The sequence below is a fragment of the Dietzia sp. CH92 genome, assembly GCF_032248695.1.
GTDB lineage: Bacteria > Actinomycetota > Actinomycetes > Mycobacteriales > Mycobacteriaceae > Dietzia.
In genome coordinates, this window is the sequence record NZ_JAVHXC010000002.1 from 1 (window position 1) to 57,671 (window position 57,671).

Below are 57,671 nucleotides of genomic sequence, written 5' to 3' on the forward strand. Positions count from 1 at the left end.
CCCACACACCACTCCACGACGACCTCACAGTCACCGTCTCGTGGGGCTCGCTGCCCATTTCGGGGCAACTTCTCCAGTGTAAGTCTCCCGGCCGCCCCAGTCAAAACCAGGCCCGCCGCTCGCCTACCCCGGCTCGCCACCAGCTCGCTGGGCCGTCTCTCTCGTTCCGGCCCCGCTCCCTGGCGGCTCCGATAAAGTTACACGGGCCTGTCTGCAAAGCCAAATCGCGGCCGTTTGTCCAGTTCAGCGATAGTTTCGGCGCGTGGGCCTTCAGCTACGCCCTGACGCGCCTTCGGCTCGTGGAATCTCCGCGACAGGGAAAGCCCGAGGAATCGGCCATGATCATTCGGGCGGTGGGCGACCCGTCTCATTCGTCAATGGTGAGGTCGTCTGCCACGGCCGTCAGGTCGACGTTGACCATCCTCTGCCGACGCTGGGTCGCGAGTATGGCGTCGCGTAGACCCGGATCGATGTCGACCACGTGTAACTCGACGCCAAAGACACTGGCGGCATGCTTGACCCAGCCGGTGATCGACGACCGCGCTTCCTCGCTCGCGAACACGATGATCGGCCGCACGTCGCTGTAGCCCGGCTCGCTCCGAAGTAGCGCGAGCTTCAGAACGTCCTGGGCAATCTTCTTGAGCTGGCCGCCCTTGAGCCTTCCCTGTCGCGCGTACGCCTCCACCGCGAACTTCCCGTCTTCGCTCCGAGCGTCGAGTTGAATTCGCACTCCCCCGCTGAGCGTCAGCGATCCCCCACGGACCAGCGCCACTTTGAGCTTGGTCGCCAGAGCGTCGACGATCGCGATCTCGGCATCCCTCTGGACTGCCGAGTCGCTCTGATGTGGGGCCATGAAAGCCAACCTACTGCCGCCGACGGCCATATAGCGCGCAACGAACTGACTGAGACCGGCCCTTTCGGGCCGCTCCTCAGCCCAGCCCGTTCTGCTTCTGGTACTCCTCGGTCGTCATCTGCACGAGCCGCGAGTACCGGCCCTCCACGTTGTCCACGTACCCGATAGTCCGCACATACGGCGCGATCACGTGCACCTTCTGCAGCGGGGTGACGATGAGCAGCTGGATGCCGAGCTTGGCGAACAGCTCCAGCGCGTAGCGGGTGGAGGCGTCCGAGCCACGGCCGAAGGCCTCGTCGATCACCGCGAAGCGGAAGTCGCGCGCCTTGGCCGCTCCCCATTCCAAGCCGAACTGGTAGGCCAGCGAGGCGGCGAGGATGGTGTAGGCCAGCTTCTCCTTCTGCCCGCCGGATTTTCCGTCGGAGTCGCGGTAGTGCTCGAACTCGCGGTCGGTCTCGCGGTCGCGTTCGGAGGCGGAGAAGGTGAACCAGTTGCGCACGTCGGTCACCCGCGCGCGCCAGGCACGGTCGGAGTCGCTGTGGCCCTCCCGGCCGCGGAGCCGCTCGAGGATCGCGCGCACCTGCTCGTACCGGCTCTCGGAGTACTGGCCGTCGCCGCCGAACGCGTCGTCGGTGACGCCGCGTAGGTCGGCGCGGAACTGACGCACCTCCTGGTTGACCGTGTTCTCGCAGTCCAGGCGGACGAACCGCCCCGGGTTGAAGTCGATTGCTCCCAGCGCCTCGTTGGTCTTCTCGATCTTCTGCCCGATGTCGTCGGCCTGACGCAGCAGCCAGTTGTGGAAGCCGGCGAGCTCGCGGATGGTGTTCTTGCGCAGCTGGCTCTCGAACTCGTCCACGAACCGCGGGAGGTCGTCGTCGGCCAGTCGGGCGTGGAACCGCACGTACTCGGCGCGGGCGGCCACGGCCGCGTCCATCTCCTTGGTCTGCTCCGGCCAGGTGCGGCGGATCTCGGCCATGGCCTGGTGGATCCGCGTGGTGACGCCGTTGAGTTCGCGCTGGGCGCGCTCGACGTCCGCATCGATCGCATCCGAGAGCGCCGCCTCGGCTGAATGGGCCTCGTCGGCGGTCTGGGCCAGCTCGGCGCCGGGGTCCTCGCCGTAGCCGAGCCGCTCGCGCAGCCGCGGGTACACCTCTCGCGCCGACTCGAGCAGGGCCTCGTCCAGCTCGTCGATCACCCGCTGGTCGCGGAGCATCTGGCGCTGCTCGTGGTCGATGCTGCTCTGCCAGCGGCTGCGGTGGTCGGACAGTTCCCGCTCGTCGTCGGCCACGGTGGCGGCGCGGGCGTCGAGGTCGGCGATCCGCTGGTCGATCTCCGACAGCTCGTCGCTGCCGCGGACCAGCCGCTGCCGCTCGGCCTCGGCGGAGTCGGCGCGCTGCTGGGCCTCGGCCCAGTCCAGGTCACGCCAGGACGGATACTCGGCCAGCCGCACCAGCGCGGTACGGGCCTGGCCGGCGTCGTTCTGCTCGGCGGTGGCGGCGTCGAGGCGGGTGGCCAGCTCGGCGACCTCGGCCTCGAGCCGGGCGCACCGCGCGCGCAGGGCGTCGACCTTGTCCTCGTTGCGCCAGCCCAGCACCCAGTTCCGCGCGTCGGTGGTGGAGCTGCGGTCGTCCTTGACGTGCCGGTTGCGGGAGCGGACCTGCCCCTGCACGGTCACGGCGCGGTCGGCGCCGCGGAACTCGTCCATCGTCTGTGCACACAAGTGGTCGGCGCGGGCGTAGAGCTCCTTGGCGAGGTAACCGCGCAGCGGCGAGTCGGCGATCTCCACGGTGTCCGCGAGCAGCAGCCCGTCGATCTGGGGCCGCTGCAGCGGGACGTGCTTCTCGGGGACCCGCTCGTAAACCAGGCGCACGCCCACCTCGCGGCCGTCGGCGCGGCGGGAGGTGAGCCGGCGGGAGTCCACCCACTCGGCCACGTCGGCGTAGTGCTCCTGCGGCACGAGCAGGGACAGGGCGAATCCGCGCAGGACGCGCTCGGCGGCGCCGCGCCACTGGGCGTGCTCGGCGGCGATGTCCATGAGCTCGCCGGCGAAGGGCAGCTCGGCGGCGTCCAGGCCGAGTTCAGCGCACAGCTGCCCGCGGACCTGCAGCTGTTCGGTGGGGAGGTTGCTGGTCCGCCCGGTCAGGCCGGTCAGCTCCTGCTGCACCTCGCGCAGCTGCCGTTTGCGCTCACCGTGCTCCATGACCAGCGCGTTGTGGCGGGTGGCAAGGTCGACGCCGTGGGAGTCCAGCTCGGCCTCACGTGCGGCGATCGCCTCGGGCAGGCGGGTGAAGGCCGCCTCGTCGGTGACGGGGTCCAGGCCGGCGCGGGTCACCGCATCGGTGAACCGATCCCGACGACGACGACGCTCCTCCAGCTGCTCCCGGGCCGCGGCGGCATCTCGCTCCAGGTCGCCTATGCGGTTGCCGCCGGATTCGGCGCGCGCGGTGACCAGGGCCTCGCGCTCGGTGGCCAGTTCCCTGGCCTTCTCCCGGAGGCGGACCACCTCGGTGTTGGCGGAGGCGACCTCGGTGGTCAGCGTGTCGATCTCGGCCTGGCGCAGGGCCATGCGGAGCTCGGCGAAGTACGGGCGCAGGGCCAGTCGCTCCTCGCGCAGCCGCTCGCGCCGTTCGAGGGCGGAGTCGTAAGTGTTGATCTGCTCGACGAGAGGCTCGAGGGCCGCGAGCTGGGTGCGGGCGCGGGTGACGGCGTCGTGAGCGCGGGTGAGGTCCTCGAAGTGGCGCAGGATGCCCTCGATGCGGGCGGAGGCGTCCACGGGTTCGAGCATGTGGGTGCGGACGAACTCGTTGAGGTCGCCGACGGACTTCATGGAGATGGTCTGGTGGAACAGTTCCATGGCCTGCTCGGAGCGGATGCCCAGCAGGCGGCGCATGGCGCGGCCGTAGGTCGGGAAGTCCTTGTCCACCACGGCCCCGCCCTCGCGTAGGCGGGTGATGAGGGCGCCGAGGTCGGAGCCGAAGCCGGTGAAGTCCGGGTCGATGGACAGCGCCCGGTCGGCGGTGATGAAGCGCCGCCACGGCTGGCCGGTGGCCTCCTGCTGCTGGAAGACCTGCGCGAGGGTGACCTCCTCGCCGTACCCCTCGTTGCGGAAGACGCCGAGGATCACCGAGTACGAGTGCCCGTCGCGCAGGCCCACCGAGCGGACGCTGCCGGTGGCCTCGTTGCGCTCGGTCTTGTGGTGGCCCTCCACGTACGAGCGCAGAGTGCGCTCCTTGCGGGAGGCGCCGGCGGCCTTGTTGTAGTCGATCCGGTGCGAGGGCAGCATGAGCGTGCTCACCGCGTCCACCAGGGTGGACTTGCCGCTTCCGATGTCGCCGGTGAGCAGCAGGGTCTCCCCCGCCGGCTCGAGGTTCCATACCCGGGAGTCGAAGGTGCCCCAGTTGAGCACCTCCAGGCGGGCCAGGCGGAAGCCGGGGCGCTCGCCGCTGCCGAGCTCCACCGAGGAGAAGAGGCCGCTGGTCATCAGATGTCCTCGCTCGCGTGGTGGGCGGTGCTCTCGTCCGCGGCGTCTGCGTGGCCGACGCCCTCGTCGGCGGTGCTCTCGCCTGCGTCCCTCTCGTCTTCGGCGCCCGCGTCGGCGTACTCGGCGAGCTTGGCCGAGAAGTCCGAGAGCGTCTCGGCGTCCACGTAGGCCTTGAGGATGCGGCGCACCTCCCACTCCCCCTTGCGGTCCTTGAGCTGGCGCAGGAAACCCATGCCCACGAGCCGGTTGATGGAGGCGTCGATCTGGTGCTGCTCGCGCGCCTCGTCGGTGCTGCGGTGCAGAAAGAGCTGGATCATCTCCACGATCTCGTCGTGGGTGAGCACCAGCTGACCCGGATCTCCCGCTGACTCGAACTCCGCCAGGCGCTTCCGCAGCAGCACGAGCATGAGGCTGTCGGCGTACGTCAACGTCCGGCGGCGGATCACCCGGGGAAGAGCGTTCTCGCCCTCCGGAGTGTCGGCGGTGCGCAGGTAGGCGTAGCCCTCGTCGTCGTCGATCACCACCTCGAGCCCCACGACGGCGAAGTGGTCACGCACGGCGCCCTGGTGGCGCACCAGGTCGTCCCAGGCGTCGGACTCCTGGTACACGACGCCCTGCATGAGGCGGATGGCGCTGATCGCCACGGCGCGCTCCGGGGACACCCGGCCCGGGGTGGCGCGGCCGACGGCGCTGTCTCCGGCGTGGCCCGACTCGCTGTGGTCTGCGGTGCTGGGGGCGGTCATCGGCGGGTGACCTCCACCCGCGGCATCGTCGCGCGCATGTGCCTGCCCGCCTCGTGGTACTCGATCACGGTCTCCTCATGCTCGTGGGTGGTCACCTCGAGATCGTCCTCGTCCAGCGCCAGGTAGCCGACGATCTCTGCCGCGCCGTGCTGGAGCGGGTACAGGGAGATGATGTCCTCCAGCCGCGCGGTGCCGTGCACCGGGATCAGCGACCGGATGCGGGTGGCCAGGCGCGCGGGATCCACCACCACCTGGTTGGCCAGCACCGAGGTGTCCACCTCCTCGGCCTCGACCGGCTCCAGATCGCTGTTGACCTCCGAGGCCGGCCGCACGGTGAACAGCGGGCGATCCGTGGGCAGGGCGACGTCGACGCTGGTCTCCTCCAGCTCCAGCCCGAAGCCCGGAAACTCGCCCTCCCGCAGGTGTAGGGCGGTGGTCTCGATCTGACGCACCAGGTCCAGCACGCGCCGGTTCTCCAGCCACACCTGGTCGTCGGTGAAGCGGCGCAGCTGCTCGGAGATGCTCCGGACAGTGTGCTGGGTGCGCTCCGCGGCCTCGGCCCAGCTGTGGTGAATGGTGCGCATCCGGCGATCCCCCGCCAGGTCCTCCACCCCGGACAACCGGTCCAGGAGCATGGACAACTCCTCCTGGCCCGAGGTGGACAGCAGCAGGTCGTAGAACGCCTGGAAGCTGCGGCCCTGGTCGGAGGAGTCGATCATGCTGCGGCCGTGGACGAGCTCGGCCAGCAGCTCGCCCTTGCTGCCCTGCCAGGTGGCGATGCGTTCGCGAGCCGAGCGGTCCAGGGCGCGGAAGTTCTCCTCCACCTGCCGGAAGTCGGCCAGCAGGTCGCGGGCGGTGGCGGCGAACTGCTGAAAGCGCTCGCGCACGGCGGTGCGGTCCAGCAGGCCGGCTTGCGGATCCTCGCGGAGCTGGGCGATCTCCCGCTCGATGTCGCGCTTGCGGCGCTCCAGCTGGTCCAGGCGCTTGGCCGGATCCGACTCGGTGCCCTGGGCGATCTGACGCAGCAGGTCCACCGCGGTCTGCAGGCGCGACTCGGTGCCGACGAACGACTGCTCGGCCAGGCCCTGCACCCAGGCGTAGGCCTTCTCCAGGGCCGGGGTGGCGTCGTAGTGGATCTCGTCCGCACCCAGCGGATAGAAGCGGCGCAGGAAGCCCGACTCCGGTGCGGCCCAGTCGGCGAGGTACTCCGCCGCCGTGCGCACGAAGCGCGGGTTGGCCGGGTCCTGGGTGTTGATCGCGTAGAGCTGATCATCCAGGGCGGCGACGAGCTCGCTCTCCGGGCTCGCGCCGCGCCCCTCCTCCACGAAGAACCGGCCCAGCACCGTCAGCAGCAGCGGCGCGTGGGTGGCCCGCAGCATCCGCCAGGCGGGATGCCGCTCGCGCAGCGCCTCGATCTGCGCGTACTCCACGTGGGGCTCCTCTGGGTGGGCGTACTGATGGTCACGGCGGCTCGGGCGCCGAGGGGACAGTCTAGGAGCGGGGGACGAGGTGGTTACGGCGGGGCGAGGGAGTGGGGGCGCGTAATCCTCTCAGCCGACCGGGGAAATCTCGTCTCCCGTGACCATTCGGGTCGATATCCCGTCATGGTGAGCCACCGGGCGTCGCCTCATGCTTACCCGCGGGTCGGCCGACCGTCTCAACGGATGCCGGCGAGCCTCGATCCCAGGGGGTCGCATAAGGCCTTGCTCGCAGTCCACAGCCGCCCCTCGCCTACGGCCGCCCACTTGTCTGCCAGGCTCCATTAAACTGATACGAATCCTGACCGATCACCACGGAGACCCGTATTATCGCTCGCAGCTCAGGACCCAAAGACAACTCTGTCGAGACTGGGGAACGCCCCAAGGTCTGCGCCTGTCCCATTCCTCCTTTGGCTGCTGTACAGCTTGTTAGACGTTGGGAGTAAGTTGAAATTCCTTTGCGTATTTACGTTCGGATCCATGGTCATCAATTCCAACGATCGTGAATCACTCGAGAATGAACTTAAGGACCTGCACGGGTTCGTTCGGATCGAGTCAATTCGGTAGGAGACGGCCCCCGGCAGTTGCGGACCACGGCGCCGACCCACCTTCCTCACGCCACAACGAGCCCCGCTGCCGATTCAGCTCTGGAGCTGACACCCTCTATTCACAAGTGTCGCCCTTCAGTACGCCTTCCGCCGCCTTCTTGAACCCTAAGGTCAGTCGATACACTCCTCGGAACGTGCGCAGCCTGACACATGTCCATGTTCGCGTGCGCGACACGGTGAGCATCGCTAACCTCAGAGGTTCCTTAACCGAGTGCACTACGAAGGATGCCCACCTGTGAGCAGTATTGCCGTCTCCCAACCCACTCCCACAGGCCGGGTCCCCTTTGCCCCAGGCGTCACAGTGGTGGTTCGCGACGAGGAGTGGCTCGTGACGGCTGTAGAGCATGCGGCCACCTCCCCTACGCACCCGGGTGACGCCTACCTGCTCAAGGTCCGCGGGCTCAGCCCCTATGTTCGCGACACCACGGCGACCTTCTACACCGACCTGGACGACGTGACGCCGCTGGATCCCAGCAAGTCGACCGTTGTGGCGGACCCCTCCCCCGGCTACCGCCGCTCGCGCCTGTGGCTCGAGTCCACGCTTCGCCGCACCCCGGTGCCGTTGTACGACGAGTCGCTGGTGGTCTCCACGCAGATGCTGGCGGATCACCTCGATTACCAGCTCAGCGCGGTCCGCAAGGCGCTGTCCAATCAGACGCTCCGCCCGCGCCTGCTCATCGCCGACGCGGTGGGCCTGGGCAAGACACTCGAGATCGGGATGATCCTCGCGGAGCTCATCCGCCGCGGCCGCGGCGAGCGCATCCTGGTGGTCACCCCGCGGCATGTGCTGGAACAGATGCAGCAGGAGCTGTGGACCCGGTTCGCGATCCCGCTGGTCCGCCTCGACTCGGTGGGCATCCAGAAGGTCCGCCGCACGCTGCCCGCCACCCGCAACCCGTTCACGTTCTTCCCCCGCGTGATCGTCTCCATCGACACCCTCAAGTCCGCCAAGTACCGCGCCCAGTTGGAGCGGGTCCGGTGGGACGCGGTGGTGATCGACGAGGTGCACAACGCCACCAACGCCGCCACCCAGAACAACGAGCTCGCCCGCCTGCTGGCCCCCACCACGGAGGCACTCATCCTCGCCTCGGCCACCCCGCACAACGGCCGCGCCGACAGTTTCGCGGAACTCATCCGTCTGCTCGATCCCACTGCGGTCGGCCCCGACGGCACCATCAACCCCCGCGACCTGCAACCGCTCATCATCCGCCGCCACCGGCACAGCCCGGAGGTCGACGGCGAGGTGGGCGCCCAGTGGGCCGTGCGCGCCGAGCCGAACAACATCCTCGTGCCGGCCTCACCGCAGGAGACCGCGCTCGCCCGCGAGCTCCGCGACACGTGGACCCGCCCGGGCGTCCAGCCCCCGTCGGGTGACAACCGCCTGTTCCCCTGGACCCTGGCCAAGGCCTACCTCTCCTCCCCCGCCGCGCTGATCGAGTCGGTGACCAACCGCCGCAAGAATGCGTCCGGCCCCGTGGAGCTCGCCGCCCTGGACCGCCTGGAGGAGCTCGCCGAGCAGGTCACCCCGGCCTCCAGCGCGAAGTACCAACGCCTGCTCGCGTACCTCCGCGAGATCGGCATCTCCCCGCGCAGCGATCAGCGGGTGGTGATCTTCTCCGAGCGCGTGCGGACCCTGCACTGGCTGGCGGAGAACCTGGCCAAGGACCTCAAGCTCAAATCGGACGCGGTGGCAGTGATGCACGGCGGGCTGTCCGACCAGGAGCAGATGGACCTGGTCGACAGCTTCAAGCGCGCGTCGAGCCCCCTGCGCGTCCTGGTGACGGGCGACGTGGCATCGGAGGGCGTCAACCTGCACACCCAGTGCCATCACCTGGTGCACTACGACATCCCGTGGTCGCTCATCCGTATCCAGCAACGCAACGGCCGTGTGGACCGCTACGGGCAACGCACGCCCCCGGTCATCACCACGCTGCTGTTGGATCCGCCCGAGGACGCCGCGCCCGGCGATCTGCAGGTCCTCACCCGGCTCATGGAGCGCGAGTACGAGGCCCATTCGCAGCTCGGCGACGTGGCCTCGCTCATGGGCGCGCATTCGGAAGCCCGCGAGGAGGACACCATCCGCGAGGTGCTGGCGGGCAAGAAGGACTTCGAGGACGCCGTGCGTCGCCCGGAGGATGTCCTCGCCGCCGCCGGGGAGGTGGATGACGACGACGAGCTGGACTTCGACGACATCGACGTCTTTCTCGAACAGATCTCCATGAGCGGCACCGACGAGTCCGGTGCTTCGGCGGCGACGCAGGCAACCCGATACAGCGTGTACGAGTCGGAGGTGGATTACCTCGAGGACGCTCTCACCGAGGCGTTCCACAACGAGCCGCAATTCCCCAAGTCCCGCGGGGGCGTGGCGTGGCGGCGCAACGCCAACGACACCGCCCAGCTCGAACCGACCGATGACCTGGCCCGACGGCTGGACCTGCTGCCGGAGGACTACGTCCGCGCACGCCGGGTCCGGGAGGAGCTGATCCTGGCCACGTCGGTGAACCGCGGCAAGCAGTCCCTGGCGGAGGCCCGCGAGGGCGCCTCGGAGACCACGTGGCCGATCGCCCACTTCCTCGGTCCGCTGCACCCGGTCTCGGACTGGGCGGCGGACCGGGCACTGGCGTCGATGGCGCGCCAGGAGGTGCCCGCGGTCCGCGGCCGCGTGGACTACCCCACCGTCCTGGTGATGGGCACGCTGATGAACCGCCGCGGTCAGGTGGTGACCCGGGCGTTCTCCGCCGTGGAGTTCCCCGCCCCCGAGCTGGCCGCCGCCGAGCCCATCGAGGACCCGTACGCCTGGCTGAAGGAGATCGGCCTCGCCGTCGGCGCCACCAACCCCGGCCCTGTGGCCGACGCCGCGGAGCTCTCCACCCTGATCCCCCGGGCGGTCAAGGCCACCTCGGGCTCGCTGGAGACGGTCTTCGCCCAGGCCGGTGCAGAGGCCGACCGCCGCATCACCGCTTGGCGCGAACGCTCCCACGAGTGGGAGAACCAGGCAGTTGAGCTGATCAGCAGTGCCCGCCTGACCACCCTGTCCCGGCGGGTGAAGGAGGAGGCCGAGCTCGCCGAGCAGCTCCGGCCGGAGCAGCGGCTGGTGCGGCCCCTCCTCGTCGTCGTCCCCCTCAACCATCCCATTGCGGACACCTCCGCCCCGACCACCTCGCAGGAGAACAGCTGACATGGCCGCCGACAGCGCGATCGTCAACGTCGACGAGTGGATCAGCGAGCATTACCTCACCACCGACGAGACCAAGCAGTCCTACCTGGCCCGGGTGCGGGCACTGGTCAAGGGCTGGAAGCAGGACGCCGGCGACGGGGCGGTGTCCCCGCTCAAGCGCCTCACCTCGGCACGGCAGCCACTGCTGGTGTCGCTCTCGCAACTCTCCGCCGGCGACGACGGCGAGGAGGCCCTGCCCGCGTCGGAGGAGGACCGGGCCGAACTGCGCCGGGCGTTGGGGTACCGCACGCCCGGCGACCATTCGTGGACGCGCGGGGAGACCACGTGGCACGCGCCGGCGTGGGCCGGCGACGGCGTGGTGCTGCTGGAGGCCGCCCCGGTGGACACGGTGGAGGACCTGCGGTCGGCGCCCGTGCTCGGCGAGGTGTCGGCCGACGGAAAGCCGGTGGAGGCGGCCGTGGGCAAGGTCGTAGGTGAGCTGTTCGTCTCCGACGCGCCGCCGGCGTTCGTGGCGGCGCTGGCGGGCCGGTGGTTCCTGCTGGCCGAGCGGGAGTCGTGGCCGCTGGGCCGGTTCCTCGCGGTGGACCTGCTGCTGGCCCTCGAGCGCGGCGACACCAGATCGGGCGGCGAGATCGAGCGCGTGGTGGCAGCGGTATGCCGCGAGTCACTCGAGCGTCGCCCCGACGGCACGGTCTGGTGGACCGAGACGCTGGAGGATTCGCGGCAGCACTCGGTCAAGGTCTCCGAGTCGCTGCGCGGGGCGGTGCGGGAGTCGATCGAGATCATCGCCAATGACGTCCTGGACCGGCGCCGGGCGCGGGGGATGTCGGTGGAGGACGTGGACGGGCAGGTGTTGGCGCGTCAGTCGCTGCGGTACCTGTATCGGATCCTGTTCCTGTTGTTCGCCGAGGCGTCGCCGGAGTTGAGGATCCTCCCGGTGGGTTCGACGGAGTACGACGACGGCTACGGGCTTACCCGCCTGCGGGACCAGATCCTCTCCCCGCCGGCCACCCCGCGCGAGGAGCAGGGAACCTATCTCTACGACTCGCTGGCGCTCCTATTTGAGCTGGTCGACGGCGGCCACCATCCCGTGGACGAACCGGGCGTGGCGCCGGGCCTGGAGTTCAACGAGCTCTCGGCGGATCTGTTCTCCCCGGTGGCGACCGCGCTCATCGACGAGGTGCGGCTGTCCAACATGGCGCTGTATCGAGTGCTGGGCAACCTCCTGCTCACGCCGGAGCAGCCGGGAAAGGACCGCGGGTTCATCTCCTACGCCACGCTCGGGGTGACCGAACTGGGGCAGGTGTATGAGGGCCTGATGTCTTACACGGGCTTCATCGCCACCGAGGACCTGTGGGAGGTCGCCCGCGGGGGCGACGACTCCAAGGGGTCGTGGGTGGTGAACCACGCCGACTCGCTGGAGGTCTCGGCCTCGGACCGGGTGGTGCGTCGTAACCCGGTGACGGGTGAGGACGAGTGGGTGCGGCACCCGCGCGGGTCGTTCGTGTTCCGCCAGTCCTCGCGCGACCGGGAGCGGTCGGCCTCGTTCTACACCCCGCAGGTGCTCAGCGAATTCGTGGTGGGCCAGGCCATCGAGGAGCTCGATGCCACGGGCCGGATTGATCGCGCCGAGGACATCCTGACGCTGTCCATCTGCGAGCCGGCGATGGGCTCGGGCGCGTTCGCCGTGGAGGCCGTCCGTCAGCTGGCCGAGCTCTATCTGGAGCGCCGCCAGCGAGAACTGGGCACGGAGATCGACCCGGAGCAGCGGACCGCCGAATTGCAGAAGGTCAAGGCCCACCTCGCCCTGCACCGCGTCTACGGGGTGGACCTCAATGCCACGGCCGTGGAGCTCGCCGAGATCGCCCTCTGGCTGGACACCATGACCCCGGGGCTCAAGGCCCCGTGGTTCGGCCTGCACCTGCGCCGCGGTAACTCGCTGATAGGCGCCCGTCGGGCCACCTACTCCCCCAGCCAGGTGGAGAAGAAGCAGTGGCTCACCGCCGAACCCCAGGATGCCCCGCTGAGTGCCCTCGCGGCGGCAGTCGACGACGAAACGGGTGTCGATCCGACCGTCCGCGGAGGCATCCACCACTTCCTCTTGCCCGCCGCCGGCTGGGGCGCCGCCGCAGACGCCAAGGATCTCGCGCCATACGTCGGCGAAGCGCAGAAAGAGCTTAAAGCGTGGCGTAAGCAGATCACCGCCAAGCCAACCAAGACCCAAGTGCAGCGGCTGACGGACCTTGCCGAGCGTGTGGAAAAGCTGTGGCAGCTGTCGCTCGTGAGAATGCGTATCGCCGAGGACCAGGTGCGGCGGGAAATCGATGTCTACGGGGCCGATCTCACCGCTCCGCTCAACCCGGTCCCGAGGTCGGAGATCGAGATGTCCTTCGCTAACCGCGATAGCGCGTTCCGACGCCTCCGCCTGGCAATGGATGCGTGGTGCGCGATGTGGTTCTGGCCACTCACCGAGGCCAAAGTGACCGTCGACGGAGAAACAGTCACACCACCGACGCTGGACCAGTGGATCGACGGCTTAGAGGCCCTGCTCGGCCACGCCTACTCGGACGCCTCGAAGGGCCGCGGACGACGGGGGCCTGGGGAGGGGCAGATCGTCCTGGGTTCTGATCTCACCTGGGAGCAGATCGACCAGGCCGAGGAACTTGATCGCGTCTTTGCGAGAGAGAAGCAGGTCGAGGCCGTGCTGACGAACCATCCCTGGCTCGCAGTTTGTGAGCAGGTCGCCCACGAACAGGGCTTCTTCCACTGGGAACTCGACCTCGCCCCTGTATTCGCACTCGGCGGTTTCGATCTACAAGTCGGAAACCCGCCGTGGGTCCGGCCACGCACCGACGAGGACGCTCTCTGGGGAGAAGCAGACCCATGGTGGATCCTCGCACACAAACCCACCCAGGCCTCAAGAAGGGCGCGGCGTGATCAGACCTCGCTGCGGCGAGGCGCAGTGGAAGTCGTCGCAACTGGTATCGCCGAGACGGTGGTCACGTCGACGTTCCTCAACGACACAACGCAGTACCCACTCTTGACAGGCCAGCAGCCCGATCTTTACCGGGCCTTTATGCAACGGACATGGCGGTCAGCGAACGACAACGGAGTCGTGACCCTCATCCATCCCGAGTCGCACTTCACCGAGAAAAAAGCCGCACCGCTCCGGCGGGAAGCATACCTCCGATTGCGGAGACATTGGAAATTCAATAATGACCTCCAGCTCTTCGCGATCGGCGGGACTCGCACTTACGGAGTGCATGTCTACGGACCGTGCGGCGAGACTGCGAAGTTCCTTCATGCGTCAAGCATCCTCCACCCACGAACTATCATCGAATCGCTCGTTCACGACGGGTCTGGGCCGCCACCAGGATTGAAGAATGACCTCCACGAGTTCGACCTTCGCCCTCACCGCGATCGCATCAACTTCGTCAATATGGAAACCTTGGACTTGTGGAAGTCGATCCTGGAAGAGCCTGACACCGCGGCGCTGGATTCGCGAATGGTCTACTCGGTCACCACCGAGGCGGAGGGCGTTCTCCGCAAGCTCGCCGCCGCGCCCCGCATCAAGGAGCTGGGGCTCAAGTACTCCCGGGGCTGGGACGAGTCGATCGATAAGAAGAAGGGCTATTTCGACACCAAGTGGGCGGTGCCGGGGCGGTGGTACGACGTGATCCTCCAAGGCCCGCACTTCAGCGTTGCGAACCCTTTTGCGAAACAGGTCAATCCCACGATGAAGAACAAGCAGGATTGGACCGAAATAGACTTGGAGGCCTTGCGGCCGGACTTCATCCCAGCTACGGCCTACCAGTTGCAGGTCGCTCAGCAGAAGGTTGACTCGGACTACTCTTCGTTTATTAGTGAAGCGAGTGGCCTGCGTGTATCCCACCGAAATTCATGTCGGATAATTTGGCGGTACATGGCCGCTACTACCGGATTCCGCACTCTCTATCCCGCTGTTATTCCAACCGGGTCGATGCATGTCCACGGCGCACAGTCCGCCTCCCCAGGCAATGCGGATCTGCCCACGCTGATACTGGCAGGCGCCACGATGTCCGGAGTTTTGGCAGACTTCCTCGTCAGATCCAGCGGTAAGGCGCATGTTGACCCAGGTGTCGTATCGGGGCTTCCTCTTAACCGAAAGTTCGCAAAGACCGGGCAGTTGGTTCTTCTCTTTTCGAGATTAAACTGCCTTACCTCCACCTACGCCCCCCTCTGGGAAAAGGTCACAGGCACCGAATGGACCCCCGACGTCCCGCTGCGCAAAGCCGAGGAACGCCGCCAGGCCCAGGTCGAGATTGACGCACTCGTCGCCCTGAGCCTCGGTGTGACGGCCGATGAGTTGTGCATGATCTACCGCACCCAGTTCCCGGTGATGCGCAAGTACGACTCCCAGGACCTCTTCGATGCCAACGGGCGGAAGGTGGCCGAGGACGTAGCTAAGCTGTACCGCAAGCTCAAGCCGGGGCAGGAGCTCAGCGAGGAGGAGCGGACCTGGACGCATCCGCAGTCCGGGGTGACGTACGTCTTCGAATACCCCTTCCGGATCCTCGACCGCGAGGCCGACATGCGCGCCGCGTACGAGCGATTCGAGCGGGAGCTGGCCGACGGGACACTCGGGTGAGCGCGCTCCTACCGCTGCAGGCCGCCGAACAACTCAAGGACGGGATCGCCGAATTCCTGTCCACCACGTTCGCCCTGTCGGACAAGTCCACGCTCTCCGCACTGACGGAGTTCGTGTCCAGCCCCGGCACGGGAATGTTCCACGGCCCGTACGTGCGGACCCGCATGCCGTTCACCCCCGCCACCGACGGCGCCACCGAGGCACTGGACTGGACTCCCACCACGTTCCCGTTCCGCCCGTACGTCCATCAGGCACAGGCCTTCGCCCGCCTGTCGAGCAAGCCCTCGCCGGACTCGACCGAGCCGTGGCGGCGACCCGACCCCACCCTGGTGGTGACCGGCACCGGCTCGGGTAAGACCGAGTCGTTCCTCTACCCCGTTCTCGACCACGCCCGCCGCGCCCGCGCCCAGGGCATCCGCGGGGTCAAGGCGCTGATGCTGTACCCGATGAACGCCCTGGCCACCGACCAGGCCGAGCGCCTCACCCGGCTGCTGACCACCGAGCCGGCGCTCTCCGGGCTCACCGCGGGCCTCTACACCGGCGAGGCCTCGGGATCGGGACGCACCACCGTGAGCGAGGCCGGGCTCATCACCGACCGCGCCACCATGCGGGAGGATCCACCGGACCTGCTGCTCACCAACTACAAGATGCTCGACCAGCTCCTCCTGCGCGCAGAGGACGCCGACATCTGGCGGATCTCCGCCGCCGGACTGCAGTACGTGGTGCTGGACGAGTTCCACACCTACGACGGGGCGCAGGGCACCGACGTCGCGTTGCTCCTTCGGCGTCTCGGCCTGGTGGTAGGCACTCACCTCGACGCGGCCACGACCTCCCTCGTCCCGCGGACCGAGGCCGACCGCGCCCGGCCGCTGGGCCGGATCACCCCCGTGGCCACCTCGGCCACCCTCGGCGACGACGGCGACACGACCGCCGTCCGGACGTTCGCCGCCACCGTGTTCGGCGAGGACTTCCCCCCGGAATCCGTGCTCACCGAGTCCCGCCTCACCGTGGACCAGTGGACCGGGCTCGCCGCCGATGGGCGGATCCCGGTGGAGACCGCCGTCTCGCGCGCGGTGATGGCCGAGCTCGACCAGGCCATCCGGGAGCAGACCGAGTCGGGCGACGATCCGGCGGAGGCCACCTTCACCGAGGTCGCGGCCCGCGTTTGGGGTCTGACGCCCGACGCAGGAATGGACGATGCGGTGGAGGCGCTCCGCCGTCACGAGCTCACCGCGCGCATCCTCGCTCACTCATCCCGCGCGGTGAGCATCACCGATCTGACCGCCGCGGTGCTGCCGGCCGATCACGGGCGCAGCCCGGCGGAGGCCGAGACGTTCCTCGTCCACGTGCTGGGGGCGATGAGTCACGTCCGGGCAGTGGTCACCGCCGCAGACCCGAATGCCGGTCGCCGCCTGCCCAGCATCGAGGCCCATCTGTGGGTCCGGGAACTATCGCGCCTTGACCGCGCCGTCCAGTCCCGTGTCGCCTTCCACTGGCATGACGACGGGCCGGACCTCGCCGCCGCGGCCTCGCGGGAGGACCACGGGTTCGGTGATCGCGACTACCTCCCCGCGATCTACTGCCGTCACTGCGGTCGGGCCGGCTGGATGACCGCCTTCGAGTCCGGAACCGAGAAGCCGGTCTTCGAACCCGCGGCGATCAGGCGCCAGTCGGTGAACGACCCCTCGGCCAACCGTGCCCTCATCGCCGCGGACCAGGAGGTCAGCGCCGCACACGACGCCGAACTGCCCCTGTCCCAGGTGCGGGTCTCCCGCGACTCGGGCACCTCGCTCATGTGGCTCGACCCCACCCAGGCCACCCTGCACGGTGCCGACGCCCACGACGCGTCGGAACAGGACGATCGCATTGTCCCCGTGCTTCTCCACACGGGACTAGCGGCCAAGGAGAACTCCGAGCGCCGCACCTGCCCGGCCTGCGGCACGCGCGACTCCATCCGCTTCATCGGCTCAGCGGTGGCCACCCTGCTCTCGGTGGCCCTGTCCAACCTCTTCGGACTTCGCGGCCTGGATCCGGCCGACAAGCGCACCCTGGTGTTCAGCGACTCGGTCCAGGACGCCTCCCATCGCGCGGGATTCGTCCAGGCCCGCTCCCACGCCTTCGCGCTACGCACCGCCATCACCACCGCCCTCGACGGTGGCGAGGCGTTCCTCGACGACCTGTCCAGAGATGTGGTGGCAGGCGCCGAGAGCCCGGTCGAGCGCTACCACCTGCTCCACCCGTCGATCGTGGAGCGAGCCACCTTCACCGCGTTCTGGGACCCCACCGCCACGGCCGCGCAGCGCCGGAGTGCCCCGCGGCGGGTGCGGGAGAGGCTGCTGTTCGACCTGTGCCTGGAGTTCGGGCTCCGCTCGACCGTCGGCCGCACGCTGGCCCTGACGGGGACCGCCGTCCCCAGCGTGAACATCCCCTCCGCCGCTCTGCTCGTCACCGCGCGCCGGGTCTGGGATTCCCTCGCCGTGCAGTCCACCCTCACCGAGGCCGAGCCGTGGGACACCGACCTGGAGGCGTGGGCGAGGATCATCGTGGAGCGCATCCGCCAGCGCGGCGGCATCAACCACCCGTGGCTCGCCACGTATCTGAGCGCTGACGGCAACACCTTCCACCTCACCAACCGCCGCGCCCGCGCCCGCGGGGTTCCCGGTTTCCCGGTGGGTGGCTGGCCCACCTTCCCGCGCGTGGGATCCACCCTGGCCAAGGACCGCTACCGCGACGGCACCGACGCGGTGGCCAGCAACCGCTCCTGGTACGCCCGCTGGACCGCCCGCCACCTGGGCGTCACGCCCGACTCCGCGCAGAAGCTGGTGGCCACCCTCATGGAGCACCTCGCCGCCGACGCGCACCTCGAGGCCGTGACCACCGAATCCGGTGCCACCATCTACGCGCTCGATCCGGCGCGCATCCTCGTGGCCACCGAGGCCGAGCCCGCCGAGCTGCGATGCGACGTGTGCCACAACGCCACGCCCGCGGCCGCCCCGGTCCGTGACGTGGTGGAGGGCGCCCCGTGCCTCACCGTGGACTGCTCCGGGCATCTGCGGGTGGAGCAGATCGACACCCGCAATTACTACCGGCGCCTCTACCACTCCCGCGACAGCCGCTCGGTGGTCGCGCGCGAACACACCGGCCTGCTGCAGCCCGCCGAGCGGGCGCTGATCGAGACCCAGTTCAAGTCCGCCTCCGACGCCCCCGGTGCGCCCAACGTGCTGGTGGCCACCCCCACCCTGGAGATGGGCATCGACATCGGTGACCTGTCCTCGGTGATGCTCTCCTCGCTGCCCGGTTCCGTGGCCCGCTACGTGCAGCGGGTGGGCCGCGCGGGACGCCTCACCGGCAACTCCCTCGTGGTGGCGCTGGTCCAGGGCCGCGGTGCCGCACTGCCAGTGGTGCACGACCCGCTCTCGCTCATCAACGGCAGCGTCCAGCCCCCGGCGGCGTTCCTCTCGGCCGCCGAGATCCTGCGACGGCAGTTCATCGCCCACGCGATCGACAGCCTGGTGACCGAGGGCATCAGCCCCGTCGACAAGCAGGCGCGAGTTGTCTTCTCCTCGCACCCCGGGTCGTTCCTCACCGTCTTGCGCACCGAGCTGCCCGCCCGGGTCCCGGCGATGCTCGACCGGTTCCTGGCCAGCCTCGGCTCCCACGTGGGCGAGGCCGCCGCCCGCGACCTGCGGGAGTGGGGCACGGGAGTCACCGCCGACGGTGACCCGGCCCCGGTCACGCTGGACTCGAGCCTCAAACTCGCCGGCGACCGCTGGCGGACCGACTACGCCGAGCTGGCCTCCCGGCTCGACGCATTGGACGCGGTATTGGACGGCCTCCGCGAACGCGCCGAGAGCCCCGGCGCCACCGATCAGGAGAAAGACGACCTGCGCGCGGCCCAGGCCTCCCGCAAGGCCACCGTGGCCCAGAAGACCGCCCAGCGCGACGAGTACTGGATCGGCGCCCTCGAACGCTACGGGCTGCTGCCCGGTTACCAGCTCCTCGACGACACCGTGGACCTGCAGGCATCCATCACCACGTACGACCCCGACACCATGGAGTTCGACGCGACCTCGGCGACGTTCACCCGGTCGATCTCCTCGGCCCTGACCGAACTCGCCCCCGGCAACTCTTTCTACGCCGATCGGATGCGCATCGAGATCTCGGCCGTGGACATGGGAGCCGACGGCGACGCCGTGGAACGCTGGCGGGTCTGCCCCGCCTGCAGCTATGCCCGCACGGAGGTCGCCGGCACCGGTCCCGGCTCCTGCCCCGCGTGCGGGGCCGCCGGGTTCGCCGACACCGACCAGGTTCTCGACGTGGTGCCCCTGCGTACGGTGTCCGCGCAGGTCATGCGCGACTCGGCCACCGTCGACGAACGGCATGACGAACGTCGTCGTCGTCGTTACTCCGTGGCCCGCACCCTCGCCTGGGACCCCACCGACGCCGCCCCCGCCTGGTTCGTGGACAACAACGGGTTCGGCGCCCGCTACCTGCGGCGCGCCGACATCCGGTGGATCAACCTCGGCACCGGCGCCGGGAGCACGCGACTCATCGGCGGCACCCAACCGTCCGCGCCCCAGTTCCGCGTGTGCGGCTATTGCGGGCACCTCGACTCCGAGGCCGGCGCCAACAGCCGCCGCGACCACCGACCCTGGTGCCCCCACACCACCGCGTCCGAAGAACCCAGCGTCCACGTCTCCCTGGGACGGGCCCTGGCCACCGAAGGGGTGCTGCTCTATCTCCCACCCGCGGTGTCCACGTACGACACCATGGTGCTTCCCAGCCTCACCGCCGCCCTGCGGCTCGGGTTCCGGCGCGTCCTGGGCGGCGACCCCAGCCACCTCGACGTGGCCACCGTCACCGTCCCCCAGGTGGGCAAGCCCTCCCCCGCGCTCCTGCTGCACGACACCGTGCCCGGCGGCACCGGCTACCTGGCGGACTTCACCACGCCCGAACGCGTGTGGGACCTGCTCCACACCGCCTATCTCGCCGTGCGCGACTGCTCCTGCGCCGACGAGAACCGGCTGGCCTGCCCGCGCTGCCTGCTGGCCCACGCCAGTAGCGGCGAGGCCGACCGCACCTCCCGCGCCGCCGCGGAGAGTGCCCTGCTCGCACTCCTGCGCGGGGCCGATAAGGACGACGACTCAGAACCAAAACGCGACGACTGGACGGTGGTCACCACCCAGACGATCGACACCGAGGGCGACTCCGCGCTGGAGGTGCGCTTCCGGCACGCGCTGCGGACATCCCTCGAGGACGCGGGCGGCACCATCACCACCGTGCCCGACGGCAAATACACCGCCCTGCGCATCCGGATGCCCGGTTCGCGGCTCACCTGGATGCTCCGGGCCCAGAACCACATCCACGAGGCCGGGACGACGCCCGACTACGTGCTCGAGGCCGACGACCCGCACCAGATGAGGTTCGCCGTCTACACCGACGGCTACACCTACCACGCCAGCCCCGTGCACAACCGGGTCGACGACGACGCCGGCAAGCGCGCCGCGCTGCGCGACCTGGGCTGGATCCCCTGGGCCGTCACATACGCCGACCTCGAGGAGCACGACTCGGCCGGGCCGCCGGCGACGTGGGAGCACCAGAACTTCGTCAAGGCCTTCGCGGCGCCGCTAGGGATCTCCCCGGGGCTCCTCAACGACGCCGCCAAGGACCCCGTGAGCGTGCTCGCGCGCATCCTCACCGATCCCACGCCCGACGTGTGGCGGAACGTCGGGCACGCGAGTGCTGCGTACTGGTTCGCCACCGGCGACCGCGTGAAAGCGCGGTCCGAGCACGCCCGGCGGTTCGCGCAGCTCGTGGTGCAGGGGCATCCGCGACAGCCGTCCTCCCTGAACGCCGAGCTGGTGATCGACGACTCCGACCGTGCCGTGGCGAGCGACGGGTACCGCGAGGACTGGCAGTGGTGGCTGCGCGTGGCCAACCTGCTCTCGCTGCGCGGACAGAACACGGCGATCGGGACGCGGCGCGGCGTCGCACGGGCCGAGGACATCGAGGCCGAGCTGAAGGCGATGGTCGCAGAGTCGGAGGGGGCCGGGGCTGTCGAGACGGAAAGTGCGGAATCTGCGGCCGGCGGGGTGTCGGTGGCCGGCGAGATGTCGGTGGCCGATCCGGGTGCCGGGGTCCCTGCCGCGGGCGACGCCGACGGTTCGACGGGTCCGGGTGTCGACGAGTTGCCCGAGCCGTGGCGCGAGCTCGCCGAGGAGATCGACCCCGACGACCCCGACGCCGAGGTCGAGAGCGCGCTGATCCGGGCGCTGGCCGAGGCGGACGTGCCGTTGCCCGACTACGGCGAGGAGGTCCACGGCGTGATCGCCAACGTCTCCTGGCCGGACGCGCGGATCGCGGTGTTCGTGTCGCAGTCGTCGGATAAGGTCCGGCCGATCGCCGAGGCGGGCTGGACCGTGATCGACGCCGGAATCGAGAACGGGGACCCCGTGGCCGCGGCCGCGGCGGTCAGAGACGCGCTGGCGCAGCGCGGCGGAGAGAGGGCTTGAGATGGCGACCATCACGCTGATCAACAAGAAGGAGAACCTCGACGGTTCTCTGCGCAAGCGCGTGTTCGACATGCTCTCCAAGCTGCAGGCCGACGACACCGCGGTGGGCGCGCACGTGGAGCCCATCAAGAACGCCGTGGACGGCCGCATCCGATCGGTACGGGTCAACGACAAGTTCCGGGCCCTGGTCTTCAAGATCGACGGCGGCGCCGAGACCCACTACGTCTATGTGGGTACCTACCCACACGACGACGCCTACGACGCCGCCGCGACCATGCAGCTCCGGGTCAATCCGGTCAACGGCGTGCTCACCCTCGTCCGCGAACAGGCCGCGGCGCTCGATGCGAAGCTGGCCGCCGAGCAGGCCAAGAAGGCCGCCGCACTCGAGGCCGCGGCCAAGGCCGGGCAGGTAACTGAGGATGGGGCCGCGACCGGGGGCGCGGAGACGGAGTCCGGTCTTGGTCCCGAGGCGTCGGCACCGGCTGAGTCGGCCCCGGTCGCCGCGGTGGTCGAGGACCCGACCCCCGACTTCGCGGCGAACGGGATCGACGCCGACGTCCTCGCGCGCGAACTGGGGATCGACCCCGCCGTCTCCGGTCCGGCGCTGGCGTCCACGACCCTGTCGGAACTCGAGGCCGCGCTCCAGGCGGCAGCCCCGTGGGAACGCGACGCCCTCCTCGGGCTGGCGGTGGGCTACTCCCTCGACCAGGTCCGCGACGAGCTGCGGCTCGGCGCCACGGCCGACGACGCCGAGGTGTCCGACCCCGACACTGACGAGTTCATCCGCGCGGTCACCGCCCCGGCCGCACGGATGCAGTTCACGTTTCTCGGCAGCGGCGGCGACTCGACCGACGTCATGCGCGAGATCATCGAGAACGGTGACTTCGAGGCGTGGACCACCTTCCTTCACCCCTCGCAGGAGGTGCTGGCGACCCGCTACCGCAACGGCGCCTACCGCGTCTCCGGCGGCGCGGGCACCGGCAAGACCGTGGTGGCGTTGCACCGTACCCGCGCCCTGGCGACCCGATCGCTCACCGGTGCCCCCGCCGAGTACTCGGCCGACGCCCCCACCCCTCGGGTGCTGCTCACCACTTTCACCCGGGTCCTGGCGGCCTCGCTTTCGGCGCAGCTCAAGATCCTCGACGCCGGCCTGTCCCGTGCCCCGGCCATCGGTGACGACGGCGTAGCCGTGGCCGGTATCGACCAGACCGCCATGACCGTGCTGAACCGGGCCACACCCGCCCAACTCGCTGCCGCCGGGCCCGCCGTCATCGGCCAGTCTCTCTCCTCGGTCCCCTCCCCGCTGAGCGACCACGATGAGCGCGAGCTGTGGTTCGAAGCCGTCGAGCGGGCGGCGGTGAAGCCCGAGGGCGCGACCGCGAGCCCCGAGTTCCTCCGCGGGGAACTGGAGACCGTCGTCCTGGCGCAGGGCATCACCACCAAGGCCGGCTACCTCAAGGCAGACCGCGGCGGCCGGGGCACGCCGCTGAACCGCAAGGCCCGCACCGCGGTGTGGTCCGCGATCGAGTCCTACCTCGCCATCACCCGTCGCGAGAACAAGCAGACCTTCCAGGTGCTCGGGTGCCTCGCCGCCGCCGTGCTCGACGGGATCGCCGACGCCGGCGGGGGACGGCTGCTGGACCACGTCGTGGTGGACGAGGCGCAGGACTTCCACGTCGGTCACTGGCGGTTGCTGCGGGCGCTCGTCGCAGAGGGCCCGAACGACCTGTTCATCGCCGAGGACGGCCACCAGCGGATCTACGGCCGCCCCACCGTGCTGTCCCACTACGGGATCAACATCCGCGGCCGGGCCTCGCGGCTCACCCTGAACTACCGCACCACCGACGAGAACCTGCGCTTCGCGATGGGCATCCTCGCCGGCGAGACGTTCGTCGACACCGACGGCGAGTCGGAGAACCTCACCGGCTACCGCTCGGCCCGCAGCGGTCCCGCGCCGCAGGTGGGCCATGCCGACACCCTCCGTGGCGAGCTCGACATCGCTGAGGGTCACATCCGCTCCTGGCTGGCCGAGAACCCCAAGGCGTCGATCGGCGTGCTCACCCACAACCGTCGGGACGTGGACCGGATCATCGACGGGCTCGAGTCCCGCGGCATCGAGATCAGCTCCGGGGAAGGCTCGGGCGTGCACGTGACCACCATGCACTCGTCCAAGGGGATGGAATTCACCCACGTCGTGCTGGCCCGCGTGAGCGAGGGGACCGTCCCCGCGCCCGTCCGCCACGGACTGACCGACGAGGACCGGGAGCACCTGCGCAGGCGTGAGCGGTCCCTGCTCTACGTGGCCGCGTCCCGGGCCCGCGATCAGCTCGTCGTCACAACCGGGGCCCAGCCGTCACCACTCCTACCCGGCATCTCCACGGAGGACTCCGCATCGTGACAGACGCGAGCAGCACCGGCACGTACACCTGGCGGCTCGCGTTCCCCTTCTGGGATCAGGTCGTCGAACAGGTTCCCGTGTCCGGCGGCGCTCTCGTCGCCGAGACCTCCCCGGAGGACCGCGTCGAGACGGTTCTCGAACTCGCCTCGGCGTTCCGGGGGGCCGGGGACGCCGCGCTCGGCGAGATCTATCCGCTCATCCCGTCCCAGTTCGGCCTGGTGGTGGATTCCGCGAAACCGCCAGAGACATTCGCCGCTCTCGCCGTCCGGCCCTCTCAGGACGTCACCACCCCTCTCACGCGAGCCGACGGGCGCCGACTCCACCGCACCCTCTCCCAGGTCAACGCCGCGGCCGCGGCGGTGCCCGAACCCACCTGGCCCCGGGATCCCGTCCTGCGGGCGGTGAGCAGCGCGGTGTTCGCGCTCCCGCCCGAGAGGTTCTACGCACTCATCGACATACGGCTCAGGGGCGGCGACGCCGACGCCGCGAGCGCGTACGTCAACCGGGAATTCCAGGACGACCTCGACACCATTCTCGAGGCCGCCGTCGCCGAGGCGCGTGAGGCCGCGGACTCACCGGAGATGAGGCACTGGCTGGAGACCCTCATCTCCCCGGACGGCAACGTCGCCCTGTCCACCCATCCGCAGCTGCGCCGACGCTTGGGGTTACTCGACGTGACCCTCGCCCAAGCGGTGGAACTCCTCGTTCACGACGTGGGGGACCTCTCCACCGAGACGGATCATCCCGCACCGCCGCAGGAAACAACGCCGGCAGAGACCGTCAGCACTGTCCGCCCCGGTACCTCGACCCCGACAGGCGATTCCCCACTTACCGGCCTGGAGGAGGGTGGCGCGCCCACCGGAGAGGAGCCGGTACTCGCTCAACCAACCCACGCGGTCACGCCACCTGCGGACGAGGATTCGACGGACGCTGATACCAGCGCGATCCGCCCGCACGAGCACGCCACCCCCACGTCCGGTGGCCCTCATCCCGGGCTAAACCTGACGTCGGACGACGACCTCGACGCGTGGGAAGCCGCGCTGCGCGACAGGTTGGCCGAAGCCACGCTCGCCGTGGACACCGACCTGTCCGCGGTGGAACTCGACGTCCTTCTGGACGTGTACGGCGACCGTTACCGCCTGTCACGCGGGCGGGGCACCACCGTCGCCCAGATCGCCCACCACTTCCCCGCCGCCACGCTCATGTCCCTGGTGGGCATGGCGTCCATCGGTCTCGAGGACAACACCTATTGGGACCGGTACTGGGGCCGACTAAAGGTCGAGCACGGCAACAACGACGAGAATCACCTCCGGCACCTCGTCCTCCCGCTGCTGGAGAAGTTCGGGTTGGACCCGATCGAGGGCCTGTCGAAGTCCAGTCACGTCCAGCGCCTTGCGATCCATGCCGGCACCCCGGCGGCCAGTGCGGGCCGACTCATCGAGGTGCTCAGCACCTACATCGGCTCGGTCTCCTCACGTGACACCCAGCCCTTCGTCGACTGGGTGCGGCAGCCGGGACAGGAGCACGTCTTCGAGCGCCTGGACTACCCCACCAGGAACTTCGTCCGCTACAGCGGAGCACGCGGCGCCGAGCTGCTGGGCGAGATGGCCCGCATCGTGGCCGAGATCGCCGAGAACCCAGCCTCCGACGCTTCCACGCTAACCACCGACCAGACATTCCTTCCCGAGTTGCTCGTCGATCCACTCCGTCGGGCACTCCAGGATGCGGACGTCTCCGGATCGGTCCGCTCGCAGCGCCGGAGGTCGCGGCTCTCGCCCACCCTCCACCTGGAGGCGGACGATTCGATGGTGGTACGGATCCCGGCCCCCTCGAGCCACACCTCAGCTCCGTGGACTGTCACGCTGGACAACCACGTGGTTCGGGTCGCGGCCGAGAAGTTCAGCAGCGATCGATCAGTCGAGGTCCCGCTTGAACACCCCACCCGCCGTGTCGTGGTGACGCATCCCTCCCTGACGCACCCGATCGAACTCCGTCTTTACGACGCGTCCAAGCCACTCATTCTCTTCACCACGCAGGGCGAACACATCCCGGACACCGCGCGCCTGCCCAGGTCGGAAGTGCTCACGGTCCTGCCGGGCGATCTCACCGTTCTGGGCGAGCATCCCCACGCACCCCGCGTGATCGACGAGTTCGGCGCGCCCCTGGGCTGGGACGGTTGGACCATCCGCCAGTGGGATCTCACTGAGACCACCTCGCTGCGGACTCGGACCTCCCAGGACGAGGTACGCGACCTCCCGGTGGGCAGCCAGGCGCTTCCTGCTCTCTTCGACGAACCCGACGACCCGCTCCCCGTTCTCCCCGGGGTGTTCAGCGAGAAGCTCCCCGTTCTGCACGACCGTCCGTGGATCGTGCTGCCTGCCCTCGGTGGGTCCGAGGCGACGTGGACGATCCGGTATCGGCGAGCCGGCGCCACGGAATGGGTCGTCCAGGGCGACTACATCTCTCCGGATGGCGGCGAGGTCCCCCTGTTCGCTGACGAACCCGCACAGCTCGGCCGCTTCGACGTGCGTGTCACGGGACCCTTCGGCGCGAGGTTCGAGACGAGCGTCTTCGTCGCGGAGGGGCTGGAGATCGCCTACGACGACACGCTCCGCATCCCCACCGACAACGGACTTACCGAAGTCACCGCCACGGTCTGGTCCGACGACCCGATTCTGGTGGTGCTCGACCCGAACCTGCATTTCGGTCCCGACGATTCCAAGCGGCCACTCCGTATCCGTCGGGGAGCAGCTTCCGAAATGGTCACCGTCCGGCCCCCGCGGATGGAATTCCGGATGACGCCGGTCGGCGGCGTTCCCTCATGGAGCGACAGGCAGATCGGGCGTCGCCCGGACGACTTCACCGGAGCAGTACTCGCCGTCCGCGGAATACCCGAGGACATCGACGTGGTGGCAGAAGTCCGCGATCACACCGGTTCGGTACGAGCGCGGGAGAAATTAACCTCCCGTTCCCGCGGCGGCGTCCTCACCATGACCGCGGATCGCCTCGCCGGGGCCGCCCGCCAGGCCCAGTCCGGGGAAGTGGTGCTCCAGCTGAAGTACCCCGACGGCACCTACGCAGCTCCGATCATCCGTTTCAACACCGTCGCCGCAGACGTGAGGATCACGGTCGAGGAAGACGAGATCCTCGTCCGGGGTCGCAACCTACACCCCGACACGACGGTCCATATCTGGAAGGTCGCCCGCCCCTGGAGCCCGGTCCTCACCGTGCCACTCGTCAGAGGCCGGGCGGCACTACCCGCGTCGGCCAGAGAGGTGGGTGACCTGCGGATCGCCCCCGCCGTCCAGGACGACTGGGACCCGATTCCGCCCTCGCCCCTGCCGTCCGGGGACAGCGTTCGGATCTCTCGCCCGAGCGACTTCACTGACCCCGCGACGAGTGGGCTGTCTCGCTTCCTTCTAGGCCTGGTCGGTACCGACGACATCGACCCCACCCGCCCGGAAGTGTGGTCCGCGCTCGGCCTGCTCTCACGCGGACTCGAGGCCGGCGACGATCAGCGATTCCGCCAACTGTCCCGGTTGCTCGGTAACTCTCCCCGTCGAGCTGCACTGTCCCTGGCCGCCGCGCCACTGGACTCCTCCGACAAGCTCGCTCTGCTCATTCGATCCGGCCTGGTCTTCCACTCGTTCAAGCCCTACGGCCGCGAGGACTTGCTGGCCAGAGCCGCCAGCACCGCGCTTTCGTCGGAACCCTGGCTCCACGTTCTCATCACCATCGCCGACATCCCCGCGGCGAGCGTGGAAGAGCGGATGGTGCTACGGAGCCGCCTCCAGGGCGTGGGCGGACGCACCCTGATCGACATCCTCAAGACCGGAAGTGATCCGCTGGCGATTTCCGCGTCCCTCGACGCGGAACTGGTTCTGCGGAGCGACCGGCCCGACGAGGTGAACAAGTTCCTCGACACCAAGCGACTGGTCCCCGGGGGTCTCACCGACGCGGCCTCCAGGTACGACGCCTATCGGGCCCTGTTCCGGAACAAGGATTCGGAAATCGACAAGCTCCGAGAGTTCTACGGGGTGTTGTTCGAGGGGCGCTTCTCACCACTCGGTGAGGTCAAACGCTTCGGTGTCCTCTGGCGGGCGGTGACCGCACGGACCCGAAAGCTGGGGAACGTCACCAACGCGCACCCCTGGGCCAACGCGCCGTTCGCCAGTCTGACGTTCTGCCTCTACGCCCGCCTGGCTGCCGCAGACGAGATCCGACTGGACCCGCCCCCGGGCCTGGACACGACATGGGCCTGGTTCGCCGCACGAGAGCCCCGGCAGACCATGATCGACCTCCTCATCGCGGAGGCCCTGGTCACCCGGATGACACTGCGTGATCGCAGACGCAATCCCTATTCTTCATTCGACTCTATGACCGACGAGGACATCGTCGACCTCATCGTCACCCCCTAGGAGAACAGTGACCGACATACTCGACCCGCTGATCACCGCCCGGACCATCGAGACGACGTACAAGCGGTACCTCACCACGATCCTCCACCCGAAGGAGGCCAGCCTGCGTGACAAGTTCGTCGGCGAGGTGGCGAGATCGCGCGACCTCACCAAGGGGCCGCTGCTCGAGACCACCCCGCCCTACGCCCCGGGACAGTCGCTGAGCGATCTCATCGAGGAGGGCGTGCTGGAACCCACGTTCACGCGCCTGGCCGGCCCTGAACTGCCCTTGGAAAGGCCGCTCTACGCGCACCAGGAGAACGCGATCCGCAAGGTAGTGGCCGGCCGCAACGTGGTGGTGACGACCGGCACCGGCTCGGGCAAGACCGAGAGCTTCCTCCTGCCCATCTTCAACCACCTCCTGGCCGAGAAGGCCGCGGGAACTCTCGGTCCCGGAGTCAGGGCCCTGCTGTTGTATCCGATGAACGCCCTCGCCAACGACCAGCTCAAGCGGCTACGGGCGCTCCTCGCGGACGTCCCCGAGATCACCTTCGGCCGCTACACCGGCGAGACCAAGCACACAGCGAAGGACGCCCATCGGCATTTCCGATCGCTCCACCCCGGTGAACCGCTCCTGCCGAATGAGAAGCTCAGCCGCGAGGAGATGCAGGCCGAGCCGCCGCATATCCTCCTCACCAACTACGCGATGCTCGAGTACCTCCTCCTGCGCCCCCGGGATATCGAGTTGTTCGCGAACCACGGAACCCAGACCTGGCGGTTCGTGGCACTGGACGAGGCCCACGTGTATGACGGCGCCCAGGCCGCGGAGGTCGGGATGCTGCTGCGCCGGCTCAAGGACCGGGTCGCCCCGTACGAGCGGCTCCAGTACATCGCCACCTCCGCGTCGCTCGACGGCGAACCGTCCGAGGTCACGACCTTCGCCTCGGAACTGTTCAACGCCGACTTCGAGTACTCGTCAGACCCCGCCCGGCAGGACGTCGTCCACGCGGTGCGGATCAGTTCCCCGGATGCCGCGACCTGGGAGCTGACCCCCGAGCAACTCCTCGAGGTGGTGACCGGCCCGACCGACGACTGGGGCTTCGGTGGAGACGACGGCGGGCCCGACCTCGATCGACTGATCGAGCTGTCGGGAATGCCGAGCGCCGGGGAGGCACTCGATCACGAACGCCACATCGTCGCCCTCCGTGCCGCCCTCACAGATGGCCCCGTCGACATCCGCGTCCTCGCCGGGCAAATCTTGCCGGATCACCCGGAGGCCGAGCGGCTTCTCGAGACCCTCGTCCGATTGGGTGGACGGGTGAAGGCGGACAACGGGCACCCGGTGCTATCTGCCCGATACCACTTCTTCGTCCGCGCAACCGAGGGCGCCTTCGCGTGTCTCTCCGAGAGCGGCCCCCACGTCGCCCTGGCCAGGCACGAGGAGTGCCCGACGTGCGCAGCCGCGATGTTCGAGTTCGCCACCTGCACCTCGTGCGGGACCGTCCACTTAGCCGGACAGGTCGAAGACGACCGGCTGACCCCCGTAACCGGGCGGTCCCACCTCGCACGGTGGTTCGCCCTCCTCGACTCTGCCGACGTGATGGAGGACGAGGACGACTCGATCCTTGCCGCAGAGGAGGAGCGTCTCAACACCTCCGCCACCTGGCTATGCACTGGCTGCGGTGCCCTCTCCGATAGTCAGGTCTCCGCCTGCCCCTCCGGATGCAGCAAGGGCACCATCCGGCCGATCTTCGACCTTCACACCAGTAAGGCGGGCCTGTCGACCTGCATCCACTGCGGGGCGCGGAAGAACCACCTGATCCGGCGCCTCGATCTCGGCAACGATGCGCCAGCTGCGGTGGTTGCCACTTCGCTGTACCAGCAGCTACCGATCGCTGGAGACGAGTCACGCGATCTGGTCGGGCAGGGCCGCAAGCTTCTCATGTTCAGCGACTCGCGGCAGGCCGCCGCATACGCCGCCCCATACCTCAATGGCACCTACTCCCGGCTGGTCCAGCGTCGTCTACTCACCCAGACCATCGACTCCCCCTACTACCAAGACGACGCGGCCACCATCGATGACCTGGTAGCCGACGCCGTGCCCGTGGGGCGTAAAGCCCATCTTTTCGAAGCGACGGACTCCAAGCGCCACACCGACCGGGCCGTAGCCACTTGGCTCATGTCCGATCTCATCGGCACAGACACCCGCCAATCCTTAGAAGGCCTGGGGTTGCTCCATGTGAGCATGCGCCTGTCGGAGGATGCCCCTCTTCCTGCGCCCCTCGTCAAAGCTCTCGATACCGACGGTGCGCGAGCTGTCCTGCAGCAGCTGGCGGCGATGGTCCGGCGCCAGGGTGCAGTGACCATGCCCGACGGGGTCGACGCCACCGACGAACTGTTCGCCCCGCGGAATGTTGTGATCTCTATGCGCTCCGATGGTTCCGACCGTCGTCGCAAACAACTGTCCTGGGCTCCCACCCGCGGGACAAACAAGCGGCTCAACTACCTCGAACGTGTCCTGGAGAAGGTCGGTAAGCGCGACCAAGCCCGCGAGTTTCTCGACAGGCTGTGGATCATTCTCGGAGCGGGCGGAAGCCGCGGGAATGGCCTCGGTTGGCTCAAGGACAACACGCCTACCGTGGGGACGAGCCAGCTCGATCACCGGATGATCGACCTTAGGCCCGGTATCAAAGCACAGTAGTGGCGGTGCTCCGTCTGCCGGTCTCGAACCGCCCACAACGCACTAGACGTGTGCCCGACGCTGAACTGCGACGGTGTGCTCGAACTGGCCCCGATCCCGTCACTCCGCGAGGAAGAGAACCACTACCGGCATCTGTACCGGTCCATGGCACTCGCCCCAATGTCCGCCAGCGAACACACCGCGCAATGGACTGCAGAAGAAGCGCTGGATATTCAGAACCGCTTCATTCGGGGCGACATCAACGTGCTCTCGTGCTCGACCACCTTCGAGCTCGGTGTGGACGTGGGCGACCTCCAGGCAGTCGTTATGCGCAACATGCCGCCACGCACCGCCAACTATGTGCAGCGCGCCGGCCGGGCGGGCCGTCGGTCCGACTCTGCCGCCTTCGTCACCACCTACGCTCAACGGCGACCGCGTGACCTCGCTCGCTTCCAGGACCCCACGAACATGATCAACGGCGTCATGCGCGTGCCGTGGGTGCCGATCGACAACGAACGCATCGCTCGGAGACACATCCACTCGATCGTCCTCGCCGACTTCCTGCGTGCGCAGTTCGAAAGCTACGGGCGAGAGTTCCCCCACGTCGCCGATCTCCTCTGCGCCGACAACCCGGCCGACGAGGCATGGCGGCAGATCGAACCGTTCCTCACGCCGGTCCCGTCGCACCTCGCCGACGCCGTGGCGCGCGTGGTTCCCGGCGAGCTCCACGACGAACTCGGTGTGGCTGACAACGGATGGGTCCGCCACCTAATCGAGCGGTTTGAGACAGTGGCAGAAGAGCTCCGTCTGGAACGGGCGCAGCTCACCGGGCTTCAGGAGAATGCGGCTGCCGAGAAGAATTACAAGTTCGCCAGCCTGCTGGACAGAACCCTGCGCACCGTGGAGACTCGCCAGACGATCGCCGTACTTGCCCAGAAGAACATCCTCCCCAAGTACGGGTTCCCAGTCGACACAGTTGGTCTGCGCACCAACCACTCGCCCGATCCTGCAGGCCAAAAGCTCGAGCTGGATCGCGATCTGGCCCTCGCCATCCTCGACTACGCACCCGGAAACCAAGTGGTGGCGGCCGGAAAACTGTGGACGTCCCGCGCGGTGGCTAAGAAACCGGGTAAAGCATTTGTCCGCCATGAATACCGGGTCTGCAACAATTGCGGCGCATTCCAAACTGGACTATCTCTGGCCGACGCCGAGCGCATGTGCGCCGTGTGCGAGACCGAGTTCAGCAACAAGGCGATCCGGCGGTTCATCATTCCCGAGTGGGGGTTCGTCGCAGATCCCGTGCCCGATCCCGTTGGGTCAGCACCCCCGTCGCGGGGAACGGTCGGCTCCTCCCATGTGGAGTATCCGGGTGACTCGATCTCACGGGTCGAGCTCATCGGGGGCACGACCACCACCACCGCTACCTCAGGCGTGCGAGCAAAGATGGTCGTGCTTTCTGAGGGCATGGGCGCTGGATTCCGAATTTGCACCAACTGCGGATGGGCCAAGCCCCATATGGGCGACCGGTCCACCGCCCATACGAACCCCCTCACCGGCGCAGACTGCAAAGGTAGCTTCGAGTTGGTAGCACTGGGACACCGATATCAGACGGACACCGCGGAGATAGTCCCCCGCGGTCTGGTTGACGCAAGCCCGAATTCCTTACGCTCGTTGATGTACGCCCTACTCGAGGGCGCATCTGAGGGCTTGGAGATCTCACGCGACGACATCGACGCGACACTCTCGTGGTCGAAACGCACCCAATCAATCGTTCTTTACGACACCGTCCCGGCAGGGGCCGGGGCGTCTCGAAAGATCACCGAGAACATCAACACCGTGCTCGACGCGGCGTACCGGCGTGTGGACAACTGCGACTGTGGCCTCGAGACAAGCTGCTTCGGCTGCCTCCGCAACGCGTTCAACGACCGACATCACGAGGTGCTCAAGCGTGCGGACGCGCTGAGACTCCTCGATCAGATGCGCTCGTATACCACCGTCACGATCGATAATCTCAATCAGTAGCCATCCTGGCCGCACTTCTGCGGTCAATTAATTAGAAGGAGTTCGTCTTGCGCGGGGCAACCGAGATCTACAAAGTGTACGAGGGCCGTAGCAAGACCCTTCATATACCCGTGTACCAGCGCAATTACGACTGGTCCATACCGCAGTGCACGAGGCTGTTCGACGACCTCGAAGCCACGATCAGAGATGACCGCCCAAAGCATTTCTTCGGCGCGGTGGTCGGCAAGCCAGAAGGAACCTTTGAATGGATCGTCATTGACGGCCAGCAGAGATTGACCACGGTGAGCATCCTCACCTTGGCGCTCGTCAACGCGGCGAAGAACGGCGTCATTTCATTCACAGACAAGACGATTCCGACAAAGATCGAACGTGACTTCCTCTTGGTCGATGACGACGCCACCGACGAGGTTAAAGTCAAGCTCAAGCCGGTCAAAGACGACGATCGCGCGTACCGCAAACTCTTTGGTCCTACGGCCGACTACGTTGAGACGTCGAACATCACCGCGAACTATCGATACTTCCTTAAGCGCCTAGCCGAAACGGAGCTGTCAGGCGACGAAGTGTGGAACGCGATATGCCGCTTAGAAGTGATGCTATGCGATTTGGAGCCCCACGATGACCCCCAACGCATCTTCGAAAGCCTGAATTCTACTGGACTCTCCCTCACAGAGGGTGACAAGATCCGCAACCTCGTCCTCATGGACCTGCCGCGCAAGCAGCAGCAGCGCATCTACGAGGACTTCTGGAACCCGATCGAGAAGCTTGTCTGGCACAAGACCGATTGGTACATCCGTTGGTACTTGGTGACCACGACAGGAAAGACCCCGAAGAAAGAAGAGGTCTACACCGCATTTCGAAAGTACATCTCAAGCTCGAGGTCCACCATCAGCCAAATCCTCGAGCACATGCATACATATGCCAAGTACACTCGCGCAATCCAGGATGCCAAGACAGGCTTCCCACAGACCGACCAACGCCTCAGTCGCTTCAACGCGATCAAAGGTGACGTCGTATTACCTTATCTCTTGCCTCTAGTCGAAGAAGTACATCTGGGTACCACCACCGACGAGCAGCTGTCCGATGTGATCTCCATCCTGGAGTCATACCTCTATCGACGAATAACGTGCAGCATCGGCACGAACGCCCTTAACAAGATTTTCGCAACGCTCTACGGCGAGGCGCGACGCCTCCGGACTGCATCCCAACCGCACCCCGACCTACTCATCTACTTGCTGCAGCGGCGTGATGGTAGCGGAAGATTCCCCGACGATGACGAATTCCTCTCAGCCTTCAAGTCGCGCAACTCGTACGCGCTCAGGGGCAAGTATCAGCAATACCTGTTCGATTGCCTTGAGAACCGTGAATCGAAAGATGTTCGAGACGTAGCCGGAGCGTTGGAAGCTGGCACGGTATCTATCGAACACATCATGCCCCAAAAACTTACCCAGTCCTGGCGGAATGAACTCGGCGATGACGCCGAAGAAACTCATCAGACGTGGCTGCACCGAATCGGGAACCTCACGGTCACCGGATACAATCCCTCGTACTCAAATTCCCCGTTCGAGCGCAAGAAGACGATGAAGAACGGCATCGACGACTCCCCATACCGACTCAACAACTACCTCAAAGAAGTTGAGAAATGGGGGCCAGCTGAACTAGAGGAGCGCTCGCGACAACTCGCCTCGATTGCTCAAGCCTACTGGTCATATCCTCATACCAATTTCCGGCCTCCAGCCGCAGTGCTCCCCTCCCTCTCCCTCGGAGAGGGGGGGACGTTCCGCGGTCGCACACTTGTCGCCTATGAGTTTGGCGATGTCAAGGAGACCGTGGAATCGTGGGCAGACATGCTTCCACGCCTAATTTCGGTCCTTCTCCAGCACTCCCGCAAAGAGGTCATGGAGCATGCAGGCAAGAGTACGAACTACATCGTGATCGAATCGGATTCACAGAAGATTCCAAACGAGTACAGAAAAGTCGACGAAGGACTGGCGGTATACACCTCCAGCTCCACGGACGCGAAGATTAGGCTACTCCGAGCCCTCTTCGACGATCTCGACATCGATCCCGAGGAATTGGTTTTCACCTTCCGCCCAGACAAGAACGAGGAGGCCGAGAATCTAGAAGAGACAGCCAATCTGTCTCCGTTCGCACCGCTCACAAAGTTTGCGGATAGGTTCGACGAATTGTGCAGCCAGACAGTCACTCCGGAAGATACGGCGGAAATCCGCGTCGAGTTCGTTCGTGATTTCGCACCGTTCCAGTGCGACGACCCCGTCAAGGCTATGTGTGGGAAGATGCTCCCCGAATTCGAGAACCCGCATGTAGTAGGCAACGCAAGCACCAACCAGGTTCTCGCGGCTATCAGCGCAACGATCCAAGCCTCTCAGTTCTTCGATCCGCTGGCCTTCCACAACAAGATCGCCTCCGGAGTCGCCTCGCTCTGGCTCTGGCGCCTCGTCGAGATCTCGAAAGCCGGAAACTGATCCCGAGCGACCGCTCTCGCTTCCATCCCCGAGAGCGGTCACTGTTGTGCCCCCAGTCGGACTCGAACCGACACTGAAACGGTTTTAAGCCGTCTGCCTCTGCCAATTGGGCTATGGGGGCTTGCCGGCTCCGCCGGAGCGGGACCGGGTGGCGCGTGGGGCGCCGGGTCGGGCTAGCCAACTAGGCGGGTTAGCACCGACATCGCGATGCCGTCCAGGATGTCCTTCTCACTCACCGTGAGCTCGGACAACCCCGCGCGCTCTGCCATCACATCACACAACGCCTGCACCACGATCGCTCCCCCGCCGATCACGTCCGCGCGGCCGGGGTGCATCGGCCCCATGCTGCGCCGCTCGGACACCGACGAGGCCCCCAGGCGGTCGCACACCTCGCGCATTCGGTCGAGCGGTATGACGCTGCCGTGAATCCGCTCGGGGTCGTACTCCCCTAGCTCCTGCGCCAGCGCCGAGAGCGTGGTGAAGGTGCCTGCCACGCCCACCCAGCGGGCAGCGCGACCCACCGGGACATCGCCGGCCTCGGCCAGCGCCTGAGCCACCACCGCCCGGGCCTCGGCGATCTCGTCGGCCGTGGGCGGGTCCGAGTGCAACAGTCGCTCGGTGATCCGCACGCAGCCGATGTCCAGGCTGCGGGCGCCCAGCAGCCGCACCTCACCGCCGGCGAGCTCGCCCACCACAATCTCCGTGGACCCGCCGCCGAGGTCGGTCACCACGAACGGCCCATCGGAAGGCGACAGGTCGAAGACTCCTCCGGCGAAGGTCAGCTCGGCCTCGGTCTGCCCGGAGATCACCTCGGCGACCGCGCCCGGGAAGTGGGCGCCCAGCACCTCGGCGGTCATGCCGAAGAACTCGTCCTTGTTGGCCGCATCGCGGGTCGCGGAGGTGGCCACCATTCGCACCGACTGCACACCGAGCTCGGCCATGGTCGCCGCGTAGTCGCTGAGGGCCGTGCGACAGCGGGAGATCGCCCCCTCGGACAGCCTCCCGGTCGCGTCCACGCCCTCGCCCAGACGGATGATCCGCATCTCGCGAACCACATCCGTGAGCCCGGACTCGCCGGGGACGCCCTCGGCGACCAGGAGGCGGATGGAGTTGGTGCCGCAGTCGATCGCCCCGACGCGCACTGCAGCGGTCACTGCTCGTCCATGGCGAGGTAGTCGGGCACGCCCAGCTCCTCGGGAGTGGGCCAGTCGGTCGGCAGGGCGGTGCCGCGTAGCCCGGCCTCGCAGGCCAGCGCCACAGACTCGTCGCCCAGCCACACCACGCCCGGCCCCTCGGCCAGCGCGTACGCCATCAACACATGCAGGCACTTGACGCGCTCGGGCATGCCGCCACCGCTGAAGTCCGTGCCGAGGTCCTCGATCGCGTTCCGATTCTCTAGGTACCGCCTGTGCGCCTGCAGATAGTTGGCGGCCAGCTCGGGCTCGTTGGCCAGCCTCGTCGTCATCCCCCTCATGATCCCCGCTGATTCCTGACGGCTCGCCTCGGCGGTGAGCCGCGGATCGGTGAGGTAGTACAGCGTGGGGAACGGGGTGCCGTCCTCCAGCCGCGGCGCGGTCTTGACCACGCCGGGCTTGCCGTCGGGGCTGCGGTAGGACACCTCCAGCACCCCACGCGGCGGCCGGCCCAGCTGGGCCGCGATCGCGTCGAGATCTTCGCTGGACACGCTCTGGTCGGCGCTCACGCTAGGGGTTCTCCTGTGGTTGTTCCTGGACGCCGCCCGGGATGGGGGCGGCGGGGTCGTCACCGCCGGGCACACCGTCGGGGACCACCGGTACGGGCGGGGTGTCGGGGCCGCCGGGGATCGAGGTGCCCTCGAGCAGGGCCGAGCCTTCCGGCATGATCGGCGCGGTCGGCTCGGAGATCGAGCGCCACACCCGCGTCTGCCACGGCAGCGCCGCGATCTCCGCCGCCCGCTGCTCGGCCGCCGCCTGCTCCACCGGGTCCACCATCGACACCCGGTACGGGGTCTCCCCCGGCTTGACGGCGCCAAAGCGGATGCGGGCCTGCTGCTCGATGTACGCCGGGTCGGACAGCAGTTCCTGCTCGGCCTCGAGCTCGGCGATCGTCGCCTCGATCGCGGCCCGTTCCTGCGCCACAGCCTTCTCGTCGCGCAGGAACTGGTAGTGGTTGCGCAACGGGAACGAGACCGTGACGAGCAGGATGATGGCGACGACGGCGAGGAGTCCGATCCGCCGCGGTGTGTAGTTCCGCGGGCCCAACAGGGTGTCGGACAGGTCCGTGCGCGTGGTGAGGCGGTGGGCCTCCGGATGCGCGGTGGTGCCGACCCTGCCCGAGCGGGCCGAGGCCGGGACGGGCCGGTCGCGTTCGCGGCTCGGCGTCCGCCGACGGGGCGGCTGCCGGCGAGTGCCGTCGTCGGGCTGGTCGGTCCCGGCCGCTCCCCCGGCGTCGGTGCCGGCAGCGCGGCCGTCGGCGCCGCGGGCGTCTACTCCGGTGCCGCGACCTGCGGTGGATCCACGGCCCGCCCCGGTCCCCCGGCGCCGGATGGCACCCGACGCCTCACCGGGCCGCCGGGACGACGCGCGATCGCGTGCGTCGCCCCGACGGTCCGAGGGGCGCGGTGGGCGGGCCATGAACCCTCCTCTCGACTACTCAGGCCTTGTAACGCGGGAACGCGCCGGTGCCGGCGTACCGGGCGGCGTCGCCGAGCATCTCCTCGATGCGCAGCAGCTGGTTGTACTTGGCCACGCGCTCCGAGCGGGCCGGGGCACCGGTCTTGATCTGGCCGCAGTTGCAGGCCACCGCGAGGTCGGCGATGGTCGTGTCCTCGGTCTCGCCCGAGCGGTGCGACATCATCGAGGCGTAGCGGTTGCGGTGGGCCAGGTCCACGGCGTCCAGCGTCTCGGTGAGGGTGCCGATCTGGTTGACCTTGACCAGCAGGGCGTTGGCCAGGCCCTTCTCGATGCCCTCGGCCAGGCGCTGCGGGTTGGTGACAAAGAGGTCGTCGCCGACCAGCTGGACCTTGTCGCCGATCATGTCGGTGAGGGTCTTCCAGCCGTCCCAGTCGTCCTCGTCGAGCGGGTCCTCGATCGAGACGAGCGCGTACTTGCCCACGAGCTCGGCGTAGACGTCGGCCATCTCGGCGGCGGAGAGCTGCTTGCCCTCGAAGTGGTACTTGCCGTCCTTGTAGAACTCGGTGGCGGCCACGTCGAGCGCGAGCGCGACGTCGGTGCCCAGCTCGTAGCCGGCCTTGCCGATGGCCTCGACGATCAGGTCGAGCGCGGCGGTGGTGGACTCCACGGAGGGGGCGAAGCCGCCCTCGTCGCCCAGGCCGGTGGACAGGCCGCGGTCCTTGATGACGGTCTTGAGGTGGTGGTAGACCTCGGTGCCCATGCGCAGGGCCTCGCGGAAGGTCGGGGCGCCGATGGGGGCGATCATGAACTCCTGGACGTCGACGCCCGAGTCGGCGTGGGCGCCGCCGTTGAGGATGTTCATCATGGGCACGGGCAGGACGTGCGCGTTGGAGCCGCCGATGAAGCGGTAGAGCTCGAGGTTGGCGGACTCGGCGGCGGCGCGGGCCACGGCCAGCGAGACGCCCAGGACGGCGTTGGCGCCGACGGTCGACTTGTTGGGCGTGCCGTCGGCGTCGAGCAGGGCCTCGTCGACGAGGCGCTGGTCCTCGGCCGGGATGCCGATCACGGCGGGGGCCAGCACGTCGAGGACGGCCTCGACGGCCTTGGTGACGCCCTTGCCCAGGTAGCGCTCGTCGGAGTCACGCAGCTCGACGGCCTCGTGGGCGCCGGTCGACGCGCCGGAGGGCACGGCGGCGCGGCCGAACGAGCCGTCGTCCAGAAGCACCTCCACCTCGACGGTGGGGTTGCCTCGCGAATCGAGGATCTCCCGGGCTCCGACCTGCTCGATAAGCGCCATCTGTGCTCCTTGGGGGAAGTTCGTGGGTTCGTGTGCGTGGCCGGCGCCGCGTGGGCGGGCGCAGTCCGCGGTCCATTGTTCCACGAGCCTCTCCGCGGCGTGCCGAGGCGGCGCCGGGGGTTGGGCTGAAGCGCTCTCGGCCACGCCGGTTCCCCTGCCGTCCCCGCTCAATCCCAATCGTGTGCCGGATCGACGTGCTGGCCCACGTCCATCGCGTCGTGGAGAACTCTGCCGACCACGAGAACGCCCCCGTCGAAGCGGCAGACGAGAAAGTGCCGGGGCCGGCCGACACGTCCACCGCTTGATCGACCGCGGCTGTTCGACAGGTGCCACGATACGACCCCGTCGCCGAGCTCCGGTCGCTCAACCAGTCCGGGAACGTCCGAGGCAGACGCTGCATCCCTGATTGTGGCAACGATCAGCGCTTCATACCGCTTACGGGCCTGGTCACCGAACTGCTCGAACGACCACCACAAAATCGATGCGATATCGTCGCGTGCGCTCTCTGAGAGTCGAAACGTCGCCATCAGCCGGGTGAGCGACCGTCGGCCACAGCCCGTGCTCCGATGTCTGCGATGAGTTCGTCAAGACCCGCGTCATCGACATCCACATAGCGACCCGCCGCGACGTCAGCCCACCCCTGATCGGCAGCTGCACGAAGTGCGGCGAGCCTGGCTGCGTCCTCAGCGTCCCGACGTTCCAGCAACCGGAGCCCTTCGCGCAAGACCTCACTCGCGTTCTGGTAGCGCCCTGATGCCACCAGCCGATCAACTAGTTCGTGCTGCTGCTGACCGAGAACGACGTTCCGCGTTGGCATACACATCACCTCTGTTGGCAGAATATGCCAATTTGCACAGTCCGGCTAGGGCCTGCTGAAGTGCGCCGGCCGGCAACTGGAAATCCGGCCGCGGCGCGTCGATGTCGTCGTCGTCATCGTCGAACCCGAGGCGCCGGGCTGACCGTCGGACACGCGCCCAGCCCCGGCCACCTCCCCTCCCCTTCTGCGTCCCGGGCCGCCTGACCCCGGTGGTGACGTACCCGGCCCCTACAGTGGGCCCGACCCCGTCAGGACCAGCCAGGAGAACGCCGTGGACTCACCCGCCCTCGTCACCGCCCGCAATGGCGGCGGCGTCTGATGGCGACCCGGTCCACACGGTCGGGCACGACCAGGCGCAGGTCGAGCTCGAAACGCGCCCCGTCGGCCAAGAAGCGGCCCAGCGCGGCGCCGGCGGTGCCGACGATCCCGGCCGGCCAGCGGGTATGGCTGCTGGAACTCCCGTGGGGCGGACTCGGCGGCGGGATGCCGGCCGGGGTGACCTACTACAAGTCGCTCACCGCGCACGCGTACGTCGGCACCTACCTGCCCGAGGCGCTGGAGCCCTACTCGAGCAAGGCGTACTCCTCCCTGCGGTGGCAGGAGGACGAGCTCAACGGCACCGAGGGCCCGGGCGCGACCGCCGCTCCGATGACGCTGCGACCCGAGCAGCGTGCGGACGTCGAGGCGATCACCGCCGCCGCCGACCGCGGGTTCCGGCAGGTCCACCTGGCCAACGACGTGGGCACCGGCAAGACCCTGGTGGCGGTGGCCGCGGCAAAGGCGATCGCCAGGGCGCGCGGCGCCCGCACGATCCTGGTGACGGTGGACCGGCCGGCCCGCATCACCATCCCCTCGTGGCGCCGCACCATCGCCGCGCTGAACAGCACCGACGGGGTCGACGACGAGCTGCGCTGGATCATCATGTCCTCCGACAGCCTGGGCAAGCTCATGGCCCGGAACGGGCGGCCTCGGCTGAAGGTCGACGTGGCGGTAATCGATGAAGCCCACCAGTTCCGGCACGCCAGCAAACGCACCAGCTACATGCGGCGACTGACCCGCATGGACGCACCGCACGAGACGGCCCCGTTCGTCCTGACGATCACCGCCACGCCGGGACATCACCCGGGCGAATGGGGATACATGTCGTCGCTGTACGCCCAGGTTCACGGAGATCCGCCGGCCCGGTGGGCGGACTTCGGCCGGGCGCTGGCCGACCGGGGCGTGCCCCTGGAACCCTCCTACGGCAAGTGGACGTGGAGCGCCGAGGCCAAGGACTCGCTGCAGACGCAGCAGGCCGCAATCAGCGACGTGCGCGACATCCTGCTGCGGCACGATCCGCCGCTCATGCTCACCCGGTCCGCGCCGTGGGGGCCGCCACCGTTCGACGTGGACCTGGTGGAGCTGACCCCGGACCAGTGGCGGGCCTACGAGCTCGAGTGGGGCGACTTCCAACGGGAGATGCAGCTGGCGAGGACGGGCAAGAACGTCGCGCGCGGGCTCGCTGCCCTGGTGAGGCTGCGCCAGAAGGCGTCGATGATCCGCGTCGAGCACACGGTGGCGGCGGCCAAGGCCGAACTCGCCCGGGGCTACCAGGTGCTCATCGCCACCGAGATGGTGACCACGGCCGCGCACCCGGTGGCCGAGATGCTCGAGGCCGACGGGATCCCGGTGGCCCGGATCTACGGCTCGAACCCGGATGCCGAGGCCGAGCGGATGCGCTTCCAGCGGGGCGAGGCGCCGGTGGTGGTGTTCAACACGCCCACCGCGATCAACCTGCAGGCGGGCGAGCAGTTCGCCGACGGGACATACGCCACCGACACCCCGCGCCGGGGCTTCTTCCATCAGGCCCGCTACTCGGGTCTCCTGGCCGAGCAGACGATGGGCCGCGCGCACCGGAACCACCAGATCTGCGCCTGGTCGCTCCTGGCGGCGGCGGGGACGATCGAGGAACGAGCCGGGACGGTGATGCTGTCCCGCCTGATCGCGTCCGCGACCAGCACCGACGCGGACGCGTCGACGTTCTCCGAGGTGGCCCGGGTCTTTGGTATCGACTGGATCCCCGCCGCGCGCCTGGCGGACGAACTCGGCTAGGGCGGGCCGGTCCCGTCGACCGGCCCGCCCCGTTGCCGTCGTCTACTCCTCGATGAACGCGCCGTCGAAGAGCATCGTCGACGAGATGGTCGGGCTGATGCCCTTGACCGACTCGTCGATCGTCACCAGCTCCACGCCGTTGCCGAAGACCGCGTAGGGGGCGACCTCGTTGTGGACCTCCTGCAGGTCCGTGTACGCCTTCTTCTGGGCGTCCACGTCCGCGGCGGCCTTGAGCGCGGAGATCGCCGCCGCGAACGCGGGATCGTCCACACCCGTCACGTTGAGCGCGCCGCCCGGCATGAGGGAGCTCGCGAGCGTGGACGCGGGATCCGCGTCCGAGGTGGCCAGGCCGCCGATCGCCATCTCGTAGTCACCCGTGAACTGACGCGCGCTCGCCGCCGAGGTCGGGGCGACCTCCACGTTCACGGTGAAGCCGACCGCGTCGAGCATCGCCTTGATGACGATCCCCGCCTCGCGGTTCTCCGGCACGTCGGACACCAGCAGCGTGAGCGAGCCGTCCCAGCCGGTCTCCTGCTTGAGCTCGGTGACCAGCTCGGTCGCGCGCTCCACGTCCAGGGCGGGCCCTTCCTGCCCGTCGAAGAACCGGGACGAGTCGGCCAGCAGCGCGGACGTGGCCTGGGCCGCGTCATCGCCCAACCGGCTGAGCAGCAGCTCCCTGTCGATCGCGTGCGTGACCGCCAGGCGAGCACGCTGGTCGGTGAGGATCCCGTCGTAGCCGGCGACCCCGTTGTTCATGTAGACCACCCGGCCCGCACTGGTGATCTCCTCGTACCCCTGGGCGTCGGCCTCGCGGGCCATGTCGGCGAACTTGGACCCGCGCAGGAAGCCGACCTCCACCTCGCCGTTCCGGAAGGCCTCGAGCGTCGCCTGCGAGCCGGGGATCTGGATGAACCGCAGCGTGGGGCACACCGGACCGCCGTAGTAGTCGGGGTTCGGCTCGAACACCATCTCCTGGTTGGGGGTGTAGCTGGCCAGGGTGAATGCGCCGGCGCCCACCGGCTCGCGGGCCCACTTCTCCGGCCCGGCCTCGGTGTACGCCTTCTCGGGTATCACCTCTCCCGCGGATCCGGCCAGGAGCACGGGGAACGTCGACCACGGCTCGGCGAGGGTGAACTCGACGGTCAGCGGGTCGATCACCCGCGTCTGCTGGATCTGCTGGACGTCGGTCATGGCGGTCGAGCGCGTGGCCGGGTCCTTGTGCAGGTCCATGGTGAACGCCACGTCCTGCGCCGTGAGCGGGTCGCCGTTGGAGAAGGTCACGCCGTCGCGCAGCGTCAACGTCCAGACGGTGTGGTCGTCGTTGGACTCGAGTGACTCGGCGAGCTTGGGCTCGAACGTCTCGGTCTGCGCGTTCCATCGCACCAGCCGGTCGTAGACGGCCGCCGACTCCGCGCCGCCCCGCACGCCCACCTGCCCCTGACCGGGCGAGAAGGACGGCAGCATCACATACGTCCCCATGGTGATGGTGCCGCCGGCCTTGTCCTCGGTGCACCGCTCGTCCCCGGCGGGCGCGGCGAGCGCGTCCGGCTCCCCGGACGCGGCCGGGTCCGCCTCGCTCGTGCCGCACGCGGACAGCGCGAAGGCGGTGATCGCCAGGGCGGCGGCAGTGGGGATGAGTCTCATCGGTTCTCCTGGGGTCAAGCGGTCGCGCTCTCACGCGAGGTGACACCTGTCACCTGAAGGGGAATTTATGTGACTCACGGCACAGCATCGCGCGAACCGCCCAACCCGGCACGCATCCGGGCCGACTTTCCCGGTGGGAGAGAAGACCGCGGAATCCCGCGAAAGCAGTGGTAGTGCACCGCTCGACTCGCACGAAAGCCCTTCCCGGCCGGAGTACCATCGCGCCATGACGGCCACCCACGACGCCCTGGTCCCGGCCCGGCTGGTGCGTGGCGCGCTGATCGGCGTCGGCGGATTCAACGCGCTGTCGGCGATCGGCGGCGGCATCGGGCTGCTCACGCCCGGGTCGATGGGTCTCCCGGTCGACGTCATCGCCGGCTCGGGGTTCACCAGCTATTTCTGGCCGGCGATACTGCTCATTGTGGTGATCGGCGGGACCCAGCTGCTCGCCGTGATCGCCGAGGTGCGCCGCGCCGCCACCGCGCTGTTCTGGGCGGCGTTCGCCGGGTTCGCCATGATCATCTGGATCTTCGTCGAACTGGCCGCGATGGGCGGGTTCTCGGCGCTGCACGGCATCTACTTCGCCACCGGCACGCTCCAGCTCGTCCTGGTGTTCGCGCTGCTCGGGATCGCGCCCGCAGTCGTCGGAGCGCGCGCCGTCGCCGCCCGGCGCTGACGTCAGGCGAGCGGGCCGAGTGCCGCCAGCTCCGCTCCCCAGGCGCGCGCCCGCTCCACCTCGCCGTCCGCGATCGGACCCCCGTAGCCGTGTACTCCGAACGTCTTCGGCTTGGCCGCGGGACGGAATCCGCGTGCCACCAGCTTCTTCATGGCCTTCTTGGCCGCCGAGCCGGGCAGGCGGGGCGTGACGACCCGGGTGTCGAACGTCGCCACCGGCACCGCGCGGGTGGGCGACCGCACCGACTCGATCCACTCGCGGATCCCGCGCTCCGGGATGGACGGCGCGCCCTGCTGAGTGGCCGAGTCACGCGTCGCCGCCGTCGACATGGAGAAGGCGTGGGTCGGCCCGCCGACGACGAGAAAGTCGACGTCGTCGGCGAGCGCGCTCGGGGCGGACGCCGCGTCGACGACCCGCATATCCGCGCCGAAGCCGGCCGCGATCTCCCGCCCGAGCCGCTCGGTGTTCCCCCACAGCGACTCCACTACGAGTAACCCGGCCATGGCCTCTCCCCTCGCCCACCCACGCTGGTGTGTGGACGGCAACGTTACTCGCCTCGCGGCGCCCTCACGCCCCGAACCACGCCCGGCTCAGCTCGGCGTAACGGCCGCCCGCGGCGAGCAGCTCCTCGTGCGTACCCGACTCCACGACGCGGCCGTGGTCCATCACCAGGATCCGGTCGGCGGACACGGCCTGGCTCAGCCGGTGCGCCACCACCAACCCGGCGCGGTTCTCCAGCACGGCGGCGGCCGCGGCATCCAGGCGGCGCGCGCCCGCGGACCCGGCCTCGGCGGTGGCCTCGTCGAGGATCACCACGTCCGGATCGGCCAGCTCGACGCGGGCCAGGGCGATCATCTGGGACTGCATGGGGTCGAGCGGGTGGCCGCCCTCGCCGATCACGGTGTCGACGCCCTTGGGCAGGTCCTCCACCCAGTCGGCGCCGACGGTGGCCAGCGCGGCACGCACCTCCGCAAGGCCCGCGTCGGGGCGCGGCGCGCGGACGTTCTCCGCCACGGTCGCGGCGAACGTGTGCACCTCCTGCGAGACCATCGAGATGTGCTGGCGCAGCACCGGCGGGTCCACGTCCGCCAGCGGCACCCCGCCCAGGCGCGCGCTGCCGCGAGTGGGCACCACGGTCCCGGCGGCGACCAACGCGAGCGTGCTCTTGCCCGCCCCCGTCGCGCCGACCACCGCCACGACCTCGCCCGGTGCGAGCGTCAGATCCACGTCGACCAGCGCCGGAGCGCCCTCGCGGTAGGCGTGTCCGACCCCGGACAACTCGAGCGGGCCGGGCTGCGGGATCGCGGTGCGCTCGGGCACCGGCATCGTGATGACGCCGACCATCCGCACCAGCGACGCGCCCGCCGACTGGACCTGGTCGACCATCCCCACCAGCGCGCCGATCGGGTTGAACAGCCGGTGGAACAGCAGTGCCGCGGTGGTGACGGCGCCGGCGGTGATGATGTCGGCGTCCACCAGGACGAACCCCACCACCAGCAGCAGCGCCAGGACCGTGACCTCGGCGCGGTTGTTGCGGGAGAAGGCACGGGTGACGAAGTAGAACACCCGGATCGACAGGTCGCGCGCGGAGGCGGAGGCGGCGGTGATGCGCTCGAGCTCGGAGTCCTGCGCGTCGTAGGCGTGCAGCGTCCGCGCGCCGGTGATGCCGCCGAGCAGCCGGCTCGCGCGGGTGCCGAACGCCGCGCGCTCGGCGGCGTAGATCGGGCCCGAGCGCGGCAGGTACCAGCGCAGCGTCGTCCAGTACATGGGCACCGCGACCAGCCCCACCAGCCCGAGCCGCCAGTCGACCGTGGCCAGGCCGACGCCGGAGACGACCACCGTGAACAGCGATTGCACCACCAGCGGGATCACCGCCGTGGCGGCCTGGCTGATCTCGCGGGCGTCCTCGGCCACGCGCGAGACCAGGTCGCCGGTCTCGGTGGTCTCCATCTGCGCGGCGCCCAGGCGCAGCGAGCGGTCCATCACCATCTCGCGCAGGCGCGCGACCGTCGGCTCGGTGAGGCGCGCGAGCCACGCCTGACCCGCCCACGTGCAGCCCGCACCCACCACGCCGGCCACGGCGATCGCGACCACGGCCAGCCACACCGCGCGGTAGTCGCCGCTGCCGGGCAGGACGTCCACCAGCCGGCCGATCACCCACGGCGCGACCAGGCCGGCGATCGCGCCGACCAGGCCGGCCAGCGCCACCAGGATCAGGTAGCCGCGGCGCTCGCGCAGCAGGGGCCACAGCACCGCGAGGGACTCGCGGCCGGTCGCCAGGGGCAGGGCGGCGTCCGGCGCGGCCTGCGCGTCCGGGGTCGCGAGGGTCTCGGTGGTGCTCATCGGTCGACCGCCGTCCGGTAGGTGGCTGACGCCTCGCGCAGCTCGAGGTGGGTGCCGGTGCGGGCCTCGCCGCTGCGCGGCAGGTGGACCACCCGGTCGGCGGTCGCGAGGAACGGCGGCGACGAGGTCACGACGAGCGTGGCCTGGCCGGGCCGGCTCGTGCGCAGGCGGCGCACGGCCTGGGCGATCTCCCACTCGGTCACCGCGTCCACGGCGCTGGTCGGCTCGTGCAGGACGAGCACGTCGGGGTCGGCGTGCAGGGCGCGTGCCAGAGCGATGCGCTGGCGCTGGCCGCCGGAGAGGTTGCGGCCGCCCTCGCGGACCTCGCTGCCGAGCCCGACGGGGAGGTTCTCGAGGATCTCCGCGACGGCGGAGCCGCGCAGGACCTCCTCGGAGATCGGCCCCTCTTCGTCGTCGTCGTGCCTCAGGGTGATGTTGGACCGGATGGTGCCCACGAACAGGTCCACGCGGTGCGGCGCGGCCACGAGGTGCGCGGCGATCTCGGGCGCGAGCTGGCTGCGGCGGTGACCCCCCACCAGCACGGCGTCCGCGCCGTCACTGTGGCCGGCCACGGCCAGGGTGATCGCGTCGGCGGCGGCCGGCTGGTCGGCGACCAGTGCGACGACCTCCCCCTCGGCCACCTCGAGGTCGATCCGGCGGCCGTCGGGCAGTTCCAGGCCCTGGATCCGCAGGTCGGCGCCGGCGGGCAGCTGGTCGCCGGAGTCGTCGACCGGGGCGGAACCGAGGTGGTCCACGAGCCGCTGCGCGGCGCCGTGGGAGCGGGCGTAGACGGCGACCATCTGTGTGATCATCCGGACCGGTTCCTCGAAGAACACGGCCACGCCCACCACGGAGACGAGCGTGCCGATCTCCATCTGCCCCTGGATCACGCGGTACCCGGCGGCCAGCAGGACCAGCGCCAGCACGGCGGCCATCCCGAGCGAGCCGATGCCCTGCACGCGCCCCGAGCGCTCGGCGGTGACGATCCCCGCGGCCGCGGCCTCCTCGGAGGCGTGGCGGTACTGCTCAGCCGCCCACCGCTCCCCGCCCCCGGCCTTGAGGACGCGCAGCCCGGCCATGATGTCGGCGGCGCGGCTGCTCGCCATGCCGATCGCGGCCTGCTGGGCGGTGCTGTGCCGGGAGATCACGCGGCTGGGCAGCGCGACCAGGGCCAGGCTCAGCGGGACGCCGATCAGCACGATGAGCCCCACCACCCAATCGGTCCACAGCAGGTAGACGGAGATGCCCACGATCCCGATCGCCGCGGAGCCGCCCAACGCGATCTGCCGGAAGACCAGCGCGGCGACGTCGGCGTCGGCCGAGCACACCGAGAGCACGTCGCCGGAGCTGGTGGCGTCCATGGCGCGGCGGCGGGTCAGCGGCACGCGCGTGGCCTCGACGCGCAGGTCGTGGGCCTCCTCGTTGAGGGCCGTGTTGCTCATCCGCGCGCCGAAGCGGTACCCCAGACTGAGGACGGTGAACAGCACGATGAGCCCGACCACCGACCACAGCATCGCCCACCGGTCGAGCGGGATGATCGCCACGTCCACGATCACGCCGATCGCGATGGGCACCAGCGCCTCGCACAGCTGCCACAGGGTCATGAGTACCAACCCGGGCGCCCACAGGCGGCGTCGGCGACGGACCGCGCGGAGCAGGAGCCCGTTGGCGGTGGTCGGGGCGGGTGTGGTCGGGGCGGGCTGCCGAGTCGGTGGAGACGTCGGTGCTGACATAGGTGTGGGACTCCCGCAGTAGGTGAGGACGGCCCGGGGGCCTCGACGACTCTATGTCAGCGGCGGAATTCCCCGTCGCACTCAGGCGGTCGCGGTGCTAGTTTCGACCTCACCGGACTTCGCGAACGGGGCTGCGAGATGAGACCTCTGCGCTACTCCATCAACGTCACCCTCGACGGGTGTGTGGACCACGAGGCCGGGGTCATGCCCGACGAGGAGTCGATGCGGTTCTGGACCGAGCAGATGGCCGCCGCGGACGCCCTGTTGTTCGGCCGCGTCACCTACGAGCTCATGGAGTCGGCGTGGCGGCGTCCGGAGTCGGGGGTGTGGCCGGACTGGATGCAGCCGTGGGAGATCCCGTTCGCCGAGGCCATCGACCGCACGCCCAAGTACGTCGTCTCCAGCACCCTGGACCGCGTCGACTGGAACGCCGAGCTGCTGCGTGGTGACCTCGGGGACGCGGTGCGGGAGCTCAAGGCCCGGCCGGGGCTGGGCCTGTGGGTCGGCGGCGTGAGGTTGCCGCTCGCGCTGGCGAACCTGGGGTTGATCGACGAGTTCGAGTTCGTCGTGCAGCCCGTTCTCGCCGGTCACGGCCCCACGCTCATGGCGGGTTTGCGCGAGCGTGTCGAGCTCCAGTTGGTGGACCGGATCGGCTTCCGGTCGGGGTCGGTGGCGGTGCGCTACCGCCCGATGCCGCGCGACTGACGGGCCCCGGCCCGCGTCGCGCGCAGGTCAGGGCGCCGTGGTGCCCACCGAGTACGCGGCCGCGGCGTCGCGGACGTCCATGACGTACTCGCGCGAGGCGTTGTACGACAGGACGGCGCGCTGCCAGTTCTCGGCCTGACTCAGGTCTCCCCCGGTCTCGCACAGCAGGCGGGCGGCGGCCACGGTGGCGTCGTCGATCTGGTTGGGGTCGGCCACGCCGTCGCCGTTGGCGTCGCGGCCGTACTTGGTCCACGACTCGGGGATGAACTGCATGGGTCCCACCGCGCGGTCGTGTTCGGTGTCGCCGTCCCACCGGCCGCCGTCGGTGTCGGGGATGTCGGCGAAGCCGGGCGATCCGTCGAGTTTGATGCCGATGATCGGGGGCAGCGCGTAGCCGTCGTCGTTCAACATCGCCCCGCGGTACCGGCCGTGCCGCGTCTCCACGTGCCCGATCCCGGCGAGCGTGGTCCAGGCGAGGTTGCACTCGGGTCGGGTCTGGCGCATGGTCTCGGCGGCGTTGCCGTAGGCGGCCAGCGCGGCGACGGGGATGTTCATCGGCTCGTTGAGGCCGGCCGCCCACTCGCGCAGCTGGTCGGATGTCCGGCCGGGGGCGTTGATGTCGATGGTCGGCACGGGCGCCCCGGCGGCCGGCGGGATGCCCGGAGGGATGGGGATGGGCGCCTCGCGGGTGGCCTCGTAGGAGCACGACGACGACAACACGACGGTCGCGAGCAGTCCCGCGAGGCTCGCGGTGGCGCGGGGGGTCAGGGTGGGCATCGCCTGCCATCCTGCCCGAGCCGGGTCCGACAGCGCGTCAGGGTGTCCCCGGAGTCGCGGCGGGCCGGGCGTGACCTTCCTCTCACGCGGACCCGAACCCGCCGGCGAGCGCGGTGAGTTCGTCGAGGAGGGCGTCGCGGCTGATGGCGGGCCGGTCCAGAACCCAGCGGACGGCGATGTTCTCCACGGCCATGACGATCACCCACGCCCGGGCCGCCGGGTCCGCCGAACGCAGGCCGGCCGCGGAGAGGTACACGGCCAGCAGTTCGCGCACGCGCGTCTCCAGCGCGTGCTGCGCCGTCCGGTGGCGCACCGCCGGCAGCTCCTCCCACACGATCCGCAGCAGCCCGGCGTCCGCCTCCAGAGCGGACAGCAGTGCGTCGGCGATCCCACGGACCGCGGCCGGGTCCTGCACGTCGACCGGGCCGGAGGCGGCGAGCGAGGCGGCCACGCGGTCGGAGATCTCCGCCGACCAGCGGTCCATCACCACCGTGACCAGCGCCGACTTGTCCGGGAAGTACTGGTAGAGCGAGCCCGGGCTCACCTCGGCCTGCTCTGCGACGCGGTTCGTGGTGAACGACTCGTAGCCGTCGCGCACGAGCACGACGCGAGCCGCGGCCACGATCCTCTCGACCATCGCCCGGGATCTGGCCTGCTGGGGGACCCTTCTCATGAACGCGAATTGTATGCGAGTAAATACTCGCGTCATAGTCGTGTCATGACCACCGCGCCCGAACGTCATGACCCCACCGCGATCTCGCCGTACCCCACGCGCTTCCGCGAGGCCGAGGACCGCTCGCGCCGCATCGGCCGCACGCTCAAGGCCGTCGCGCGCGTGGACGAGGTCGACGAGCAGCTCATGGACCGCCTCGGCCGCGCCTATCTCGAGCGCGACGAGCTCGGCAACAGGCTGGCCGCCGCGATGCGCCTCCGCTCCGGCGAGCCCGGCGCGGTGAGCCGCCGCCAGCTCGACGAGGCCCTGACCACCGGCTCCGCCGGCCTGCCCGAGGACGCCCCGGCCGTCCTGCGGGAGTACCTCGCGCGGCTCGAGGACACCCCGGACTGGGTGGACTGGGCCAGGATCGAGCGCGGCCAGAAGGTCTACCTGCGGCTGGGCCAGAACGCCGCCGACATCCTGCTGCAGCTCTCACTCATCGGCGGCTACCGCTTCGGCGGCCCCACCGACCTCCTCGTGGCGACCGGCGGACTGACCGGCAACACGACCCTGCGGCGGCTGGCCGAGACCAGCCACTGGACCATGTCGCTGTCCATCCCGGACGGGCTGCGGCCTGGCGGCGAGGCGTGGCGGCTCACCGGCCACGTGCGCGCGATGCACGCGGTGGTCAACCACGCCATGGAGCCGCGCTGGGACACGGGCCGCTGGGGCCTGCCGATCAACCAGAGCGACCTCGCCGCCACCCTGGGCCTGTTCGACGCCGTCGTCCTGCTGGGCGTGCGGACGCTCGGCGTGCCGGTGAGCCGCCAGGACTCGGCGGACGTCATGCACGTGTGGCGCTACGTCGGCTGGCTGCTGGGCGTGGACGACGACTTCCTCGTCGAGCGCGAGAGCGAGCGCCACCGCATCAACTACCACATCCTCCTGGCGCAGGCCGGACTGTCCGAGGCGGGCCCGCAGCTCACGCAGGCCCTGGTCGAGGCGCAGCGCACGCGGCATCGCAGCGGCCCCTTCCCCCGCCTGCGCGCCCGGGTCGGCCACGAGCGGCTGCTGAGCATGCTCACCGTCCTGCTGGGCCGCGAGTCGATGCGCGAGTTCGGTCTGCCCGTCCGGCCGCCGTGGGCGCACGCGTACCTGGTCGCGCTCAACACGCTGCGCTACCGCACCCCGATCGGCCGCGCCCGGCTGAACAAGTGGGGCGAGCGGGTCCGCGACCGCGAGCGCAAGGAGACCTTCGGCGACGCCCGCCCCGACATCGGCCGCCCCGCCACCGCCTGACTCCCGTCATTGTTCAGCGAGCGCTGTATAGTTCAGTGCGTGCTGACCATTGAGACGCGCCTCGACGTGATGAACCGGCTGGGCCGGGCGATGGCCGACCCGACCAGGTCCCGGATCTTGCTGTGCCTGCTCGATGGGCCCCGCTACCCGGCCGGCCTCGCACGCGAGCTCAACCTCACCCGACCGAACGTCTCCAACCACCTGGGCTGCCTGCGGGACTGCGGCATCGTCGTGGCCGCACCCGAGGGGCGGCAGATGCGCTACGAGATCTCCGACCCCCACCTGGCGGCCGCGCTCACCGCCCTGCTGGACGTCACGCTCGCCGTGGACACCGACGCCGAGTGCGTGGTCTCCGACTGCCCCACCTGCAGGCCGTCGTGACCTCCGCGTGCGGCTGCGACGCCCCGGACCCCGGCGACCACGACGAGGAGGCCCGCCCGTGGTGGCGGGATCCGGCCGTCCTCGTCCCGGCATCCTCCGGCGTCGCGCTGGCCGCGGGTCTGGCTATGGAGTGGTCGGGCGCGGCGTGGCCCGGGGCGGAATGGGCGGGCGCCGGAGCGGTCGGCCAGCTCCTGTTCTGGGCCGCCCTCCTCCTCGGCGGCTCGACCTTCGCCCCGGGCGCGATCCGCGGACTGGTGACCCACGGCCGCCTCGGCATCGGCCTGCTCATGACCATCAGCGCCGTCGGCGCCGTCGTCCTCGGCTACGTCGAGGAGGCCGCGGCGCTGGCGTTCCTCTATTCCATCGCCGAGGCACTCGAGGACCGGGCCATGGACCGCGCCCGCTCCGGCCTGCGCTCACTGCTGCGTCTGGTCCCGGACACCGCCACCGTCCGCCGGGGCGCCGACACCGCCGAGATCCCGACGGCCGAACTCCGCGCCGGCGAGACGCTCGTCGTCGCCCCCGGTGAGCGGGTCGCCACCGACGGCGTCGTCGCCCGCGGCCGCAGCAGCGTCGACACCTCGGCGGTCACCGGCGAGTCCATCCCGGTCGAGGTCGAGCCCGGCGACGCGATCCTGGCCGGCTCCATCAACACCTCCGGCCTCCTCGAGCTCACCGCCACGGCCCCGGGTACGGACAACACGCTCACCACGATCGTCGACCTCGTCGAGCGCGCACAGACCGAGAAGGGCGACCGGGCCCGCCTCGCCGACCGGATCGCCCGGCCCCTCGTTCCCGGGGTCCTGATGCTGGCCGTCCTCGTCGCGGCCCTGGGCTCCCTGCTCGGCGACCCGGCGCTGTGGATCACCCGCGCGCTGATCGTGCTCGTGGCGGCCTCGCCGTGTGCGCTGGCGATCTCCGTGCCGGTCACCGTGGTCTCCGCCATCGGCGCGGCCAGCCGACTCGGGGTGGTCATCACCTCCGGGGCGGCGTTCGAGCGCCTCGGCACCATCCGCCACCTCGCGATGGACAAGACCGGGACGCTCACCAGCAACCACCCCTCGGTCGTCCGCGTCCTCACCGCCCCGGGCGTCAGCGAGTCCGAGGTACTGGGCCTCGCCGCGGCCGTCGAGCGCCACAGCACCCACCCGCTGGCCACCGCGATCACCTCCGCCGCAGCCGAAAGCCGGCAGGCCGTGACGCCGCACGTTGCTGACGTCCGCGAGTCCGCCGGGCACGGGATCTCCGGCACCGTCGACGGCAGCCGGATCGCCGTGGGATCACCGCGCCGGCTCGCATCGGACGAGCTCACCGGGCAGATCACGGCCCTCGAGCACGACGGCATGACGGTGGTCGTGGTCCATCGCGACGGCCGCCTGATCGGCGCCGTCGGCATCCGCGACGAGCTGCGGGCGGAGGTCCCCGTCGTCGTCGCCACCCTGGCCGACCACCGCATCGGGGTGAGCATGCTGACCGGCGACAACCCACGCACCGCCGCCGCTCTCGGGGCGCAGGCCGGCATCTCCGACATCCGCGCCGACCTCACGCCCGGCGGCAAGGCCGAGGCGATCGCCGAGCTCTCCCGCTCGCGCCCCACGGCGATGATCGGCGACGGCATCAACGACGCCCCGGCGCTCGCGATGGCGGACGTCGGGATCGCGATGGGCGTGGGCGGGTCCGATGCGGCCATCGAGTCGGCGGACGTCGCACTCACCGGCACCGACCTGCGGCTCCTGCCGCGTGCACTCACCCACTCACGCCGGGGCGGCCGGATCATCAACCAGAACATCGCCCTCTCGCTGATCCTCATCGCGACCCTGGTCCCGCTCGCGATCACCGGCGTGCTCGGGCTCGCGGCCGTGGTACTCATCCACGAGCTGGCCGAGGTGCTCGTCATCCTGAACGGTCTACGCGCCGCCCGCACCCCCCGGCATCCCATGGCGACGATCGGGCCCGAACGTGAGGCCCCGGCCCCTCATCTCGCCAGATGAGGCGATAACGGCTAATTTCCCCGTTTTAGGCCTTTTCGCCTGATGTCAGCGATATGTGGCACGATCGCCTCATGTACGTCGTCACCATCGACCAGCGCCGCAGCCGCAGCAGCGCCGACCGGGTGCCCTCGCTCCTGACCGCCCTCGGCGGGATCCCGGTGGCGGCCGCGTTCGAGCGCACCGCCGGCGACGAGGTCCAGGGCCTGCTCGAGGACCCCGCCGCGGTGCGCTCGGCACTGCTCGTCGCCCTGCGCCAAGGTGACTGGCACTGCGGCGTGGGCGCGGGGGAGGTCGACGACGAGTCGTACTCCTCCGGGACCCGGGCCGGGCGCGGGGACGCCTATATCGCCGCCCGCTCCGCCGTCGACGCCGCCAAGGGGCTCCCCGGCTCCGTGGCGATACGGGTCCCGGAGAGCGCCGGAGCACAGGACGGGCCCACCGCCGCCACGGCGTGGGCCGCCGACTGCGAGGCGGTGTGGGCCCTGGTCGCGCCGCTCGTGCTCGGCCGCACGGAGGCGCAGTGGCGGGTCGTGGACGCCGTCGACCGCTCCCCCACCCAGGCCGCGGCCGCCGAGGAACTGGGCATCACGCCCGCCTCGGTCACGGGCGCGCTGCGGGCGTCGAGGATCCGCGACGAGCGGGCGGCCTATCCCGTCCTCGACCGGCTCCTCGCGGGGGCACACGCCGCGGCGACCGACGAGCGAGGAGGGTCCACCCGATGAGCAGCTGGCCCGACTGGATCGTCACCGCGATCGTGGTGGCCGTCAGCCTCCTCGCCTCCGCGGGGCTCGGCTCACCGATCGCCTCGCTCGTCCTGCGCTCGGCGAAGGTCCCCGAGCCGCCGAAGGTCGACATCAGCGGGGACGACCGCAGCCCCGTCGTGCAGAAGCGCGACGACCCCGCCCCGCAGGTCCGCGAGGTGCTGCGCGGCGGGATGTGGATCGGCGTCCTCGAGCGCCTGGGGCTCACCGCGGCGATCCTCGCCGGCCGGTTCGAGCTCGCCGCCGTGGTGGTGGCGATCAAGGCCCTCGGCCGCTACCCCGAGATCCGCGAGAACCCCGCGGTGAGCGAGCGTTTCATCATCGGCACCCTCGCCTCCCTGCTCGTCGCGGGCGCGTGCGGCGCCGCCGGGCTCGCCGCCCTCTCCGCCCTCACCTGACCCGCCCCTTTCCGCCACCGTCCTAAGCCGACCCGCGCCGACACCCCCGGAGGGAACACATGGTGACAGTCCGGACCGCCACCCGCGCCGACGCGCCCGCCGTCGCCCGCATCCTCAGCGACGCCTTCCGCGACGATCCGGCGTGGTCGATCACGCTGCCGGACGATGCGACGCGCCCCGCCAAGCTCGACGCGCACTACCGCCGCCGGGTGCGCCGCCGGCCCCACTGGGTCGATGTGGCCGAGGCCGACGGCCGGGTGGTCGGGGCCTTCCTGTGGGAGCCTCCCGCCAGCCGCCGCGGCGTCGCCACCGCCACGCGCGCCGTCTCCGGGGGTGTGCACTGGGTCCTCGGTCGGCTACCGATCGGCCGGGGCGCCCGGCACACCCTGCAGATCGAGGCGTACCGGCCCACCGCACCGCACTGGTACCTGCGTGACATCGCGGCCCACCCCGACGCCCACGGCACCGGCGTCGGCACGGCGCTACTGACCCACCGGCTCGACCTGGTCGACCGCTCCGCGACCGGCCTGGCCTTCCTCGAGGCCACCACCCCGGGCAGCCGACGGCTCTACGAACGGTTCGGATTCGAGGCCGTCGGCACCGTCGCGACGCTCGGCGACGGGGTCTCCACCGCAATGATCCGGCAGCGCCACACCGACGCCGGATGACCCCACGGCGCGCTACCCTCGCCCCCATGACGGCCGACTCCGTGACCCCCGCCACAGACCACCGCGACGGTTCCGCCCCCACCGACCGGGCCGCACCCGTTGATCGGATCGCCCTGCCCGGCCGCGTCGCCGACACGCTCGGCCGGGCGAGGCAGAACGTCATCTACCGCTCCGGCATCTCCGGGATCACCCCCGCCGTGCCGACCGGGGCCGAGAACCTCGAGGCGGCGGCCCGCCGCGCCCTGCTGCGTCGGCCCGGCGGACGCAAGGCGTGGGCCTATATCTACGGCGGGGCGGGTTCCGGGGCCACGATGGCCGCCAACCGCGACGCCTTCGACCGGCGCCGGCTCGTGCCGCGGATGCTGCGCGACACCGCCCACCGCGACATCTCCACCACCGTGCTCGGGCAGCACCTGCCCGCACCGGTCCTCGTGGCCCCCATCGGTGCGGCGGGCCTGATCCACCGCGACGCCGACCTCCTCGTCGGACGCGCCGCCGCCGCACGTGGGATCCCTTACATCTACTCCTCGCAGGGCTCCTCCCCGATGGAGGAGACCGCCCGGGCGATGGGCGACGCCCCACGCTGGTACCAGCTCTACTGGAGCAGCGACGAGCAACTCGTCGACAGTTTCATCGCCCGCGCCGAGGCGGTCGACGCCGGCGCCCTGGTCGTCACCCTCGACACCACCACGCTGGGCTGGCGCCCCTGGGACCTGGACCTCGGATCGTTGCCGTTCACCCGCGGCGTCGGGATCGCGCAGTACACCTCCGACCCGCGCTTCGCCGAGATGGTCGCCGAGCGGGTCGCACGCGACGCCGCGGCCGGACCCGGCGCGGACCCCGACGCCGTCAAGGTCACCCCGCGGGCCGCGCTCACCCTGCTGGAGATGGCCCGCAACCGCCCCGGCAGGCTGCTCGACAACCTGCGCGCGCCCGAGACCCGCGCCGCCGTGCAGACGTTCCTCGACACCTTCTCCAACCCGGCGCTGAGCTGGGACCACCTCGCCACCCTGCGGGAGCGGACCCGCCTGCCGATCGTCCTCAAGGGCGTCCTGCACCCGGACGACGCCCGGCAAGCGTTCGATTCCGGCGTCGACGCCGTGATGGTCTCCAACCACGGCGGACGCCAGGTCGACGGGTCCATCGGCACCCTCGACGCCCTCGCCCGCATTCGCGAGGCCGTGGGGCCCGAGCCGACCGTGCTGCTCGACTCCGGCATCCGCACCGGTACCGACGTCGTCAAGGCCATGGCCTGCGGGGCGAACGCCGTGACGCTCGGGCGCCCCCACATCTACGGCCTCGCGATCGCCGGCGAACGCGGGGTCGGCGAGGTGCTCGACAATCTGCTCGCCGAGATCGACAT

34 protein-coding genes and 1 tRNA gene (1 of these 35 running past the window's edge) are annotated in these 57,671 nt (G+C 69.5%); 18 read left to right on the forward strand and 17 right to left on the reverse strand.

The window, feature by feature from the left end:
* Positions 1-367 precede the first annotated feature (367 nt).
* The 4 genes from RWK90_RS03460 to RWK90_RS03475 all read right to left on the reverse strand — a co-directional run bounded on the left by RWK90_RS03460 (position 368) and on the right by RWK90_RS03475 (position 6,507).
* On the reverse strand, positions 368-853 hold the full coding sequence (locus tag RWK90_RS03460; protein ID WP_314034791.1) for a hypothetical protein: 486 nt from the start codon (positions 851-853) through the stop codon (positions 368-370).
* Positions 854-929: 76 nt separating this feature from the next.
* The gene (locus RWK90_RS03465) at positions 930-4,334 is read right to left on the reverse strand and encodes an SbcC/MukB-like Walker B domain-containing protein (protein ID WP_314034793.1); all 3,405 of its coding nucleotides are present in this window, start codon (positions 4,332-4,334) and stop codon (positions 930-932) included.
* Complete coding sequence (locus tag RWK90_RS03470; RefSeq protein ID WP_314034795.1) at positions 4,334-5,077, reverse strand: DUF4194 domain-containing protein; 744 nt, start codon at positions 5,075-5,077, stop codon at positions 4,334-4,336. Before RWK90_RS03470 ends, RWK90_RS03465 begins: the two co-directional genes overlap by 1 nt.
* Complete coding sequence (locus RWK90_RS03475) at positions 5,074-6,507, reverse strand: DUF3375 domain-containing protein (RefSeq protein WP_314034797.1); 1,434 nt, start codon at positions 6,505-6,507, stop codon at positions 5,074-5,076. Before RWK90_RS03475 ends, RWK90_RS03470 begins: the two co-directional genes overlap by 4 nt.
* A gap of 984 nt (positions 6,508-7,491) precedes the next feature.
* On the opposite strand from RWK90_RS03475, the gene RWK90_RS03480 reads away from it, so the two are divergent.
* From RWK90_RS03480 to RWK90_RS03515, 8 genes are all read left to right on the forward strand, one after another.
* Positions 7,492-10,341 (forward strand): DEAD/DEAH box helicase, encoded by a 2,850-nt coding sequence (locus RWK90_RS03480; RefSeq protein WP_396230262.1) that lies wholly within the window; start codon positions 7,492-7,494, stop codon positions 10,339-10,341.
* 1 nt (position 10,342) lies between these two features.
* Positions 10,343-14,968 carry an Eco57I restriction-modification methylase domain-containing protein gene (locus RWK90_RS03485; protein ID WP_314034801.1) on the forward strand — a complete coding sequence of 1,542 codons (4,626 nt, stop codon included), beginning with the start codon at positions 10,343-10,345 and terminating at the stop codon, positions 14,966-14,968.
* A complete protein-coding gene (locus RWK90_RS03490; RefSeq protein WP_314034803.1) occupies positions 14,965-21,480 on the forward strand; it encodes a DEAD/DEAH box helicase in 6,516 nt (2,171 codons plus the stop codon). The genes RWK90_RS03485 and RWK90_RS03490 overlap by 4 nt, the downstream gene beginning before the upstream one ends.
* A gap of 1 nt (position 21,481) precedes the next feature.
* A complete protein-coding gene (locus tag RWK90_RS03495; protein WP_314034805.1) occupies positions 21,482-23,878 on the forward strand; it encodes a 3'-5' exonuclease in 2,397 nt (798 codons plus the stop codon).
* Positions 23,875-28,296 carry a hypothetical protein gene (locus RWK90_RS03500; RefSeq protein WP_314034807.1) on the forward strand — a complete coding sequence of 1,474 codons (4,422 nt, stop codon included), beginning with the start codon at positions 23,875-23,877 and terminating at the stop codon, positions 28,294-28,296. The genes RWK90_RS03495 and RWK90_RS03500 overlap by 4 nt, the downstream gene beginning before the upstream one ends.
* Positions 28,297-28,303: 7 nt before the next feature.
* Positions 28,304-30,976, forward strand: a complete 2,673-nt coding sequence (locus tag RWK90_RS03505) for a DEAD/DEAH box helicase (protein ID WP_314034809.1) — start codon at positions 28,304-28,306, stop codon at positions 30,974-30,976.
* Positions 30,977-31,051: 75 nt separating this feature from the next.
* Entirely contained in the window at positions 31,052-32,977 is a 1,926-nt protein-coding gene (locus tag RWK90_RS03510; RefSeq protein ID WP_314034811.1) for a Zn-binding domain-containing protein, read from the forward strand.
* 47 nt (positions 32,978-33,024) lie between these two features.
* Positions 33,025-35,460, forward strand: coding sequence for a DUF262 domain-containing protein (locus RWK90_RS03515; RefSeq protein ID WP_314034813.1), 2,436 nt, complete (start codon positions 33,025-33,027; stop codon positions 35,458-35,460).
* A 47-nt stretch (positions 35,461-35,507) separates the two neighbouring features.
* Here RWK90_RS03515 and RWK90_RS03520 read toward each other — a convergent pair.
* From RWK90_RS03520 to RWK90_RS03545, 7 genes are all read right to left on the reverse strand, one after another.
* Positions 35,508-35,581 (reverse strand) — tRNA-Leu (locus RWK90_RS03520).
* Positions 35,582-35,633: 52 nt separating this feature from the next.
* Positions 35,634-36,614, reverse strand: coding sequence for a Ppx/GppA phosphatase family protein (locus tag RWK90_RS03525; protein ID WP_314034815.1), 981 nt, complete (start codon positions 36,612-36,614; stop codon positions 35,634-35,636).
* Positions 36,611-37,162 (reverse strand): DUF501 domain-containing protein, encoded by a 552-nt coding sequence (locus tag RWK90_RS03530; RefSeq protein WP_314034817.1) that lies wholly within the window; start codon positions 37,160-37,162, stop codon positions 36,611-36,613. Before RWK90_RS03530 ends, RWK90_RS03525 begins: the two co-directional genes overlap by 4 nt.
* Before the next feature lies 1 nt (position 37,163).
* On the reverse strand, positions 37,164-38,072 hold the full coding sequence (locus RWK90_RS03535) for a septum formation initiator family protein (protein WP_314034819.1): 909 nt from the start codon (positions 38,070-38,072) through the stop codon (positions 37,164-37,166).
* A 19-nt stretch (positions 38,073-38,091) separates the two neighbouring features.
* A complete protein-coding gene (eno, locus tag RWK90_RS03540) occupies positions 38,092-39,369 on the reverse strand; it encodes a phosphopyruvate hydratase (RefSeq protein WP_314034821.1) in 1,278 nt (425 codons plus the stop codon).
* 167 nt (positions 39,370-39,536) lie between these two features.
* Positions 39,537-39,896 (reverse strand): type II toxin-antitoxin system RelE/ParE family toxin, encoded by a 360-nt coding sequence (locus RWK90_RS17335; RefSeq protein ID WP_396230263.1) that lies wholly within the window; start codon positions 39,894-39,896, stop codon positions 39,537-39,539.
* Positions 39,896-40,192 carry a type II toxin-antitoxin system ParD family antitoxin gene (locus tag RWK90_RS03545; protein ID WP_314034823.1) on the reverse strand — a complete coding sequence of 99 codons (297 nt, stop codon included), beginning with the start codon at positions 40,190-40,192 and terminating at the stop codon, positions 39,896-39,898. The genes RWK90_RS17335 and RWK90_RS03545 overlap by 1 nt, the downstream gene beginning before the upstream one ends.
* 408 nt (positions 40,193-40,600) lie before the next feature.
* Between RWK90_RS03545 and RWK90_RS03550 the strand changes: the two genes are divergently transcribed.
* On the forward strand, positions 40,601-42,277 hold the full coding sequence (locus RWK90_RS03550) for a DEAD/DEAH box helicase family protein (RefSeq protein WP_314034824.1): 1,677 nt from the start codon (positions 40,601-40,603) through the stop codon (positions 42,275-42,277).
* A 42-nt stretch (positions 42,278-42,319) separates the two neighbouring features.
* On the opposite strand, the gene RWK90_RS03555 is transcribed toward RWK90_RS03550, so the two are convergent.
* Positions 42,320-43,921, reverse strand: coding sequence for an ABC transporter substrate-binding protein (locus RWK90_RS03555; RefSeq protein ID WP_314034826.1), 1,602 nt, complete (start codon positions 43,919-43,921; stop codon positions 42,320-42,322).
* A gap of 226 nt (positions 43,922-44,147) precedes the next feature.
* Here RWK90_RS03555 and RWK90_RS03560 point away from each other — a divergent pair, with 226 nt between their 5' ends.
* Positions 44,148-44,597, forward strand: a complete 450-nt coding sequence (locus tag RWK90_RS03560; RefSeq protein ID WP_314034828.1) for a hypothetical protein — start codon at positions 44,148-44,150, stop codon at positions 44,595-44,597.
* Between the two features lie 2 nt (positions 44,598-44,599).
* Here RWK90_RS03560 and RWK90_RS03565 read toward each other — a convergent pair whose 3' ends face one another.
* From RWK90_RS03565 to RWK90_RS03575, 3 genes are all read right to left on the reverse strand, one after another.
* Complete coding sequence (locus RWK90_RS03565) at positions 44,600-45,100, reverse strand: flavodoxin family protein (protein ID WP_043566268.1); 501 nt, start codon at positions 45,098-45,100, stop codon at positions 44,600-44,602.
* A gap of 64 nt (positions 45,101-45,164) precedes the next feature.
* Positions 45,165-46,940 carry an ABC transporter ATP-binding protein gene (locus RWK90_RS03570; protein ID WP_314034831.1) on the reverse strand — a complete coding sequence of 592 codons (1,776 nt, stop codon included), beginning with the start codon at positions 46,938-46,940 and terminating at the stop codon, positions 45,165-45,167.
* A complete protein-coding gene (locus RWK90_RS03575) occupies positions 46,937-48,544 on the reverse strand; it encodes an ABC transporter ATP-binding protein (RefSeq protein ID WP_314034833.1) in 1,608 nt (535 codons plus the stop codon). The genes RWK90_RS03570 and RWK90_RS03575 overlap by 4 nt, the downstream gene beginning before the upstream one ends.
* Positions 48,545-48,811: 267 nt before the next feature.
* Here RWK90_RS03575 and RWK90_RS03580 point away from each other — a divergent pair, with 267 nt between their 5' ends.
* Positions 48,812-49,378, forward strand: coding sequence for a dihydrofolate reductase family protein (locus tag RWK90_RS03580; protein ID WP_314034835.1), 567 nt, complete (start codon positions 48,812-48,814; stop codon positions 49,376-49,378).
* Between the two features lie 27 nt (positions 49,379-49,405).
* Here the strand turns inward: RWK90_RS03580 and RWK90_RS03585 are convergent, their stop codons facing one another.
* Positions 49,406-50,155: a lytic transglycosylase domain-containing protein gene (locus tag RWK90_RS03585; protein ID WP_314034837.1), complete on the reverse strand. Its 750-nt coding sequence runs from the start codon at positions 50,153-50,155 to the stop codon at positions 49,406-49,408.
* 82 nt (positions 50,156-50,237) lie between these two features.
* Positions 50,238-50,828 (reverse strand): TetR/AcrR family transcriptional regulator, encoded by a 591-nt coding sequence (locus RWK90_RS03590; RefSeq protein WP_314034839.1) that lies wholly within the window; start codon positions 50,826-50,828, stop codon positions 50,238-50,240.
* A gap of 45 nt (positions 50,829-50,873) precedes the next feature.
* Between RWK90_RS03590 and RWK90_RS03595 the strand changes: the two genes are divergently transcribed.
* The 7 genes from RWK90_RS03595 to RWK90_RS03625 form a co-directional block, all read left to right on the forward strand.
* Entirely contained in the window at positions 50,874-52,109 is a 1,236-nt protein-coding gene (locus tag RWK90_RS03595; protein ID WP_314034841.1) for an oxygenase MpaB family protein, read from the forward strand.
* 39 nt (positions 52,110-52,148) lie between these two features.
* Positions 52,149-52,490 carry a helix-turn-helix transcriptional regulator gene (locus RWK90_RS03600; protein ID WP_007627235.1) on the forward strand — a complete coding sequence of 114 codons (342 nt, stop codon included), beginning with the start codon at positions 52,149-52,151 and terminating at the stop codon, positions 52,488-52,490.
* A complete protein-coding gene (locus tag RWK90_RS03605) occupies positions 52,487-54,481 on the forward strand; it encodes a cation-translocating P-type ATPase (protein ID WP_314035904.1) in 1,995 nt (664 codons plus the stop codon). The genes RWK90_RS03600 and RWK90_RS03605 overlap by 4 nt, the downstream gene beginning before the upstream one ends.
* Before the next feature lie 71 nt (positions 54,482-54,552).
* Positions 54,553-55,203 (forward strand): hypothetical protein, encoded by a 651-nt coding sequence (locus RWK90_RS03610; protein ID WP_314034845.1) that lies wholly within the window; start codon positions 54,553-54,555, stop codon positions 55,201-55,203.
* Complete coding sequence (locus RWK90_RS03615; protein WP_314034847.1) at positions 55,200-55,640, forward strand: hypothetical protein; 441 nt, start codon at positions 55,200-55,202, stop codon at positions 55,638-55,640. The genes RWK90_RS03610 and RWK90_RS03615 overlap by 4 nt, the downstream gene beginning before the upstream one ends.
* Positions 55,641-55,699: 59 nt before the next feature.
* Positions 55,700-56,308, forward strand: a complete 609-nt coding sequence (locus tag RWK90_RS03620; protein WP_314034849.1) for a GNAT family N-acetyltransferase — start codon at positions 55,700-55,702, stop codon at positions 56,306-56,308.
* Positions 56,309-56,334: 26 nt separating this feature from the next.
* Positions 56,335-57,671: the 5' portion of an alpha-hydroxy-acid oxidizing protein gene (locus RWK90_RS03625; RefSeq protein WP_314034851.1), read on the forward strand. Its footprint extends 61 nt past the window's final position; 1,337 of the gene's 1,398 nt are visible here — the first part of the coding sequence; its start codon is at positions 56,335-56,337; its stop codon lies beyond the right edge, outside the window.

Coding starts and splice junctions, on each gene's coding strand:
- RWK90_RS03585 (WP_314034837.1), bottom strand. CDS start 50,155: ATGCCCACCCTGACCCCCCGCGCCACCGCGAGCCTCGCGGGACTGCTC.
- RWK90_RS03555 (WP_314034826.1), bottom strand. CDS start 43,921: ATGAGACTCATCCCCACTGCCGCCGCCCTGGCGATCACCGCCTTCGCG.
- RWK90_RS03615 (WP_314034847.1), top strand. CDS start 55,200: ATGAGCAGCTGGCCCGACTGGATCGTCACCGCGATCGTGGTGGCCGTC.
- eno (WP_314034821.1), bottom strand. CDS start 39,369: ATGGCGCTTATCGAGCAGGTCGGAGCCCGGGAGATCCTCGATTCGCGA.
- RWK90_RS03485 (WP_314034801.1), top strand. CDS start 10,343: ATGGCCGCCGACAGCGCGATCGTCAACGTCGACGAGTGGATCAGCGAG.
- RWK90_RS03565 (WP_043566268.1), bottom strand. CDS start 45,100: ATGGCCGGGTTACTCGTAGTGGAGTCGCTGTGGGGGAACACCGAGCGG.
- RWK90_RS03590 (WP_314034839.1), bottom strand. CDS start 50,828: ATGAGAAGGGTCCCCCAGCAGGCCAGATCCCGGGCGATGGTCGAGAGG.
- RWK90_RS03545 (WP_314034823.1), bottom strand. CDS start 40,192: ATGTGTATGCCAACGCGGAACGTCGTTCTCGGTCAGCAGCAGCACGAA.
- RWK90_RS17335 (WP_396230263.1), bottom strand. CDS start 39,896: ATGGCGACGTTTCGACTCTCAGAGAGCGCACGCGACGATATCGCATCG.
- RWK90_RS03465 (WP_314034793.1), bottom strand. CDS start 4,334: ATGACCAGCGGCCTCTTCTCCTCGGTGGAGCTCGGCAGCGGCGAGCGC.
- RWK90_RS03495 (WP_314034805.1), top strand. CDS start 21,482: ATGGCGACCATCACGCTGATCAACAAGAAGGAGAACCTCGACGGTTCT.
- RWK90_RS03535 (WP_314034819.1), bottom strand. CDS start 38,072: ATGGCCCGCCCACCGCGCCCCTCGGACCGTCGGGGCGACGCACGCGAT.
- RWK90_RS03610 (WP_314034845.1), top strand. CDS start 54,553: ATGTACGTCGTCACCATCGACCAGCGCCGCAGCCGCAGCAGCGCCGAC.
- RWK90_RS03570 (WP_314034831.1), bottom strand. CDS start 46,940: ATGAGCACCACCGAGACCCTCGCGACCCCGGACGCGCAGGCCGCGCCG.
- RWK90_RS03470 (WP_314034795.1), bottom strand. CDS start 5,077: ATGACCGCCCCCAGCACCGCAGACCACAGCGAGTCGGGCCACGCCGGA.
- RWK90_RS03560 (WP_314034828.1), top strand. CDS start 44,148: ATGACGGCCACCCACGACGCCCTGGTCCCGGCCCGGCTGGTGCGTGGC.
- RWK90_RS03460 (WP_314034791.1), bottom strand. CDS start 853: ATGGCCCCACATCAGAGCGACTCGGCAGTCCAGAGGGATGCCGAGATC.
- RWK90_RS03620 (WP_314034849.1), top strand. CDS start 55,700: ATGGTGACAGTCCGGACCGCCACCCGCGCCGACGCGCCCGCCGTCGCC.
- RWK90_RS03595 (WP_314034841.1), top strand. CDS start 50,874: ATGACCACCGCGCCCGAACGTCATGACCCCACCGCGATCTCGCCGTAC.
- RWK90_RS03575 (WP_314034833.1), bottom strand. CDS start 48,544: ATGACCCTGTGGCAGCTGTGCGAGGCGCTGGTGCCCATCGCGATCGGC.
- RWK90_RS03580 (WP_314034835.1), top strand. CDS start 48,812: ATGAGACCTCTGCGCTACTCCATCAACGTCACCCTCGACGGGTGTGTG.